Origin of the sequence: Streptomyces sp. NBC_00878 (assembly GCF_026341515.1) — a bacterium.
In the GTDB taxonomy this organism is placed as follows: Bacteria; Actinomycetota; Actinomycetes; order Streptomycetales; family Streptomycetaceae; genus Streptomyces.
The window spans coordinates 342,639-400,309 of the sequence record NZ_JAPEOK010000002.1 but is presented as its reverse complement, the minus strand read 5'-3'; the positions used below and the strand labels follow the sequence as shown (position 1 = coordinate 400,309).

Annotated in this window: 25 protein-coding genes (2 of these 25 cut by a window edge); 9 read left to right on the top strand and 16 right to left on the bottom strand. The window is 72.1% G+C overall.

Annotated elements, in window-relative coordinates:
* On the top strand, positions 1–2,274 hold the 3' portion of the coding sequence (locus tag OHA11_RS45965) for a discoidin domain-containing protein (RefSeq protein ID WP_266508366.1). 1,803 nt of this gene lie to the left of the window's left edge; 2,274 of the gene's 4,077 nt are visible here — the last part of the coding sequence; the start codon falls outside the window, past its left edge; the stop codon is at positions 2,272–2,274.
* A 13-nt stretch (positions 2,275–2,287) separates the two neighbouring features.
* On the opposite strand, the gene OHA11_RS45960 is transcribed toward OHA11_RS45965, so the two are convergent.
* Together OHA11_RS45960 and OHA11_RS45955 are read right to left on the bottom strand one after the other, a co-directional pair.
* Positions 2,288–2,869 carry a PadR family transcriptional regulator gene (locus tag OHA11_RS45960; protein WP_266508365.1) on the bottom strand — a complete coding sequence of 194 codons (582 nt, stop codon included), beginning with the start codon at positions 2,867–2,869 and terminating at the stop codon, positions 2,288–2,290.
* Between the two features lie 97 nt (positions 2,870–2,966).
* On the bottom strand, positions 2,967–3,764 hold the full coding sequence (locus OHA11_RS45955) for an SGNH/GDSL hydrolase family protein (RefSeq protein ID WP_266508364.1): 798 nt from the start codon (positions 3,762–3,764) through the stop codon (positions 2,967–2,969).
* A 316-nt stretch (positions 3,765–4,080) separates the two neighbouring features.
* Between OHA11_RS45955 and OHA11_RS45950 the strand changes: the two genes are divergently transcribed.
* From OHA11_RS45950 to OHA11_RS45925, 6 genes are all read left to right on the top strand, one after another.
* Complete coding sequence (locus tag OHA11_RS45950) at positions 4,081–5,196, top strand: LacI family DNA-binding transcriptional regulator (RefSeq protein WP_266508363.1); 1,116 nt, start codon at positions 4,081–4,083, stop codon at positions 5,194–5,196.
* A gap of 500 nt (positions 5,197–5,696) precedes the next feature.
* Positions 5,697–7,082, top strand: a complete 1,386-nt coding sequence (locus OHA11_RS45945; protein ID WP_266508361.1) for an ABC transporter substrate-binding protein — start codon at positions 5,697–5,699, stop codon at positions 7,080–7,082.
* Position 7,083: 1 nt separating this feature from the next.
* Complete coding sequence (locus OHA11_RS45940; protein WP_266508360.1) at positions 7,084–7,992, top strand: carbohydrate ABC transporter permease; 909 nt, start codon at positions 7,084–7,086, stop codon at positions 7,990–7,992.
* Between the two features lie 80 nt (positions 7,993–8,072).
* Positions 8,073–8,969: a carbohydrate ABC transporter permease gene (locus OHA11_RS45935; protein ID WP_266508657.1), complete on the top strand. Its 897-nt coding sequence runs from the start codon at positions 8,073–8,075 to the stop codon at positions 8,967–8,969.
* A gap of 41 nt (positions 8,970–9,010) precedes the next feature.
* Complete coding sequence (locus OHA11_RS45930; RefSeq protein ID WP_266508358.1) at positions 9,011–11,149, top strand: beta-galactosidase; 2,139 nt, start codon at positions 9,011–9,013, stop codon at positions 11,147–11,149.
* A 49-nt stretch (positions 11,150–11,198) separates the two neighbouring features.
* Entirely contained in the window at positions 11,199–13,004 is a 1,806-nt protein-coding gene (locus tag OHA11_RS45925; RefSeq protein ID WP_266508356.1) for an RICIN domain-containing protein, read from the top strand.
* 30 nt (positions 13,005–13,034) lie between these two features.
* Here OHA11_RS45925 and OHA11_RS45920 read toward each other — a convergent pair whose 3' ends face one another.
* From OHA11_RS45920 to rraA, 3 genes are all read right to left on the bottom strand, one after another.
* Positions 13,035–14,288, bottom strand: coding sequence for a PP2C family protein-serine/threonine phosphatase (locus OHA11_RS45920; RefSeq protein WP_266508354.1), 1,254 nt, complete (start codon positions 14,286–14,288; stop codon positions 13,035–13,037).
* Positions 14,289–14,387: 99 nt separating this feature from the next.
* Positions 14,388–15,146, bottom strand: coding sequence for an IclR family transcriptional regulator (locus OHA11_RS45915; RefSeq protein WP_266508352.1), 759 nt, complete (start codon positions 15,144–15,146; stop codon positions 14,388–14,390).
* Positions 15,147–15,240: 94 nt separating this feature from the next.
* Positions 15,241–15,708 carry a ribonuclease E activity regulator RraA gene (gene rraA / locus OHA11_RS45910; RefSeq protein WP_266508351.1) on the bottom strand — a complete coding sequence of 156 codons (468 nt, stop codon included), beginning with the start codon at positions 15,706–15,708 and terminating at the stop codon, positions 15,241–15,243.
* Positions 15,709–15,963: 255 nt separating this feature from the next.
* Between rraA and icmF the strand changes: the two genes are divergently transcribed.
* Positions 15,964–19,194, top strand: a complete 3,231-nt coding sequence (gene icmF / locus OHA11_RS45905) for a fused isobutyryl-CoA mutase/GTPase IcmF (protein WP_266508350.1) — start codon at positions 15,964–15,966, stop codon at positions 19,192–19,194.
* An 11-nt stretch (positions 19,195–19,205) separates the two neighbouring features.
* Here icmF and OHA11_RS45900 read toward each other — a convergent pair whose 3' ends face one another.
* The 7 genes from OHA11_RS45900 to OHA11_RS45870 form a co-directional block, all read right to left on the bottom strand.
* On the bottom strand, positions 19,206–20,423 hold the full coding sequence (locus OHA11_RS45900; protein WP_266508349.1) for a cytochrome P450: 1,218 nt from the start codon (positions 20,421–20,423) through the stop codon (positions 19,206–19,208).
* Positions 20,424–20,497: 74 nt separating this feature from the next.
* Positions 20,498–21,082, bottom strand: a complete 585-nt coding sequence (locus OHA11_RS45895; RefSeq protein ID WP_266508347.1) for a TetR/AcrR family transcriptional regulator — start codon at positions 21,080–21,082, stop codon at positions 20,498–20,500.
* A gap of 51 nt (positions 21,083–21,133) precedes the next feature.
* Positions 21,134–21,895, bottom strand: coding sequence for a thioesterase II family protein (locus OHA11_RS45890; RefSeq protein ID WP_266508345.1), 762 nt, complete (start codon positions 21,893–21,895; stop codon positions 21,134–21,136).
* A 122-nt stretch (positions 21,896–22,017) separates the two neighbouring features.
* Positions 22,018–22,662, bottom strand: coding sequence for a response regulator transcription factor (locus tag OHA11_RS45885; RefSeq protein WP_266508343.1), 645 nt, complete (start codon positions 22,660–22,662; stop codon positions 22,018–22,020).
* A complete protein-coding gene (locus tag OHA11_RS45880; protein ID WP_266508341.1) occupies positions 22,626–23,924 on the bottom strand; it encodes a sensor domain-containing protein in 1,299 nt (432 codons plus the stop codon). The genes OHA11_RS45885 and OHA11_RS45880 overlap by 37 nt, the downstream gene beginning before the upstream one ends.
* Positions 23,925–24,010: 86 nt before the next feature.
* The gene (locus tag OHA11_RS45875; RefSeq protein ID WP_266508339.1) at positions 24,011–26,524 is read right to left on the bottom strand and encodes an FtsX-like permease family protein; all 2,514 of its coding nucleotides are present in this window, start codon (positions 26,522–26,524) and stop codon (positions 24,011–24,013) included.
* Positions 26,524–27,324 carry an ABC transporter ATP-binding protein gene (locus OHA11_RS45870; protein ID WP_266508337.1) on the bottom strand — a complete coding sequence of 267 codons (801 nt, stop codon included), beginning with the start codon at positions 27,322–27,324 and terminating at the stop codon, positions 26,524–26,526. Before OHA11_RS45870 ends, OHA11_RS45875 begins: the two co-directional genes overlap by 1 nt.
* A 485-nt stretch (positions 27,325–27,809) precedes the next feature.
* On the opposite strand from OHA11_RS45870, the gene OHA11_RS45865 reads away from it, so the two are divergent.
* Complete coding sequence (locus OHA11_RS45865) at positions 27,810–28,058, top strand: hypothetical protein (RefSeq protein WP_266508335.1); 249 nt, start codon at positions 27,810–27,812, stop codon at positions 28,056–28,058.
* Positions 28,059–28,130: 72 nt separating this feature from the next.
* On the opposite strand, the gene OHA11_RS45860 is transcribed toward OHA11_RS45865, so the two are convergent.
* From OHA11_RS45860 to OHA11_RS45845, 4 genes are all read right to left on the bottom strand, one after another.
* Positions 28,131–32,027: a beta-ketoacyl synthase N-terminal-like domain-containing protein gene (locus tag OHA11_RS45860; protein WP_266508333.1), complete on the bottom strand. Its 3,897-nt coding sequence runs from the start codon at positions 32,025–32,027 to the stop codon at positions 28,131–28,133.
* A gap of 14 nt (positions 32,028–32,041) precedes the next feature.
* Positions 32,042–47,503: a type I polyketide synthase gene (locus tag OHA11_RS45855; RefSeq protein WP_266508331.1), complete on the bottom strand. Its 15,462-nt coding sequence runs from the start codon at positions 47,501–47,503 to the stop codon at positions 32,042–32,044.
* Between the two features lie 67 nt (positions 47,504–47,570).
* A complete protein-coding gene (locus tag OHA11_RS45850) occupies positions 47,571–52,307 on the bottom strand; it encodes a type I polyketide synthase (RefSeq protein ID WP_266508327.1) in 4,737 nt (1,578 codons plus the stop codon).
* Positions 52,307–57,671, bottom strand: partial view of a type I polyketide synthase gene (locus tag OHA11_RS45845; RefSeq protein WP_266508325.1) — the 3' portion only. The gene runs 98 nt beyond the window's last position; only the last 5,365 of its 5,463 coding nucleotides appear in the window; its start codon lies off the right edge, out of view; the stop codon is at positions 52,307–52,309. The genes OHA11_RS45850 and OHA11_RS45845 overlap by 1 nt, the downstream gene beginning before the upstream one ends.

Here is a 57,671-nt window from a genome sequence, read left to right as displayed (position 1 = left end):
TGCCTGACCCGGGCGACCAGTTGGGGCAACTCGCTGTGGACCCTGGCCGTGTCCGACAGCGCACGGCCCGCCGTCGACCTCGCCCTGAACGCACCCGCCGAGGCGTCGAGCAAGGACGGGGACGACCACGCCCCGGCCAACGCGACCGACGGTGATCCCGCGACCCGCTGGTCCTCGGCCTACGAGGACGACCAGTGGATCCGCGTCGATCTGGGGTCCCCGCAGTCCTTCGACCGGGTCGACCTGACCTGGGAGCAGGCGTACGCGAAGACCTACGTGGTGCAGGTCTCCTCCAACGACGCCGACTGGACCGATGTGGCGTCGGTGGACAACAGCGCGGTGCCGCTGCCGTTCAACAACGGCAACGCCAGCCTCCAGGTCGAGGACTTCGCTCCACGCACCGCCCGCTACGTACGAATCGCCTGCGGGCTGCGCAACACGAGCTGGGGCAACTCCCTGTGGTCCCTCGGCGTCATCGACAGCGCCGAGCCCGGCACCGACCTCGCCCTGCGGCAGAAGGCGACCGCGTCCACCGAGGAGTCCGACCACCCGGCCGCGCACGCCACGGACGGCGATACGGGAACCCGCTGGTCGTCCCAGTACGAGGACCACCAGTGGATCCAGGTCGACCTGGGCGCCGCGAAGAGGTTCGACCGGGTGGCGATCCTGTGGGAGCCGGCCTACCCGAAGACCTACGTGATCCAGGTGTCCGACGACGGGGACACGTGGACCGACGTGAAGTCCGTGTCCAACACCCCCGACCCGCTGAAGATCAGTGTGAACGGAGTGCGGGTCCTCGCCCGCGGCGGCAACTGGGGCTGGGACGAACTGCTGCGCCGGATGCCGTCCGAGCGGATGGACGCGGCCGTACGGATGCACCGCGACATGAACTTCACCATGATCCGCAACTGGGTGGGCACCTGCGACCGGGAGGAGTTCTTCGCCGCCTGCGACGAGCACGGGATCCTGGTGTGGAACGACTTCCCCAACGCGTGGGCCATGGACCCGCCGGACCACGACGCCTTCAACTCGATCGCGCGGGACACCGTCCTGCGCTACCGCATCCACCCCAGCGTGGTGGTCTGGTGCGGAGCCAACGAGGGCAACCCGCCGGCCGCGATCGACAAGGGCATGCGTGAGGCCGTCGAGCAGCAGGTCCCCGGCATCCTCTACCAGAACAACTCGGCCGGCGGCATCATCACCGGCGGCGGACCGTACGGCTGGGTCGAGCCGGAGAAGTACTTCGATCCGTCGACGTACGGCAGCAAGGACTTCGGCTTCCACACCGAGATCGGTATGCCGGTCGTCTCCACCGCCGCCAGCATGCGGAACATGGCGGGCGACGAGCCCGAGTGGCCGATACGCGGCGCGTGGTACTACCACGACTGGAGCGAGCGCGGGAATCAGGCACCGCACACGTACAAGGCAGCCGTCGAGGCCCGCCTCGGAGCGGCCGAGGACCTGGACGACTTCGCCCGCAAGGCCCAGTTCGTCAACTACGAGAACACGCGCGCCATGTTCGAGGCATGGAACGCGAACCTGTGGGCCAACGCCAGCGGCCTGATGCTGTGGATGTCCCACCCGGCCTGGCACAGCACGGTCTGGCAGACCTACGACTACGACTTCGACGTCAACGGCACCTACTACGGCGCCCGCTCGGCCTGCGAGCCCCTGCACGTCCAGGCCGACCCCGAGGGACAGGTCCTGGCCGTCAACCACACACGGAAAGACCTCAAGAACGCCACCGTGTCGGCGCGGTTGTTCGACCTGTCGGGCCGTCAGCTCGGCAAGAGCAGGAGCGCGCGGCTGGACGTGGCACCGGCCGCCACTGCGAAGGCGTTCACCGTCGCCTGGGCCGACGACCTGCCCGATCTGCACCTGCTGCGCCTGACCCTGGAGGACGGTGACGGCCGCGTTCTGTCGCGCAACACGTACTGGCGTCATCGCTCCGCGGCCGCCATGCGGGCGCTGACCACAGCGCCGCGGACGAAGGTGTCCGCGACGGTGACGCGCCTGTCCCGTTCCGGGGCACGTCACGGACTGACCGCCACCATCCGCAACCAGGGCCGGGCCGTCGCCGCCATGGTCCGGCTGTCCCTGCTGAACGACACGACCGGCCGTCGGGTGCTGCCGACGCTCTACAGCGACAACTACCTGTGGCTGCTGCCCGGCGAGTCACAGGCCGTCACCTTGTCCTGGCCCGCCCGGGCCCTGACCTCACACCGCCCAGTCCTGAAGGCGGAGGCGTACAACAGCCGCTCCGCCACGGCTTGAGCCGTGCACGTGCTCAGTCCCGTACCGGCGAACCGGGCCTCTCCGCGCGCTGCGCGAGTCGTTTGAGGGCGACCTCGCCCCAGGTCAGGTTGTCCCGTTCGAGGGCCAGACCTCGCAGACACGTGAGGTAGGGCCCGACGCGGTCGGCCGTACTGAAGAACTCGTCCTCGGTACGGCCGGCCAACAGCCGTTCCCGAATGCGCTCGTAGCGCGCCATCTTGGTCACGGCCAGTTCCATGCGCTGGGTGATGGCGGCTCGTACGGCCTCGATGTCGCCGACGTCGACGCACTGCACCTTGACCATGAGCTCGTCCCGGATCGCCGTCGGCTTGGCGGGCGGTTCGGCGGTGTAGGCCCGCACGGCGGCGAAGCCCTCCTCGGTGAGCGAGAACAGCCGCTTGTTCGGACGGCGCTCCTGCTGCACGACGCGGGCGACGACGAGGCCATCGCCTTCCATACGCTCCAGCTCGCGGTAGATCTGCTGCGGTGTGGCCATCCAGAAGTTGGCGACCGTTCCCTCGAACCCCTTGGCGAGGTCGTACCCCGACGCCTCACCCTCCAGGAGCGCCGCCATCACCGCGTTGCGAAGAGCCATAAAGCCAACTTAACACCCTGTTGATTAGTCAATGTGACGACTATGAGAGGGCCGTCGCGGACGCCCTGCGGCGCCCGTCCCGTACTGGTCAGCAGGGTCAGCGGGATTCTTCGGCGACCTGGGCCACCGGAAGCAGGGTGGGGCGCTTGGCCTGCCGTCCGTCGCCGGACGAGCGGCCGCGGAGACGGCGGACGAGCCAGGGTCCGAGGAAGGAGCCCACCCATCGCAGCTCGGACCCGACGGCCCGCAGCCCCGAGGGTGCCGGCTCGCCGGCGGACAGGAACCGGTTCCAGCTGCCGTCGCTTCCCGGCACACCGAGTTGCTCGGCGACCGCGGCGGCGATCAGGGCATGACCGCGCGCGCTCATGTGCAGCCGGTCGGGACTCCACAACTGGCGGTCGGTGGCCAGCGAGTAGGGCTCGGCGTCGGCCACCACGACACCGTGGCGTCCGGCCGCCTCGCGAATGCGGTTGTTCAGTGCGGCGACCCGGTGGCCGATGGGTCTGGCGACGGGGGCGATCCGCCCCATGTCGGGGAAGGTCAGCGTCACCACGCGGGCACCGCTCCCGGTGAGCGCGACGAACATGGCCTCCAGGTGCTCCGCCACCTCGTCCGCGTCGAAGCGGGGGCGCAGCGCGTCGTTGACACCGGCGACGACCGTCACCAGGTCCGGCCGCAGTGTCAGCGCGGGCGCCAACTGCTCCGCGCGCACCTGCCCCGCGAGGCGCCCGCGGACGGCGAGATTGGCGTACAGGAGGCCGGGCTCGGCCCGCGCGATCCGCTCGGCGAGCCGGTCCGCCCACCCTCTCGGATTCCCCGCGCCGTCATCGTCACCGAGGCCCTCGGTCTGACTGTCGCCCAGCGCGACGTACCGCGCGTAGCCAGTGCTCGGCATGGTTGTCGCCCGCCTTCTCTTCGCTCGCTCCTCCCGCTGCCCATGGAGCGGGAGGCGACTGCCAACTAGTCGCCTATTAATGTAATTGACTATCCCAGGAAGTGCACATGTTCCCGCCTGGACGAGAGCTGCTATTTCCCTAAATACAAGGGCATTTGGTACCGCCGAGATTTCCGCTCGCGCCCAGAATGTCGTTGCGGATTGTTTGCGCGAACTCTTGACGTCACCCATATGACTGCGTAGACATGTCTGCGCAGTCAGGCCAACGAGGGCCTGGGATCCTTGGGATCCGTTCGTCGGCCATTGGGGAGTCGCCATGACGCGAGGTACAGGGCGGGGCGGGGGCTCCGCCGCACCGCGCAGTGTGGACGTGGCCCGGCTGGCCGGGGTGTCGCAGAAGACGGTGTCGCGGGTCTTCAACGACGAGCAGTACGTGTCCGCCGACGCTCGCCGACGCGTTCTCGCAGCCGCCGAGGAGCTCGGGTACCGGCTCAACAACGCGGCCAGGGCGCTCGCTTCGGGGCGGACCCGGTCCATCGGTGTGGTGACGCTGGGCACGGCCCTGTACGGACCGGCCACGCTGCTCATGGGAGTCGAGCGGGTCGTCCGGGACGTGGGATACGCGCTCCGTGTGGTCAACACGATGGAAGGTGATCCCGCGGGCATCGCCGGTGCGGTGGACTCACTCCTCGACCAGGGCGTGGACGGCATCGTCATCTCCGAGCCGATCGACGAGAGGGGAGCCGGTGGGAACATCTCCGCCCGGCTCGACGTGCCGGTCCTGGTCATCGGCGCGCCTCCGCCCTTCACCGCGTCCACGGTGCTGGCCGCGGGCGGCGGCGCCGACCGGATGGCCCGGGCTGCCACCGAACACCTGCTGGACCTGGGCCACCCGACCGTGCATCACCTCGCCGGTCCGCAGCGGTGGTACGCCGCACGGGACCGACTTGAAGGCTGGCGGTCCGCGCTCGCGGAACACGGCAAGGACGTCCCGCCGGTCATCCAGGGCGACTGGTCGGCGGCGTCGGGCTACGCGGCGGGCCGGGAACTGGTCTCCCGCCCGGAGGTGACCGCGGTGTTCGCCGCGAACGACGACATGGCCATCGGTCTGATCCGCGCGCTGACCGAGGGCGGCCGGCGTGTGCCGGAGGACGTCAGTGTCGTCGGCTTCGACGACATCCCGGTCGCCGCCTATGTGACTCCTCCCCTGACCAGCGTGCGTCAGCCGTTCGACGCCATGGCGCAGGAGGGGCTCAAGCGTCTCGTGCACGCAATCGAGAATCCGCAGGCGGATCTCCTGCCCGCGAGCGACCCACCGGTCGACCTCATCGTCCGCGCCTCGACCGCGCCGCCGCAGCTCCGGAAGACCCCGGGACGCGGCAGACGCGGTAAAACCCCGCTCCCGAAGGGAGACTCGCCCACTGTCCACTGACACTCGCTGACCAACACCGACAACCACCGACAACCACCGACAACCACCGCCACCCGCCGACAATGACTGAACAGCGGCGATCAGCCCGGCCGACAGAGCTCATGGCCGGGCACGTGATCCGAAAGCGAGCCGCCTGACTGGCCGCTGATCAGCCCTTCACTCCCCCTGCCGTGCCTCGCTCGTCCGGACGATCCCGGGACAGGAGCACCGCGGGACCGTTCCTCTCTCCACGCTCCACCGGGCCCCGAGACAGTCCGCCGCGCCGGTTCCGAACCGTCGCTCCGGCCCCCGCTCCATCCCGCTTGTTCTCCTGTCGGCCGCGTCCTTCCGCCTCCGCAGTACGTGGAACGCACGCCGGTCCTGGTCAGCGAGGACGTGCACCCGACCGCACAGGTCTCCACGAACCGGTCGTCACGTCCACGCCCACCCCCCCTTCGTTCATCTCCGTGCCGCACGCCCTCGCTCGGCGTGCCATGCCCTTCGCCATCGCGGGAGTCACCATGCCCACCTCCAGGTCCTTCGCCAGTCCCTCCGCCATGAACCGCCGGCTCTTCCTCACCGCGACGGGAGCCCTGTCGCTCGGTGCCGCCCTGTCCGCGTGCGGCGGCGGCTCGGGCGGCTCGTCCGACTCCGCCAAGCCGGTCGGCCAGGCCGACATCGACAAGGCGATGAAGACGCCGACCGAGCTGACCTTCTGGACCTGGGTGCCGAACATCGCGAAGGAGATCGCGCTCTTCGAGAAGAAGTACCCGGCCATCAAGGTCAAGGTCGTCAACGCCGGCCAGGGCACCCCTCAGTACACCAAGCTGCGTACGGCGCTGAAGGCAGACAGCGGGGCGCCGGACATGGTGCAGATCGAGTACCAGGCCATCCCGACCTTCACGATCACCAACAGCCTGCTGGACCTGCGGCCCTACGGCGCGTCGAAGCTCAAGGAGACGTTCGTCGACTGGACCTGGGGGCAGGTCAGCGGTGCCAAGGGCGAGGTCTGGGCGATACCGCAGGACACCGGCCCGATGGGCATGCTGTACCGGCAGGACATCTTCGACGAGCACGGCATCGACGTACCCAAGACCTGGGACGAGTTCGCCGCGGCGGCGCGCAAGCTCCACAAGGCCGACCCCAAGGTCTACCTCACCAACCTCGCGGCGAACCAGCCCGCCGCCTGGCACGGTCTGCAGTGGCAGGCCGGCGCCAAGCCGTACGTCACCTCCGGCACCGACATCACCATCAGTGTCGACGACGCCGCCTCCAGGAAGCTCGGCGAGTACTGGGGCGGGCTCGCGAAGGAGGGGGTCATCGGCGTCGAGCCGGACTTCACCGACGCCTGGTACGCGGCCCTCAACAAGGGCAAGTACGCCACCTGGATCACCGCCGCGTGGGGACCTGTCTTCCTCTCCGGTTCCGCCAAGGCCACCGCGGGCAAGTGGCGGGCGGCACCGCTGCCTCAGTGGGACTCCGCCAAGCCGAGCTCCGGCAACTGGGGCGGCTCGACCACCGCCGTGATCCGCTCGACCAAGAACCCCATCGCCGCGGCGGTGTTCGCGCAGTTCCTCAACACCGACCCGGCCAGCGCGAAGATGTTCGCCACCGAGCAGTTCTTCTTCCCGGCGACGAAGGACCTGCTCACGGACCCCGCGTTCGTCGGGGACGCCCCGTCCTTCTACGGCGGCCAGAAGGTCAACCAGGTCTTCGCCGACATCAGTTCCACGGTCAACTCCTCCTTCCAGTGGCCGCCGTTCCTGGACCAGGCGGCGACCGACTGGACCGAGACCGTCGGCAAGTCCCTGGCCGACAAGTCCGACACGGTCCGCGCCCTCGGCAGCTGGCAGTCACGGCTGACCACGTACGCCAAGGACCAGGGCTTCACCGTCAAGGGGGGCTGAGATGGCCGCCACCACCGCGACCTCCGCCAAGGCATCCCCCAGGGCGAAGCACCGTGCGGCAGGGCCCCTGTTCGTCGCGCCGTTCATGGTGCTCTTCGTCCTGCTCTTCCTCGCCCCGCTCGGCTACGCCGCCTACCTGAGCCTGTTCCAGGAGAAGCTCATCGGCGGAACGGCCTTCGTCGGCCTCGACAACTACGTCAAGGCAGTCCAGGACCCGCTCCTGATCCACGGCGTCGGACGCGTCGCGCTGTTCTTCGTGATCCAGGTCCCGGTGATGCTCGTCCTGGCCCTGCTGTTCGCGCTCGCGCTCGACAGCGGCCTGCTGCGCCTGGCCCGGGTGATCCGGCTCGGCATCTTCGTCCCGTACGCGGTCCCGAGCGTGGTCGCCGCGCTCATGTGGGGCTATCTCTACGGGCCGGACTTCGGCCCCTTCGCCCAGCTGAGCGAGAAGCTGGACCTGCCTGCCCCGCCGTTCCTCAGCGACAGCTGGATGCTCGCCAGCCTGGCGAACATCGTCACCTGGGAGTTCGTCGGCTACAACATGATCATCCTGTACGCGGCCCTGCGGACCATTCCCCACGAGCTGTACGAGGCGGCGGCGATGGACGGGGCCGGGGCCTGGCGCATCGCCTGGTCCGTCAAGCTCCCCGCGCTGCGCCCGGCGCTGATGCTCACCCTGCTGTTCTCCGTCATCGGCAGCTTCCAGTTGTTCAACGAGCCGAAGCTGCTGATGGCCATCGCCCCTGACGTCATCAGCAGTTCCTACACCGCGAACCTGTACTCCTACACCCTCGCCTTCACCGGCCAGAAGCTCAACTACGCGGCCACGGTCTCCTTCCTCCTCGGCCTCGTCATCGTGGTCGCCTCCTATGCCGTCCTGCTCACCGCGAACCGCAGGAGGACCCCGTGACCTCCCCCAAGCTCTCGACCGCGATCGAGCCGGTGGGATCCTCATCAGCCGTGCCCCCGGCGACCGCGAGCTCCTCGCCGATGGACGGGACACCCGCGCCCCCCGGCCGGCGCCGTCGCTCGGCGTCCCGGCGCCGCAGTACCCCGCTGACCATCGCCATGCTGGCCGCTCTGGCCTACTTCCTGCTGCCCCTGTTCTGGCTGGTCGTCGCCTCGACGAAGAGCACCCAGGACCTGTTCAACAGCTTCGGTCTGTGGTTCTCCGACACCCCGCGGCTGCTGACGAACATCAAGGAGACCTTCACCCAGGACGACGGGGTCTTCGTCAGCTGGCTGCTCAACACGGCCATGTACGCGGTGGTGAGCGCGCTCGGTGCCGCCCTGCTCGCGGCAGCGGCCGGATACGGCTTCGCCAAGTTCCGCTTCCGCGGCGACCGCGCGGCCTTCAACCTCGTCCTCGGCGCCGTCATGGTCCCGGCCACCGCCCTCGCGATCCCGACCTATCTGCTCTTCGCGAAGGTCGAGCTGGTCAACACGCCCTGGGCCGTCATCCTGCCGTCCCTCGTCAACCCCTTCGGCCTCTACCTGATGCGGGTCTACGCGCAGGACGCCATCCCCGACAGCATCCTGGAGGCCGCCCGCATCGACGGCGCCGGGGAGGCCCGGATCTTCTTCACCATCGCCCTGCGACTGCTCGCGCCCGGCCTGGTGACCGTTCTGCTCTTCACCCTCGTCGCCACCTGGAACAACTACTTCCTTCCGCTGATCATGCTCAACGACCCGAATCTGTACCCGATCACGGTCGGTCTCTCATCCTGGGCGGCCCAGGCCCAGAACGGCGGGGCCGGTGCCAGCAGCGACATGCTCGCGCTCGTCGTCACGGGCTCCCTCATCTCGATCCTCCCGCTCGTCATCGCCTTCCTCCTGCTCCAGCGGTACTGGCAGAGCGGCCTGGCCGCCGGCGGCGTCAAGCAGTAGCGCGCAGTCCTCGTACCACCCCTTGTCTTCGGAGGTCCTTCATGGCGGTTCTGCCTGCCCACGTCCTGTTCGGCGCCGCGTACTACCACGAGTACCACCCCGGCTACCAAGCCGAGCCGGCGCCCGAGGAACAGCTCAAGACCGACCTCGACCTGATGGCCGCCGCGCACTTCACCGTCATCCGGGTCGGCGAGTCGGTCTGGTCGACATGGGAGCCCACGAGCGGGCAGTTCGACCTGGACTGGCTCCAGCCGGTGCTGGACGGCGCCCACGAGCGCGGTATCTCCGTCGTCCTCGGCACGCCGACGTACGCCGTACCACCGTGGCTGGCCCGCCAGTACCCGGAGATCGCCGGGGAGCAGCCCACGGGTCAGCGCCTCGGCTGGGGTGCCCGGCAGGAAGCGGACTTCACGCATCCGGCGTTCCGCTTCCACGCCGAGCGGGTGATCCGGAAGGTCGTCGCCCGGTACGCCGGTCACCCGGCGGTCATCGGCTTCCAGGTGGACAACGAGCCGGGCCTGCACCTCCTCCACAACCACGGCGTGTTCCAGCGGTTCGTGGACCACCTGCGCGCGAAGTACGGGGACGTCGAGACCCTCAACCGCGAGTGGGGGCTGGTCTACTGGTCGCACCGGCTGTCGACGTGGGCCGACCTGTGGACGCCGGACGGGAACGTCCAGCCGCAGTACGACGTCGCGTGGCGGGAGTTCCAGGCACGTCAGGTCACGGAGTTCATCGGCTGGCAGGCCGACATCGTCCGCGAGTACGCCGGTCCCGGGCAGTTCGTCACCACGTGCATCTCCTACACGCGCGGCGCCGTGGAGGACGACGAGATGACGGACCGCCTCGACATCGCGTCGGGCAACCCGTACTACGACATGCAGGACGGTCTGCTGCTCCCCGACCCCACGCCCGAGGACCACGAGCAGAAATGGAAGACCACCGGTGTGTGGTCGATGTACCAGACCGCGGACTGGATGTACTCCTCCCTTCAGGAGCCGTTCCTGGTCACCGAGACCAACGCGAACTCGATCGGCATGGCGTGGGACAACCGGCCCGGCTACGACGGGCAGTGGCGCCAGGCCGCCTGGGCGCAGGTCGCGCGCGGCGCGCGGATGATCGAGTACTGGCAGTGGCAGACGCTGCGCTTCGGTGTCGAGACCTACTGGGGCGGCGTCCTTCCGCACACCGGCCGACCGGGCCGTACGTACGCCGAGATCGCCCGGCTGGGCGAGGAGTTCGAGACCGCGGGTTCACTGGTCGCCGGGATCGAGCCGGACGCCGACATCACGATGGTCTACTCGACGCCCAGCAAGTGGCTCATGCAGAAGCATCCGCCGTTCGCGACCGCCGACGGCGAACCGGACGCCGCCGCCTACCACCGGATCTTCGACCCCTTCTACCGCGGTGCCTTCGACGCCGGACGCCAGGTACGGATCGTGCACGCCCGCCAACTGCACGATCCGCGCGGCGAACGGGAGGGTCTGACGGCCGAGGAGGGTGCCCGACGCCACCCGGTCCTGGTCGTCCCGGCGCTGTACGTCGTCGACGACACGACGCTCGACTGGCTCGCCGCCTACGCGCACGCCGGCGGCCATCTGGTCCTCGGCCCGCGTACCGGCTACGCCGACCACGAGGCGCGGGCCCGGCTGGAAGCGGCACCGGGTCGGCTTTCCGACGCCGCGGGTGTCACCTACGACGAGTTCAGCAACCTTCTCCAGGACGTCCCCCTGCGCACCGCGCCCGGCAGCCCCCTGAAGCTGCCGCCGACCGCGACGGCGACGCGCTGGGCCGACGGCCTCGACGTCATCGACGCCGACGTACTGGCCGCGTACGATCACCCGCACTTCGGCCGCTGGCCCGCGGTCACCACCCGCCGCCACGGGGAGGGCCGCGTCACCTACGTCGGCACGGTGCCCGGACGCGAGCTCGCCCAGGCGCTGGCCGTCTGGACGGCACCGGCCGCCCGCAGCGGGTGGCGGGACCTCCCGGTGTCCGTCACCGCGACGACCGGCACGTCCCCGGACGGCCGTCGCGTCCACATCGTGCACAACTGGGCCTGGGAGCCCGTGAGCGTCGCCGCCCCGGTGGACCTCTCCGACGCCCTCGACGGCACGTCCGTCCCCGCGGGCACGGCGCTGAACCTCGGCGCCTGGGACGTCCGCGTGTTCGTTTCCTGATCTGCCCCCCACGACATCCGCACCACCGCACCACCCCCGAGGAGGGGCTATGCAAAGAAGAACAGCAGGGAAAGCGCTGGGAACCTTCGTCGCGGCATCAGCGCTGCTGGCGATACCCATGGGCACCGCACAGGCGTACAACCCGACGGGTGGAATCCTCTACCAGCTCGGAAGCGAGCCGTGCCTCAAGGGGCGGGGCAACTGCGCGGTCTACCCGAAGTCGGCGCAGCTGCCGAGCGGACGCCTGGTCGCGTCGTTCGAGAAGTCCACGGTCGTGCCGGAGACGGGCAGCGCCGACGGGCAGACACTTCCGGTCTACAAGAGCGACGACGACGGAACGACGTGGCAGCCGCTGTCGGAGGTGAAGGCTCCGGCGTACCTCTCCAAGCACCCCAGGTTCGCGAAGTACACGAGCAACTGGACGAACCCGTACCTCTACACGCTTCCGCAGAACGTCGGGAAGCTGAAGAAGGGCACGCTCCTGCTGGCGAGTGTGGTGTCGGGCGACGACCAGTACTACAAGGAGCGCAAGGCGGCGGACCCGAACTGGACGCCGTCGAACGACGGAGACCGCAAGGATCTGGCGATCGCCCTGTACTCCAGCACCGACGGCGGCGAGACGTGGGAGGTCCTCAACGTCGTCGCGACCGGCGGCTGGCAGGGCGGCAGCGCGGGCGCTACCGGCCAGAACGTCGCGAGCGCGAACACGTACAAGCAGGTGGATCCCCTCTGGGAGCCCTACCTGATGGTCTACGAGGGCAAGCTCGTCTGCTACTACTCCGACGAGAACGACTACATCGGCTTCGATGCGAAGACCGGCGTCCCGACCCTGGACCCGGCGAACGACACCGCCAAGGACTCGCACGGCCAGATCCTCGTCCACAAGACCTGGGACGGCCGCGGCGCGAAGTGGAGCGACCCTGTCGTCGATCTCGCGGGAAGCACCCAGGACATGGGTGGCGGCAAGACGGAGATCGGGGGCGGGCGGCCGGGCATGACGAACGTCGTCCCGACGGCGGACGGCAAGTGGCTGCTCCCGTTCGAGTACTGGGCCGGCGGAGCCAACACCAGGTATGTGATCGCGGACAGCCCGCTGGAGTTCTACCGGGGCTCCGCGACCGGTACGGACGTCGCCTCGCTGCCGGTCGCCGCCGGTTCCCGGCCTCTCGCCAGGGGCGGCAGTCCGGTCGTCATCAAGCTTCCCGACGGGCGCCTGGTCTACAACGCCGCGGGCAGCGGCAACGTCTGGGTCAATGAGAGCGGACGCAGCGACGGCACGTGGAAGGAGTACCAGACGACCTCTCGGGCCGGCTACAGCCGCAACCTCCAGTACGTCGAGGGAACAGGCCGCATCTCCATACTCAACAACCAGGGCACGTCGACGATCGCCTACGCCGAGGTCGACCTCGGCCACTCGGACGGCGCCTACTACCAGTTGGTGAACCGGAAGACCGGCCAGGTGATCGGCACCGGGAACAAGACCAACGACGCGAACATCGGCAACGCGAACGTTCCTGACGTCGTGCTGGAGAAGCTCGGCTCGGCGGCGAACGCGGACACCCAGTACTGGCACGTGGTGACCGAGCCGCAGGGCGGCGTCACGCTGCTCAACAAGTCGGGCGGTCGGGCGGCGGCCATCTGGACCGGCAACGCGACGGTCGGCCAGCGGATCGGCCAGTGGGTCGACAACAGCGCCACCGGCAGCTGGAACCTCGTCAAGACGGACGACGGGTTCTACAAACTGCAGTCGGTCAAGAACACGAACGTGTATCTGACCGGTGCATCCGACAACGCGCCGCTGACCTTGCAGAACGCGGCCACGGACGGCTCGCAGGAGTGGAAACTCGTCCAGTAGGCGCCCCGGCGGAACCCTGCGCGGGGTTCGTCATCCTGACGGCACCGCCGGGCGGGCGGCCGTCTCTTCGGACCCTGCCGCTCCCGCTTCGGAACCTGCCGCTCCGCACACCGTCGGTTCGGGAACCACCACGTCCCGGACCGTCGGTTTGCGGATCAGGAGCAGTGCCGCGTCGTCGTGCAGCCGACCGCCCACATGGGCCAGGAGTTCGTCGTGCAGCGCGGTGAGGGTGCGTGCCGGTTCGTCGGACGCGTGGCGGGCCAGCCCCTCGGCGAGCTGGTAGAACTCGCGGTCGCGGTCCCGGGCCTCGGTGACCCCGTCGGTGTAGAGCAGCAGTTGATCCCCGTCGGCGAACGGCACGGTCTCCAGGCCGGGGGTGTGCCCGGTGAGGCCGCGCAGCCCGAGGGGCGGGGCCGGATGCGCGGGCTCCACGGCCACGACGCTGCCGGACGCGTGTACCAGCAGCGGAGGCGCGTGTCCGCAGTTCACCACCTCCAGATGCCCGGCCTGCGGGTATCCGGCGACCACGGCGGTGACGAAGTCGTCGGCGCCGAGATTGCGCGCCAGGCTCCGCTCGATCCTGTCGATGACGGCCAGGAGATCGGGCTCGTCGTAGGCCGCCTCGCGGAACACACCGAGCACCAGCGCGGCGGTCCCCACGGCCGGCAGTCCCTTGCCCCGCACATCGCCGACGATCAGCCGCACTCCGTACGGGGTCGGTATCAGTGCGTAGAGATCCCCGCCGATACGGGCCTCGGCCGCCGCGGCGCTGTAGCGGACGGCCGCCTGGAACGGGCCGACGGTCGCCGGTACGGGCGTGAGCACCGCGTGCTGGGCGGTCTCCGCGACCGAGCGGACGGCGGCGAGTACCCGGTCACGGCGGGTGCGCAACGCGCTGGCCAGGCCACTGGCCACGGTGACGGCCACCAGGGCGGACAGTACGGCCGCCAGTTCGCCGCCCGGGACACCGTTCCGGGCGCCGAGCGTCGCGCCGAGCACCGCCGCGAGGAAACCGACGCACACGACACCGCGCGGCCCGTTCGTCGTGGCGGCCAGCGCGGGCCCGGCCGCGAGGAGATGCAGCCAGACCATCCCGGCCCCGCCGATGAGATCGGCGATCACGACGACGGAAACTATCAGCACGGGAAGTACGGGAAGTACGGGCGTCCCGGCGGCCAGCCGCGCGGCGGCACGGCCGCGGGCCGAAGCCCCGAGACAGGCCGCTCGGTTCCTGAGCGACGGTACGGACCAGTGGGTGCCGCCATGATCACGGGCCTGACTCATACCTAGTCCGCAGTCCTCACCTGTGCGTGGTGCACATTCTTGTAGTGCCGGTTTCCTCCAGGAAACGGGGTTTATCCGAACGTCACAAGGAGCGGATTTTCAGATAGTGAGCGAAAGACCCCTGGTCACACGGCTCGCCGCCGGGAGCAGCCGCTCCCGGATGCCCTGAAGCCGGGCAAGCCGTTCCACCGGCATCGAGACACCCAGCGAACCGAGTGTGTCCCCGCTGTAGACGGGCACGGCGACGCAGACCGTGCCCAGGGCGTACTCCTCCAGGTCCGTGACGGCCGGGGCCACGGGTGAGGAGTCCAGGCGCCGGAGCAGTTCCGGCCGGCTGGTGATCGTCCGCGGCGTGAGGTCGACGAGGTGATGCCTGGAGAGGTAGTCGTTACGGGCCTCGTCGCCCAGTTCCCGCAGCACTGACTTGCCCAGCGCGGTGGCGTGCCCCGCGTCCTCGAATCCCACCCAGAGGTCGACGCGGGGCGTACGGGGGCCGTCGACGATCTCGGCGACCCGGATCTCGCCCTCCTCGTAGAAGGTGAGGTAGGCGGCGGTGGTCAGCTCGTCGCGCAGCGCGGCGAGGGTGGGGCGGACCCGGCTGAGCAGCGCCTGTCCGCGGCCCGTGCTCTGCATCATCTGCAGCTTGTCCCCGAGGACGAAGCCGCCGTCGTCCAGCTTCCGCAGGTATCCGTCGTGGACCAGCGTCCGCAACAGGTGATAGGCGGTGGCCAGGGGCAGGCCGGTCTCCCGTGCCAGCTGCTTCGCCGGCGCGCCGTTCTGGTGCGCGCTGACGGCCTCCAGGAGGCGGAAGGCCCGCTGGACGGACGTGATGAGGGTGGGGCCGTCGTGCTCACCCATAGGACCAGCGTGCGTCAGACGGTCGCCGCGGGCAAGGTGATCACGGCCCTCCCGCCTGGAAAGGGGCGCTCCCGTGCACCGGGTAAAGGGGCGCTCATTCACGGGTGACGAGAATGCCGTCGGTGTCGCTGTAGAGGTGGCAGCCGGGCTTGAAGGTCACTCCGCCGAACGAGACCTCGACGTTCTTGTCCCCAGTGCCGTCCTTGCGGCTCCTGCGGGGGTTCGAGCCGAGGGCCTTGATGCCGAGGTCGATCTTGGACAGCGCCTCGACGTCACGGACGGCACCGTGGATGACGACACCCTCCCAGCCGTTGGACGCGGCCAGGCCGGCGATGACGTCGCCCATCAGGGCGCTGTCCAGTGAGCCGCCGCCGTCGACGACGAGGACCCGGCCCGCCCCGGGCTCGCCGAGGGCGGCCTTGAGGATCACGTTGTCGCCGTGACATCTCACGGTGGTGACGGCGCCCTCGAACGACGTCCGGGTGCCGAAGGGGCGGAACTGGGTGGTGCACGACTGAAGGTCGTCCCCGTGCTCGTCGTAGAGATCGGCTGTGGGCTTCATTCGTGTGTCCCCTCCAGGTGTGTCACTGCCAGGCCGTTCCGCCGAGACCCGTCACGGAAGTCGAGGATCCCGCACCGGCCGACGAGACGGTAGGGCGTCGCGCCGTTGGCCCGCGGTCGGGAGCTCCCCCGTGTCGCCGAGCCGACTCCCGCACGCCCTGTGCTCCTGCTCACACCACCCTCACCCCCCGCGATTTACTAGGACGTCCTACTATTTCTTCAGTCGGCGTTACCCGACCTGTCTGGGAAGGCCCCCATGAGCGATCTGCACCGTCCCGTGCACCCCATCCGTCTGGTCACGGCTTCGGCTCTGTTCGACGGGCACGACGCCTCCATCAACATCATGCGGCGGATCTTCCAGTCCCAGGGTGCCGAGGTGATCCATCTCGGACACAACCGGTCGGTGCAGGAGGTCGTGGACACCGCGATCGAGGAGGACGCACACGGTGTGGCGGTCTCGTCCTACCAAGGCGGCCACGTGGAGTACTTCGAGTACCTGGTCGAGTCGCTGCGCCGGCAGGGAGCGGAGCACGTCCGCGTGGTGGGCGGCGGGGGCGGTGTCATCGTGCCCGAGGAGATCACCCGGCTGCGCGACAGCGGGGTGACCATCTTCTCCCCGGAGGACGGCCAGCGCATGGGCCTCGCCGGGATGGTCGACACGGTGGTGAAGGACTGCGACTTCGACCTCTGGGACGGCAAGCCGGTCGACGCGGCCGCCGTTCTGGCGGGCGACCGGTTCGCGATCGCCCGCGCCATCACCGGTGCGGAACTGGGCAAGCTGCCCCCGGAGTTCATGGCACAGCTGCGCGCCGCCGGGGTAGCCCGGACCACACCGGTGGTCGGCATCACCGGCACCGGCGGCTCGGGCAAGTCGTCGCTGACCGACGAGTTGGTGCGCCGGTTCCGTCTCGACCAGCAGGACAAGCTGCGGATCGCGGTGATCGCGGTCGACCCGAGCCGCCGCCGGGGCGGCGGTGCGCTGCTCGGAGACCGGATCCGGATGAACTCCCTCGACGGGAACAGGATCTTCTTCCGGAGCCTGGCCACCCGCGGCAGCCACGAGCTGCCCGCGCACCTGTCCGAGGTGATCGACGTGGTCAAGGCCGCCGGCTTCGACCTGGTGATCGTGGAGACACCGGGCATCGGCCAGGGCGACGCGGCGATCGTGCCGTTCGTCGACACCTCGGTGTACGTGATGACGCCGGAGTTCGGCGCCGCCTCGCAGCTGGAGAAGATCGACATGCTCGACTTCGCCGACGTCGTGGCGATCAACAAGTTCGAGCGGCGCGGCGCCAAGGACGCGCTGCGCGACGTGGGCCGCCAACTGGTCCGCAATCGCGAGGCGTTCGGGATGCGGCCCGAGGACATGCCGGTGCTCGGCACCTCGGCGGCCACGTTCAACGACGACGGTGTCACCGCGCTCTACCAGTACGTGAAGACGGCTCTGGCCGAGCACGGACTGCCGTTGCCCGAGGGCACCCTGCCGCGGGTGGACGTGCGCCACTCGTCCGGCATCCGGCAGGTGGTTCCCGCGGACCGGGTGCGCTATCTCGCCGAGATCACCGACACGGTCCGGAGGTACCACGCCGGGACCGGGCTGCTGGCCGAGGCGGCCCGGCGGGTGCAGCGCCTGGAGGCGGTCGAGGGCGAGCTGCTCGCGGCCGGCGCCGAAGCCGGGAACGTCCGGTCGCTGCTCGACGACGCGCGCGAACGGCTCCCGCAGGAGGTCAGGGAACAGATCGCGAACTGGCCCGCCGTCATGGCCTCGTACTCCGGCGACGAACAGGTCGTGAAGGCGCGGGGCAAGGAGATCCGCACCCAGCTGACCCGCGAGTCCCTTTCGGGGAACAGGATTCCGCGCGTGTCACTGCCCCGGTTCACCGACCACGGGGAGCTGGTGCGGTTCTGGCGTCGGGAGAACCTGCCCGGCTTCTTCCCGTTCACCGCCGGGGTGTTCCCCTTCAAGCGGGACGGCGAGGACCCGGCGCGGATGTTCGCCGGTGAGGGAGATCCGTTCCGCACCAACCGGCGCTTCAAGCTGCTGTCCGAGGGTCAGCCGGCCACCCGGCTGTCCACCGCCTTCGACTCGGTCACCCTCTACGGCCGTGACCCGGACGAGCGTCCCGACATCTACGGCAAGGTCGGCACCTCGGGGGTGTCGGTGGCCACGCTGGCGGACATGAAGGCGCTCTACGACGGCTTCGACCTGGTGGCGCCCACGACCTCGGTGTCCATGACGATCAACGGACCCGCGCCGACGATCCTGGCGTTCTTCCTCAACACCGCCGTCGACCAGCAGATCGAGAGGTTCCGTACCGCCGAGGGCCGCGACCCCTCCCCCGAGGAGACGGAGGGACTGCGTGCGCACGCGCTGGCGAACGTGCGCGGCACGGTGCAGGCCGACATCCTCAAGGAGGACCAGGGGCAGAACACCTGTCTGTTCTCCACCGAGTTCTCCCTGCGGATGATGGCCGACATCCAGGAGTGGTTCATCGCGAACAGGGTCCGCAACTTCTACTCGGTGTCCATCTCCGGCTACCACATCGCCGAGGCCGGGGCGAACCCCGTCAGCCAGCTCGCCTTCACCCTCGCCAACGGATTCACGTACGTGGAGGCGTACCTCGCGCGGGGCATGGACATCGACGACTTCGCCCCCAACCTGTCGTTCTTCTTCTCCAACGGCATGGATCCGGAGTACTCGGTCCTGGGCCGGGTCGCCCGCCGGATCTGGGCCGTCGCGATGAAGGAGAAGTACGGGGCGGGCGAGCGCGGCCAGAAGCTGAAGTACCACGTCCAGACCTCCGGGCGCTCCCTGCACGCCCAGGAGATGGACTTCAACGACATCCGCACCACCCTGCAGGCGCTCATCGCCATCTACGACAACTGCAACAGCCTGCACACCAACGCCTACGACGAGGCCGTGACCACCCCCACCGAGGACTCCGTACGCCGGGCCCTGGCCATCCAGTTGATCATCAACAGGGAATGGGGCCTGGCCATGAACGAGAACCCTCTCCAGGGGTCGTTCATCATCGACGAACTCACCGACCTGGTCGAGGAGGCGGTCCTCCAGGAGTTCGAGCGGATCAGCGAGCGCGGCGGTGTGCTGGGCGCCATGGAGACCGGCTATCAGCGCGGCCGCATCCAGGACGAGTCGATGCTCTACGAGCAGCGCAAGCACGACGGCACGCTGCCCCTCATCGGCGTCAACACCTTCCGCAACCCGCACGCGGACACCACCGAACCCGGCGCCATCGAGCTCGCCCGCGCCACGGAGGAGGAGAAGCAGTCCCAGCTGGAGCGTGTGCGCGACTACCAGTCCCGCCACCGCGACCCGGCCCACGCCGCCCTGGCCGCTCTCAAGGAAGCGGCCGTGGGCGGCGGCAACGTCTTCGCCGTCCTCATGGAGACGGCCCGGGTCTGCTCGCTTCAGCAGATCACCGACGCCTTCTTCGAGGTGGGGGGCCAGTACCGTCGCAATGTGTGACGCGGGTGCCGTCACTCCGAGAGCGGGGTGAAGGCGACGTCCAGGCGGGTGAGTCCGCGGAAGTTGAGGCTGCGCTGCCACTGCGGTGGCTCGGCCGCGTCGAGCCGCAGGCCGGGGAGCCGGGTGAGGAGCGCTTCCAGGACGATCGCGCCTTCCAGCCGGGCCAGCGCCGCACCGAGGCAGAAGTGCGGACCGTGCCCGAACGCCATGTGCCGTCCGCCCGACCGCTCGAAGTCCAGCACATGGGGATCGGGGAACACGGCCGGATCGCGGTTGGCGGCGCCGCACACCAGGAGCACCGTCTGCCCTTCGGCGATGGTGCGCCCCGCCAGGTCCAGGTCCTGCCGCGCCCGGCGCAGCATCAGCTGCACCGGGGCGTCGTAGCGCAGGAGTTCCTCCACCGCGGCGGGCATCAGTTCGGGCCGGCGGCGCAGTTCGTCGGCCGCTTCGGGGTGGCGGAGCAGGGCGAGTGTGGCGTTGCCGATGAAGTGGGTGGTGGTCTCGTGGCCGGCGATCAGGAGCAGGGCGCAGTTGGCGAGGAGTTCGTCGAGATCCTGGTCGGTGTTCTCCGCCTGGGTGGTCACCAGTGCGCGCAGGGAGTGGGGGGCCGGAGGGGTGTCGTGGCGGGTGAGGTGTTCGCGGAGGTAGGCGAGGAGGTCCGCCATGCTCTGCGAGGCTTCCCGGTTGCGGTCGGCGTCGAGTCGGGAGTTGCCGATGGCTTCGGCGACCGGCTCGGACCAGGCGGCGACGGCGGGACGGTCCTGCTCGGGTACGTCGAGGAGGTCGCAGATGATGGTGAGAGGCAGGGGGCGGGCGAGGTCCGCGACGATGTCCATGCGCCCGGTGGGCGCGGCGTCGGTGATGATCCGGTCGACGGCTTCGGAGATCCGGGCGCTGAGTGTCGCCACGGCCCGGGGGGCGAAGGCCTTGCTGATCAGGGCCCGCAGCCGAGGGTGTTCGGGGGCGTCGCTGTAGAGCATCTGCCGGCTCAGGACCCGGGCCAGCGGCCGCAGTTCCTCGGGGACGGCTTCGATGTCGGGGTAACGCACCGAGGACAGGCCGGGGTTGCCCGCGGCGCTGCTGACCACCGCGTGCCCGGTCGCGACCCAGGCGTCCAGGGTGCGGTCCCAGTAGAGGTCGTCGCCGCTCCGCAGCTCTTCGTAGAAGTCGTAGAGACGCTCTTGCACTTGGGGCCGAAAGGCCCGCAGCAGCGTCGAGGGGGTGCGCATCGGCCCATACTCTCAGCCCCGGTTCGGCGGAAATCCTCCTCCCCCACCTGCGGGGAACGGCTCGATCGCCAAGGTCACTGCCGCGCGGTGCCCGCGATCACCTGCCGCAGGCCCTCGGCGAGTTCGTCCGCGCCGGTCGCGCTCTGCGGGTCGCAGGTCCACTGTGCGATGAGCCCCATCATCAGGGCCAGATAGAACGTGCCGAGGGTGTCCACGGTCTCGTCGTCGACGTCCTCCGCCAGGCCGCCCATGAACAGCGGGATGATGCCGCGCCCGGCCTCGCGCTGGGCCCGCGCCAGGTGGGCGCGTACCTCGGGCACCTGGTCGCCCATGACCACGATCTCCATGCTCAGGCGCCACCGCGAACCGGGCTCCCGCATGGTCTCGATGATGCTCGACCAGCCGTCCTCGAACCGTGTCAGGGAGCCCGGCTCGGTGCCGGTCGTGGCCTGCTCGCCCGCGTCGAAGTCGTCGCAGAGCCCCTCGACGATGGAGATGTACGCCTCCGCCAGCAGCGCGTCCTTCGAGCCGTAGTGGTAGCCGATCGACGCCAGGTTCGTGCCCGACTCCTTGACGATGTCGCGTGCCGTGGTGCGCACGAAGCCCTTCTCCAGCAGGCAGCGCCTGGCACCCTCCAGCAGATCCTCACGGTGTCCCATGCGTGTCAGCCCAACTCCGCGATGTCCAACTGTTCTGGATGTCCAGCTGTTCTAGACGTCCGTCTTCGCGGGCACGCGGCTGGAGAGCAGCCGCACGATTTCGGGCTGGTGGGAGGTCAGGTAGAAGTGCCCGCCCTTGAACACCCGGAACTCGAAGGTGTTTTCCGTGTGCTCGGACCAGGCCCGCGCCTCGTCGAGGTCGACCTTGGGGTCGTCGTCGCCGACGAGGCTCACCAAGGGGCAGTTGAGCTTCGGGCCGGGCTCGTACTCGTACGTCTCGGCGGCCCGGTAGTCGGCGCGGATCGCCGGCAGGGCCATGCGGATCAGCTCCACGTCGTCCAGGATCGCGGAGTCCGTTCCGCTCAGGCGCCGTACCTCCCTGATGATTCCCTCGTCGTCCTCCCGGTAGACCGCCTCCGCGCGCTTGCGGGAGGGCGCCCGGCGTGCGGAGGCGAAGAGACCGAGCAGCACGACACCGTGGTCACGTTCCAGTCGGCGTGCCACCTCGAATCCGAGCGTGGCGCCCATGCTGTGCCCGAAGAACAGGAGGGGACGGTCCGTCCACGGCAGGAGGGCCGCGGTGACCAGGTCCGCGAGATCGGGGATGTTGGAGACGCACGGTTCCGCCCGGCGGTCCTGGCGGCCCGGGTACTGGAGGGCCAGGACGTCCACGGCCTCCGGCATCGCCGTCGCCACGGGGAAGTAGAAGCTGGCGGAGCCGCCGGCGTGCGGCAGGCACACCAGCCTCGCCCCGGCGTCGGGGCGCGGGCGGTAGCGGCGTATCCACAGATTGTCCTCGGCGGGCGTAGCCATGGCGTGGGCGTCCTTTTCCGGTGGAGAACCTGGCCCCTTCGCAAGGCCGATGACGTACAGAGTCTTCCCGTCCGGGGGCCGTGCCGCAAACCCCTACCGCCCCTAATCGGTCGGTCCGGCCGTCAGGCGTTGAGGTAGGCGAGGACGGCCAGCACGCGACGGTTGCTGTCGCTGGAGGGCGGGAGCATGAGTTTCACGAAGATGTTGGAGATGTGCTTGGCGGCGGCGCCCTCGGTGACACACAGCCGCTGGGCGATGGCCGTGTTGGAGCAGCCCTCGGCCATCAGCTCCAGGACGGTGCGCTCGCGGGCGGTGAGCGTGGCCAGCGGTTCGTCACGGGAGTGGCTGGTCATGAGCTGGGCGACGACCGCGGGGTCCATGGCCGTGCCGCCGGCGGCGACGCGGCGTACGGCGCCGATGAACTGGTCGTCGTCGAAGACGCTGTCCTTGAGCAGGTAGCCGATGCCGCCGGTGCCGTCGGCCAGCAGCTCGCGGGCGTACATCTGCTCGACGTGCTGGGAGAGTACGAGGATCGGCAGGCCCGGTCGTTCGCGGCGGGCCTTGAGCGCGGCCCGCAGTCCCTCGTTGGTGAACGTCGGAGGCAGGCGCACGTCGACGACGGCGATGTCGGGCTGGTGCTCGCTGATCGCGTCCGCCAGATCGTCGCCGTTGTCGACGGCGGCGGCCACCTCGAAGTCGTACTCCTCCAGAAGTTGGATGAGCCCCTGCCTCAGGAGGAAGAGGTCTTCTGCGAGGACAACGCGCACGGTATCTCCAACTTGGTCACGGTCGGGCCGCCGGAGGGACTGTCGATCTCCAACGTCCCGTCAAAGGTTGCCAGTCGACGCCGGATCCCTTCCAGTCCGGTCCCGGCCGACATATCGGCCCCGCCTCGGCCGTCGTCGATGACGTGGGCGTACAGCACCCCGTGCTCGTACCGGGCGGTGACCTCGACGTTCTCGGCGTCGGCGTGCTTGAGCGCGTTGGTCAGCAGCTCCGACACGGAGAAGTAGGTGGCGGACTCGACGGGCGCGGGGAGCTGCGCGGGCAGGTCCACCGAGACCGAGACGGGCAGGGGGCTGGCGAGGCCGAGGGCTTGGAGGGCGTCGGCGAGGCCGCGCTCGGCGAGAACGGGCGGGTGGATGCCGCGTACCAGGTCGCGCAGTTCGCGCAGGGCCAGCACTGACGAGGAGCGGGCCTCGTGCAGCAGCTTGCGGGCCGCTTCCGGGTCCCGGGCCAACTGCCGGTCCACGGCGCCGAGTTTGAGCCCCAGGCTGACGAGGCGGGCCTGCGCCCCGTCGTGCAGGTCGCGTTCGATGCGGCGCAGTTCGGCGGCCTGGGTGTCCAGGGCGCCGGAGCGGGTCTCGGCCAGGTGCCGCACCCGGCCCGCGAGGCGGGTGCGCTCGGTGGGGCCGAGCAGGAAGCGGCAGAAGTACGCGTAGCCCTTGAGGATCAGCGGGCTGACGAACAGCCAGGCGACCAGCAGACCGAGGGCCACCGCACCGGCCGCGAGGGCGGACGGCCAGCTGTCGACGGTGATGAGCGCGTACATGCGGCCCGTGCCGTCCTGTGCCAGGGGCCGCCACAGTCCGCAGGCCAGGAACAGGCCCTCGCCCGCGTAGTAGAGCACCGCGCCCGGCAGGAACCCAGTGAAGCCGACGACGGTGTTGAGCAGCAGCCACAGCAGATCGCGCCAGGTGGCGGGGTCGGTGAGGATCCATTTGCAGCGGCGCATCCAGCCGACGATGTCCCGCTCGACGTCCTGCGGTTCGGGCTGGTACGGCGCCTCGATGGGGACTCCGGAGCGGGCGGCCGTGTCGCGGGTGAGGCCGCACAGCCGGCGGATCGCCCGGGTCAGGTAGGGCAGGGTGACGAAGCCGATGCCGAGGAGGCAGAGGATCACGAAGTACGTGGTCACCAGGAACAGTCCCAGTGACGCCATGGTTCCGGCGGCGATCAGCAGACCCACCGCGGTGTCGGATGCCGCGCGGCGGGTCAGTGCGCGCCATGGGACCGGCACGGTTGTCATGCCGACATGCTCCCATCGCGGGCGGCGTACGAGGAAAGGGCGGCCCCTGCCCGGGGGTGGCAGGGGCCGCCCGGTCCGGATTCGGCTCACGCGGCCTTCACTGTGTCCACGGCGGGCTGGCGCATGCCGCGCCACGAGGGGTACAGGGTGGCGCCGAAGATCAGCAGCAGGGATCCGCCGACGATGCCGAGGTAGATGCCGATCGAGCCCGCGGGCAGGATCGAGTCGTTCTTGACGAGGCTGTAGGGAACGATGGTCGTCGCGGAGGCCGCGGTGCCGAGCACGGTGGCGATGACGGCGATCAGGGCGCCCTCGACACCGAGCATGCCGAGCACCTGCGCGCGGGTGGCACCGGTCAGCCGCTGGAGACCGAACTCCGCTCGCCGCTTGCGGGTCACCGCCACCAGGGTGTTGACGACGGTGATGGCCGCGTAGCCCACGATCATGGCGACGATCGTGTAGTTGGCGGAGACCAGGATCTGCTGGATCTGGTTGTTCCTGCCGCTCAGCGAGGAGCTGTCGTCCAGTTCGGCGCCGGGCACGGCGGCGGCGAGATCGGCGAGCCGGGCCTGGAGCCCGTCCGCACCCGCGTCGGAGCGGACCAGGATCTGGTGCGGCAGACCATCGGTGGTGTGCGGGGCGAGGCTCGCCGAGGGCAGCACCATGTACTGCTGCTTGGGGTTGTCCTCGAAGAGCGCGACGACGGTGGGCTTCGTACCGGAGCCGTCGCCGAGGTGCATGGGCAGCGGGTCGCCGACCTTCACGCCGAACTCTTCGGCCTTTTTCGCGGACAGGGCCACGCTGTTGCCCTTGAGGCCGGCCAGGTCGCCGGTGACGGTCTTGAGGGCGAGGGTCTGCCGGACGCCGTCGGCCGACACTCCGCGCAGGTCCATGTCGACGCGGCCGTCGGGGCCGTCCACGAAGCCGCGGGTGGTGACGAGTTCGGAGGCGGCGGCCACGCCGGACGTCGTGCGGACCTGGTCGACGACGTTCGGCGCGAAGCCGCCGGTGGTGGAGTCGAGCACGTAGTCGGCGAGGATGTTGTCGGCGTAGGAGCGGGCCGAGACGTCGTCCTCGGTGGACTGCATGTAGAGCGTGCCGGTGGCGATGCCGATGAGCAGGACGATCGGCGCGATGGCGCCCGCCATGCGGACGTTCGAGGTGGTGGCGTTGCGCAGGGCGAGATAGCCGGACAGTCCGGACAGCGCGCGGACCGGGAGGCGCAGCAGCGCCACCATGACCTTGGTGATGCCGGGTGCGATCAGCGCGAGACCGATGCAGAACAGTACGGAGGCCGGGCCCGCGGTGCTGGCCAGGGTCGGGCCGTCCTCCATGACCGTGGCGGTGGCGACCGCCAGGCCGACGCCGTTGGCGATGAAGAAGAGAGCGAGCAGCAGCCTCGGGACGCTGAACCAGCGGTTGCCCGCGACGGACTCGGCGAGTGCGGCGACCGGTTCGGTGCGCGCGGCGCGCCGGCCGGCGAAGCGGGTGGCGAGGGCCGCGGCGAGGACCGTGGTGACCGCGCCGACGGCCATCGGAACCCAGCCCGCCCGGTAGGCGATCGCGGACGACACCACACCGCTGTCGGTGAGGACGCCGTACAGCAGATTGCCGACCGCGTAGCCGGGGGCGAGGGCCAGGACGACGGACAGCACCGACAGCACGGCGGTCTCGCACAGGATCATCCGGCGCAGTTGGTCGGAGGTGGCGCCGACCGCGCGGAGCAACGCCATTTCCTGCGAGCGCTGTTGGAGGGACAGGCCGAGGGTGGAGGCGACGCCGAACATCACGATCAGCACGACCGAGCTGCCGAAGATGGCCGCCAGGATGACGATGGTCCGCTGGCTGGAGAGGGTGCCGGGCAGTTCGGCGAGGCCGCGCCGGTCGCCGGTGAGCACCTCCGCCCGGTCGCCCACCTGGGACTTCACCGCGGCGGTGAGGGAGGCGATGTCGGTGCCGGGGTCGGCCAGTACTCCGATGGAGTCGATCCTGCCGCCCGCGCCGGCCAGGCGGCGCGCCTCGGCGTCGGTGAAGAACACGGCCGCGTCGGGATTGCTGCCGCCGCGCTGGGCGGCGATGCCGCTGACGCGGAACTTCTCGGTGGTGCCCCGGACGGCGAGTTCGACGCCGGCGCCGGGTCGGGCGTTCAGGTTCTCGGCGAGCCGGGAGTCGAGGACGACCTCGCCGCCGGCGGCGGGGGAGTCACCGGCGGCGAGGGTATAGGGGGTGAGTTCGGCCCCGGACCAGCCGTGGCCGTAGGACTCGGACTCGCCGGTGACCGGCTTGCCGTCCTTGAGGACCGCGGCGGGGAACGAGACGTCCCCGATGGCCTTGCGCACGCCGTCGGCGGAGGCGACCTTCTCGACCAGGCCGTTGTCGATGCGGTTGCGCTCGGTCAGCGCGGCGGAGTCGTAGGTCTGCTCACCGGTGACGACGACCGCGGTGCGGTCGAACCGCTGCGGGTCGGCGACCATGCGGACGCCTGTCTCCATCAGACCGCCGCAGCCGATGACGATGGCGGCGCCGAGGAACATGGCGAGGAAGGTGGCGATGAAGCTGGTCCTGCGGAACTTCAGGGTGCGGAATGCCAGGGCCCACATCAGTACTGTCCTCCCGCCACGGTGGAGGCCGCCTGGTAGTTGTCGTCGTCCCAGGCGCCGAGCCGGGTCATGCGGGCGGCGACGGCCTCGGCGGTCGGCCGGTGCAGCTCGCCGACGAACGTGCCGTCGGCGAGGAACACGACGCGGTCCGCGTAGGAGGCGGCCACCGGGTCGTGCGTGACCATCACCAGTGTCTGTCCGGCGGCGTTCACGGATTCGCGCAGCAGCGCGAGGACGGCCCCGGCGGTCCGGGTGTCGAGGGCGCCGGTGGGCTCGTCGGCGAAGATCACGGCGGGGCGGGTGACCAGGGCGCGGGCGATGGCCACACGCTGCTGCTGGCCTCCCGAGAGCTGGCTCGGCAGGTGGCCGAGCCGGTCGGACAGGCCGACGCGCTGCACGACGTTCTTGACCAGGGCCTTGTCGGCGCGCTTCCCGGCGAGTTGCAGCGGCAGCATGATGTTCTGCATCACGGTCAGCGCGGGCAGCAGGTTGAACGACTGGAAGATGAAGCCGACCCGGTCGCGGCGCAGCCTCGTCAGCTGTACGTCGTCCAGGCCGGCGAGGTCGGCGCCGCCGACGGTGACCGTGCCGGAGGTGGGCTGGACCAGTCCCGCGGCGCAGTGCAGGAAGGTGCTCTTGCCCGAACCGGACGGACCCATCACGGCGGTGAAGGTGCCGGAGGCGAAACTCATGGTGAAGTCCCTGAGCGCGGCCACCTCGTTGTCACCCCGGCCGTAGATCTTCGAGACGGTGTCCAGCCTTACGGCCTGCTCGTGTCGGGTGTTGTCTGATGTGTGCACTCGGGCTCCCCGGAGAGGTTTCGCGCTGGGCGCGGTGTCGGATTCAACGGTAGAAGTGGGTCGTGCTGCGGCACATTGGCCCTAAGCGGTGGATCCGGGGTAGAGGTTTCTCTACCCCGCCGCCGCCGACTGCTGTCAAGGGGGAGAAAGCTTCCCTTCACTCGAACGGCTACCACCACCCCAAAAAGTGCTGCCAGATCCATTTCCGCCTGCGACCGTGGCGGGTAGCGTCGGATCGTCACGCAAATGTCGAGGGAGATCGGAATACATGTGGCCAGGACACGGTGCCCGCACGGCCGAAAAGATTCTCCGGGCACAGCGCGGATTCCAGCACGGACCGCTCGTGAGGCACGAAAGTGAGGCCGCAGAGAACGCGCCGGTCGCCTCATCACGGTGTTCTCTGGCGTATGAGGGGTTATCCGGCGTTCCGTCCTGCTTGCGGGGGAGAATCCGCAGGCAGGGCGCTTGCGGAGGATCGTGTGGGCATGCGGCATGAGCTGAATGTGGTCCCGCGGGTCCTGCCGGACGGGTTCCTGGAGCTTTTCTCGCCACATACCGGGAAGAGTCACCGATGCGGCCCGAAGGGCACGATGATGTGGCTCGCGCTGCAACAACAGGACTGGGATCCTGAGCTTGCCTCGCTGGAAATAGCCAGGCAATTGAATGCGGATCCGGCCAGTGTTCGCTGTGATGTCGACGCATGGTTGGCGCATTTTCGCGATGCCGTTCAATAAATTGACCGTGAGGCGTGGCCGTCGAAATACGGCCACGCCTCACGGGGCAATTCCCCTCATCGTGTTCCGGGGTCACGCCGACCCGTCACTTGTCAACCATTCCTCCACCGTCTCGGCCGTGCTGACCGCGGAGTCCTCCAGGATGGTGAAGTGGGTGCCGGGCACCTCGCGCAGTGCGTGGTCCCCGGCCCAGGTGGCGCGCCAGTCCTCGGTGCCCGATCCGGCGGCGAAGGACTCGTCGGGCCGTACGAAGAGGACCGGCGCGGAGAGCGCGCCCGGCAGGCAGTCGACGATGAGGTCGCTGTAGCGGCTCATCGCGGCGAGCCGGGCGGTGCTGAACCCGCCCAGGGACGACTCCCGGTCAAGCATTCCGTCGAACATCTGGCGCCACAGCTCGTCCTTGCCGTCGTCGCCGGGCAGGTAGGTGTCGAGCAGGACGACACCGGCGGCCGGTCGGCCGGCCTTCTCCAGGACCTCGGCCGCGGCGTGCGCGAACTGGCCGCCGGAGGAGTAGCCGACGAGGACGAACGGCCGGCCGTCGGCCGTCGCCGTGCGGATGCCCTCGACGACCACCTCGACGACGGCGTCCACCGAGCGGGGCAGCGCCTCGCCCGGGACGAACCCGGGAACGGCGGGTACGAGGACCTCGCGGCGCCCCCGGAAGTGGGTGGCGAACCGCGCGTACTGGTGGGCGCCTCCCAGCGCCATCGGTGAGGGCAGGCAGATCAGCCGGGGCGAGCCGTCGCCGGTGGACAGGCGCACCGGAGCGGGGACTTCCCCCAGCTCGGCGACCGTGGAGAAGCCGGGCAGGATCTCGGCCACCGTCTTCAGCAGGTCGAAGCCCTTCGCCATCTGTCCCTCGGCCGCCGCGCGGCGCAGCAGTCCGCCGATCGACTCCGTCCCCGAGGGGTCCTCTCCCCCGCGGTCCTGGCCGCCGTGGGCCAGTTGCTCGCGCAGGTGGGCCGCGAGCGCGACGGGAGTGCCGTGGTCGAAGACGGCGCCTGCGGGAACGGTCGTACCGAGGGCGGTTCCCAGGGCGCCGCGCAGTTCGGCCGCGGACACCGAGTCCATGCCGACCTCCAGGAAGACGGCGTCGGCCTCGACTGCTTCCGGGCCGTCATGGCCGAGGACCGCGGCGGCCTGGGCCCGCACCACGTCCGTCAGCAGGGCCTCCTGTTCGGCCGGGGAGGCCGCGGCCAGCCGGTCCCGCAGCGGCTCCGCCGTGCCGTCGGCCGGTTCGGCGGATACCGGGGCGGCCAACGGGCCTACGGTGAGGGCGACTTCGGCATTGAGCCAGTACCGCTGGTGCTGGAACGCGTACGTGGGCAGTTCGGTGGAGGCCGTCCCCGGGAACACCGCGGACCAGTCGGGCGACAGGCCGTCGGTGTACAGCCGGGCGAGGCCGGACAGCAGCACGGCGGACTCGGCGCCGTTCCGTCGGCCGAGCGCGGTGAACGTCGCGGTGTCCGGGTCGGCGCATTCGCGGGCCATGCCGGTCAGTACGGCGTCGGGGCCGAGTTCCACGAAGCGGGTGACGCCGGCGCCGGTCAGCGCGGCGACGGCGTCGGCGAACCGTACGGTCTCGCGGACGTGCCGCACCCAGTACCCGGGATCGCGCACGTCGTCTCCGGCGGGGCGGCCGGTGAGGGCGGACACCAGTGCGATACGCGGCTCGTGGAAGGACAGGCTCTCGGCGACGGCCCGGAAGTCGTCGAGCATGCCGTCCATCAGGGGTGAGTGGAAGGCGTGCGAGACGGTCAGGCGCTTGGTCTTCGCGAAGCCCTCGGCGGCGGCGAGCACCACGTCCCGCTCGCCGGAGAGCACCACGGACGTCGGGCCGTTGACGGCGGCCAGGCCGACCCGGTCGTCGAGCAGCGGGCGGACCTCGTCCTCGCTCGCCTGCACGGCGACCATCGCGCCGCCCTCGGGCAGCGCCTGCATGAGCCGGCCCCGGGCGGCGACCAGGGTGCAGGCGTCCTCCAGTGTGAGGACGCCCGCGACGTGGGCGGCGGCCAGCTCACCGACGGAGTGCCCGGCGAGGTGGTCGGGGTGAACTCCCCAGGACTCCAGCAGCCGGAACAGGGCCACTTCGAAGGCGAACAGGCCGGTCTGCGCGTACAGCGTCCGGTGCACCACGTCGGGGTCGTCCCCGGCCAGTACTCCGGCCAGGTCCAGGCCGAGTTCGGAGTCGATCTCGTCGAAGGCGTCGGCGAACACCGGGTGGTGCGCGCGCAGTTCGAGGCCCATGCCGAGCCGCTGCGCGCCCTGCCCGGTGAACAGGAAGGCCGTACGAGCACCGGTGCGGGCCCGGCCGGTGACCGCGGCGGGCGATCCGTCACCGGCGGCGAGGGCGCTGAGCCCGGCGAGCAGTTGCTCCCGGTCCCCGCCGGTGACGGCGGCCCGGTGGTCGAAGGCGGGCCGCCGGGTGGCCAGCGCCCGGGCGACGGCGGCGGGTTGGAGGTCCGGCCGGCTCTCGACGAAGGTCCGCAGCCGCTCGGCCTGCGCGGGCAGGGCCTGCCCTGAGCGTGCGGACAGCGGCCAGAGCAGCACCGGGGCCGCGGACTCCCCCGCGGTGCTTCCGGTGTCCTCCGTGTTGTCCGGCACGTCAGCGGCGACAGGGGCGGCCTGCTCGACGATGACGTGCGCGTTGGTTCCGCTGATGCCGAACGAGGAGATCCCGGCGCGGCGGGGGTGGTCCCGCTCCGACCACGGCCGCGCCTCGGTGAGCAGCCGCACGCCCCCTGTCGTCCAGTCGACCTGGTCGGACGGCTCGGCGGCGTGCAGGGTCGGCGGCAGCGCTTCGTGCCGCATCGCCATGACCATCTTGATGACGCCCGCGACACCGGCGGCGGCCTGGGTGTGGCCGATGTTGGACTTGACCGAGCCCAGCCACAACGGCGCGTCCTCGGGCCGCTGTCGGCCGTAGGTCGCCAGCAGCGCCTGTGCCTCGATCGGGTCGCCCAGCGTGGTGCCGGTGCCGTGCGCCTCGACGACGTCCACGTCGGTGGCCGACAGCCGGGCGGCGGCCAGGGCCTGTTCGATGACGCGCTGCTGGGACGGGCCGTTGGGCGCGGTCAGGCCGTTGGACGCGCCGTCCTGGTTCACGGCCGAGCCGCGGACGACGGCGAGCACCTCGTGCCCGTTGCGCCGTGCGTCCGACAGCCGCTCCAGGACGAGTACGCCCAGACCCTCGGCGAATCCGGTGCCGTTGGCGTCCTTGGCGAAGGACCGGCACCGGCCGTCCGGGGACAGGGCGCCCTGGCGGCTGAACTCCACATAGGTCCCGGGGGACGCCATCACCGTCACTCCCCCGGCCAGGGCGAGCGTCGACTCGCCCTGGCGCAGGGACTGTACGGCCAGGTGCAGGGTGACCAGGGACGAGGAGCACGCGGTGTCGACCGTGAGTGTCGGGCCCTCCAGGCCGAGGGTGTAGGCGACGCGGCCGGAGACGATGCTGCCGGAGCCGAAGCTGCCGAAGTAGTCGTGGTACATCAGCCCCGCGAACACTCCGGTGCGGCTCCCCCGCAGGGTCGCCGGGTCGATGCCGGCGCTCTCCAGCGCCTCCCAGGAGCCCTCCAGCAGCAGTCGCTGCTGGGGGTCCATCAGCAGGGCCTCGCGCGGACTGATGCCGAAGAATCCGGCGTCGAAGTCGCCCGCGTCGTGCAGGAATCCGCCCTCGCGGGTGTAGGACCGGCCTTCCAGGCCCGGCTCAGGGTCGTAGAGGTCCGGGTCCCAGCCTCGGTCTGCGGGGAACTCGGTGATGCCGTCCCCGCCGCGCGCGACCAGGTCCCACAGCTCCTGCGGGGAGCGGACGCCGCCCGGGTACCGGCATGACATGCCGACGATCGCGATCGGTTCCCGTGTTGCCGCCGTCAGGGCGCGGTTGCGCTCCCGCAACCGGTCGATCTCCTTGAGCGAGGCGCGGAGCGCCTCGACCATCCGGGTGTCCTGATTCTCGGGCTCGGGCATGTTCCCCCTCCTCGTCACAGGGTGTCGTCGTCGCCGACGAGGTCGTCGAGCGCCATGCTGATCAGGCTGGCCGCGTCCATCGCGTCGATGGATTCGCGGCTTTCCGCGCCGTTCGCGGCCGCCTCGCCCGCGGGCCGCAGGCCGGCCAGTTCGAGCAGGTTGTCCAGCAGGCCCGCGTCACGCAGTTTCGCCACCGGGATGGCGGTCAACGCCCGCCGGACGGCGTCCTCCTCGGCGTCGGCGGCGGTGCGCTGCCGTGGTGCCAGTTCGGTGCCGAGGTGGTCTGCGAGGGCGGCAGGGTTGGGGTAGTCGAAGATGAGGGTGGCCGGCAGCCGCAGCCCGGTCACCTCGTTGAGCCGGTTGCGGAACTCGACGGCGGTGAGCGAGTCGAAGCCCAACTCGTTGAAGGGCAGGCCCGGTTCGAACTCGTCGACGCCGAGTACCCGGATCGCCTCGTCGCGGACCAGCTCCAGCAGCCTCGGAGTCCGTTCCTCGGCGGCGAGCGAGGCCAGTTCACGTCGCAGCGCCGTCGAGGCGCCGGACGCCGCGGCCCTGGCCGCCCTGCGCGGTGTCCGGACCAGGCCGCGCAGCAGCGGCGGGACCGCTCCGGATCCGCCGATCGCCGCGGTGTCGAGGCGGGCGGGCATCAGGATGGCCTCCTCGCGGGCGACGGCCGTGTCGAACAGGCCGAGCCCGGTCTCCTCGTCGAGGGGAAGCACCCCGCCGGCCGCCATCCGGCGGCTGTCGGCGTCGTCGAGCCGGTCGGCCATGCCGCCGCCGGCCCAGGCACCCCAGGACAGCGAGACCGCGGGCAGACCGAGTGACCTGCGGTGCGCGGCCAGTCCGTCGAGGAAGGCGTTGGCGCAGGCGTACGAGGACTGGCCGGGGCTGCCGAGCAGGCCGGCCGCCGAGGAGAACAGCACGAACGCGGTGAGCGGGCGGTCCTTGGTGAGGTCGTGCAGGTGCCAGGCGGCGTCCAGCTTCGGGCGCAGTACGCCGTCCAGTCGTTCCGGTGTCAGGGAGGTGAGCATGCCGTCGTCCAGGACACCGGCGGTGTGGACCACCGCGGACACCGGGTGCGTGTCCAGGACGCGGGCCAGTTCCTCCCGGTCGGCGGCGTCGCAGGCGACGACGGCCACCTCGGCGCCGAGCGCGGTGAGTTCGTCCCGCAGCTCGTCGGCGCCGGGCGCGTCCGGGCCGCTGCGGCTGAGCAGCACCAGCCGGGGCGCGCCGTGCGCCGTGACCAGGTGGCGGGCCACCAGCCGGCCCAGCGCCCCGGTGCCGCCGGTGACGAGCACGCCGCCGGACCAGTCGACCGGGACCTCCTCGGCCAGGCGCGGTGCGCGGACCAGCTTCGGTGCGCTGACAGTGCCGTCGCGCAGCACCAGTTGCTGCTCGCCGGAGGCGACGACCGACGGCAGGAGCCGGTAGGACGCCTCGGAGTCGTCGAGGTCGGCCAGCACGATGCGGTCGGGGTGCTCGGACTGCGCGGAGCGGATCAGGCCCCAGGCGGCGGCGCCCCCGAGGTCGGTGACGTCCGCGTGGGCCGGACCGGCCGCGCCGCGGGTCACCACGACCAGCGTGGCGTCGGCGAACCGGTCGTCGGCCAGCCAGGTCTGCACCTGGTCCAGCAGCCGGTGCGCCCCCGCGCGGATCTCGTCCGGGTTCCCTCCGCCGGTGTGGACGAGGACGACGGTGTCGGAGGCGGCGTCGGCGGCTTCCTCCAGGCCGGCCGCCACGGTCACCTCGGCGACCTCGCCGGCCAGTGCGTCGGCGAGCGCCTCGCGGTCGGGGCCCAGCACGGTCCAGCGGCCGGCCTGCGGCGCGGCGTCACCGGGCACCGGCGTCCAGTCGAGCATGAACAGCGAGTCCTGTCCGCCCGCGGCGGCCGCGGCGATCCGCTCGGGGTTCACCTCCCGCAGGGACAGCGACGCGACCCGTACGACCGGTTCCCCGGCGTCGTCGGCGGCCTCGATGGTCACCGCGTCGGGCCCGTGCGGGGCGATCCGCACCCGCAGGGCGGTCGCGCCCACGGCGTGCAGATCGACGCCGCTCCAGGCGAACGGCAGCGTCATACGCTCCTTGGTGCCCTCGCGCAGCCCGATGGCGTGCAACGCCGCGTCGAACAGCGCCGGGTGCAGGCCGAGGGTGCCGGGGGTGTCACCGGTCGGGACCGCGACCTCGGCGAACACCTCGTCACCCAGCCGCCAGGCCGCCCGCAGGCCCTGGAAGCGGGGCCCGTACTGGGCGCCCAGCTCCGCCAGCCTCTCGTACAGGCCGTCCACGTCCACCGGTTCGGCGTCGGCCGGCGGCCAGGCCGCCAGGTCGTAGCCGGCGGTTTCGGGGCCGGGGCGCAGTAGGCCGGTGGCGTGGGTGGTCCATGGATCGCCGTCGGCGACGGTCGAGTACACCTGGAAGGCGCGGGCACCGGAGGCGTCCGGTTCTCCGACGGTGCACTGGAGCCGTACGGCGCCTTCCTCGGGCAGCACCAGCGGTTCGGCGATGGTCAGTTCGTCGACGGTGCCGCAGTCCAGGCGGGCGCCGGCGGCGAGTGCCATCTCGACGAACGCGGTGCCCGGCAGCAGTGGCACGCCGCCGACGGCGTGGTCCGCCAGCCACGGGTGGTCGGCCAGTGACAGGTGGCCGGTGTGCAGGCTGCCGTCGGCTCCGGCGAGTTCCACGGCGGTGCCGAGCAGCGGGTGGTCGGCGGCGGCGCGGTGGCCGGGGACGTCACCGTTCATCCAGTAGCGGCTGCGCTGGAACGCGTACGTGGGCAGGTCCGAACCGTCGCGGTGCGGCAGCAGCGCCGCCCAGTCGACGGCGGTGCCGTGTACGTGCAGGGCGGCGAGCCCGCCGAGCAGGGCCGCGGGCTCGTCGCGGTCCTTGCGCAGCAGCGGTACCACGGCGTGGGCGCCGGTGTCGTCGCGCAGGCTCTCGGTGGCCGCCGCGGTGAGGGCGTTGCCGGGCCCGACCTCGGCGAACCGTCGGACGCCGGTGTCCTCCAGTGCCGTGACGGCGTCGGCGAACCTGACCGCCTCGCGGGCGTGCCGCACCCAGTACTCGGCCGTCGACAACTCGTCGGGGGCGGCCGGGGCGCCGGTGAGGGTGGAGACGAGCGGGATGCGCAGCGGTCCGTACGACAGCGACTCGGCGATCTCGCGGAACTCCTGGAGCATCGGCTCCATGAGGGCCGAGTGGAAGGCGTGGCTGACGGCGAGTTCCTTGGTGCGTTCGAAGCGGGCGGCGATCGCCCGGGTTGCCTCGGCCTCGCCGGAGAGGACCACGGAGTCGGGCCCGTTGACCGCCGCGATGCCCACGCCGTCGGTGAGGAGCGGGACGACCGCGTCCTCGGTGGCCTTGACCGCGATCATCACGCCGCCCTCAGGTAGCGCCTGCATGAGCCGGCCGCGGGCGGCGACCAGGGTGCAGGCGTCCTCCAGCGTGAGGACGCCCGCCACGTGCGCGGCGGCGTACTCGCCGACGGAGTGTCCGGCGAGCACGTCCGGGCGGACGCCGAGGGACTCCAGCAGCCGGTAGAGGCCCACTTCGACGGCGAACAGCGCGGGCTGGGTGTACTCGGTGCGCTCCAGCAGTTCGGCGGAGTCCAGGACCTCGGCGAGCGGGCGGTCCAGCAGCGGGTCCAGGTGGGCGCGGACCTCGTCGAAGGCCGCCGCGAAGGCGGGGAACGTCTCCGCGAGCCGCCTGCCCATGCCCGGCAGTTGGGATCCCTGGCCGGAGAACAGGAAGGCGAGCCGTCCGTCGGCCGCGGTGCCGGTGCTGCCGTGCGGCGGCGCGGTCCCGTCCGCGATGGCCCGCACGCCCGCGGTCAGGTCGTCCAGGCCGTGGCCGAGGACGGCGGCGCGGTGGGCGAGCGGGGTGCGGGCGGTGGCGAGGGCGCCGGCGATCCGGTGCGGGTCGGCGTCCGGGTCGGCGGCCAGGTGGTCGAGGAGCCGGCCGGCCTGGGCGCGCAGCGCCTGCGGGGTGTGGCCGGACAGCAGCCACGGCACGGGGTCGACCGCCGGAGCGGTGGGCGCGGCCTGCTCGGCGGGCTCCTGCGCGGGCGCGGCCTCGATGACCACGTGCGCGTTGGTGCCGGAGATACCGAAGGAGGAGATGCCCGCCCGGCGGGGGTGACCCGGGTCGGGCCAGGCCCGGGACTCGGTGAGCAGTCGTACGTTGCCGCCGTCCCACTCGACGTGCCGGGACGGCTCGTCGACGCCGAGGGTGGCGGGCAGGGTCTCGTGGCGGATGGCCTGCACCATCTTGATGACTCCGGCGACACCGGCGGCGGCCTGGGTGTGGCCGAGGTTGGACTTGACCGAGCCGAGCCACAGCGGGCGTTCCTCGGTGTGGTCCGCGCCGTAGGTGGCGATCAGGGCCTGGGCCTCGATGGGGTCGCCCAGGGTGGTGCCGGTGCCGTGCGCCTCGACGACGTCGACCTCGGCCGCGGACACGGCCGCCGCTTCCAGTGCGCGGCGGATGACGCGCTGCTGGGCGGGGCCGTTGGGGGCGGTGATGCCGTTGGACGCGCCGTCCTGGTTGACGGCGGTGCCGCGCAGCACGGCGAGGATCCGGTGGCCGTTGCGGCGGGCGTCGGAGAGCCGCTCCAGCAGGAGCACGCCCGCGCCCTCGCCGAAGCCGGTGCCGTCGGCGGAGTCGGCGAACGGCCTGCACCGTCCGTCGCGGGACAGCCCGCGGTGCCGGCTGAACTCCACGAAGGTGCCCGGGGTGGCCATGACGGTCACTCCCCCGGCCAGTGCGAGGGAGCAGTCGCCCTGGCGCAGCGACTGGGCGGCCAGGTGCAGCGCCACCAGCGACGAGGAGCAGGCGGTGTCCACCGACAGGGTCGGGCCCTCCAGGCCCAGGGTGTAGGCGACGCGGCCGGAGACCACGCTGCCGGAGCCGAAGCTGCCGAAGTAGTCGTGGTACATGACGCCGGCGAACACGCCGGTGTCGGAGCCGCGCAGGGTGGCCGGGTCGATGGAGGCGCGTTCGAGCGCTTCCCAGGAGGTCTCCAGGAGCAGCCGTTGCTGCGGGTCGGTGACCAGCGTCTCCTCGTCGTCCATGGCGAAGAACGCGGGGTCGAAGTCGGCGGCGCCGTAGAGGAACGCGCCGTGCTTGGTGTAGCTGGTGCCGGGCCGGTCCAGGGTCGGGTCGTACAGGGAGTCGACGTCCCAGCCGCGGTCGGCGGGGAACTCGCCGACGGCGTCCCGGCTCTGGGAGACCAGCCGCCACAGGTCCTCCGGCGAGTCGACGTCGCCGGGGAAGCGGCAGCCCATGCCGATGATGGCGATCGGCTCGTCGTCGGTGGCGCGGCGGGGCGTGGTCCGGGCGACGGCCGCGGGGCCGCTCAGTGTGGCGGTCAGCTCGCTCTGGAGGAAGCGGGCCAGTTCGGCGGGGGTGGGGTGGTCGAAGACCAGTGTCGCGGGCAGGCGCAGGCCGGTGGCGGCGGTGAGCCCGTTGCGCAGTTCGACGGCGGCCAGCGAGTCGAAGCCCAACTCCCGGAAGGGCAGGGTGCTGCCGACGTCCTGCGCCGACTTGTAGCCGAGGAGGGCGGCGACGTGGCTCTGCACCAGTTCGGTGAGGAACGGCTCGCGTTCGACCTCCAGCAGGGTGGCCAGCCGGTCGCGCAGCGAGTCGGAGCCGCCCGCGGCTCCCTGGCCGGCCGCGTTGCCCCGCTGGACGGGGACCAGGCCGCGGAACAGCGGGGCGAGCGCGTCGCCCTGCGCGCGCAGTCCGGCCTGTTGCAGCTTGACCGGCAGGACCGCGGGGTCGGGGCCGCGCAGGGCGGCGTCGAAGAGGGCCAGTCCTTCGTCGGTCTCCAGTGGCGCGACACCGCCGCGGGCGATGCGGGACTTGTCGCTCTCGTCGAGGGTGCCGGTCATGCCGCTGGCCTGGGCCCACAGGCCCCACGCGAGGGAGTGCGCGGGCAGCCCGGCCGTCCGCCGGTGCACAGCCAGGGCGTCGAGGTAGGCGTTGGCGGCGGCGTAGTTGCCCTGGCCCGGCGAGCCGAGGGTGGCGGCTGCCGAGGAGAACAGGACGAACGCCGACAGGTCCAGGTCCGCGGTGAGTTCGTGCAGGTGCCACGCGGCGTCGACCTTGGGGCGGAACACCGCGTCGACGCGCTCGGGGGTGAGCGAGGACAGTACGCCGTCGGCGAGGACGCCGGCCGCGTGGATCACGGCGGTCAGCGGCCGGTCTGCCGGTATGGCGTCCAGGGTGGCGGCGAGCGCGGTGCGGTCGGCGACGTCGCAGGCGGCGCTGGTGACCTCGGCTCCCAGCGCGGTCAGTTCGGCGACCAGTTCGTCGTCGGCGCCGCGCCGGCTGAGCAGGAGCAGGTGCTTGGCGTGCCACTCGGTGACGAGGTGGCGGGCGACGATGCCGCCCAGCGCGCCGCTCGCGCCGGTGACCAGGACGGTGCCGTCGCCGAGGGTGGCGGCGGGTTCGGCGGCCTCGGCGGGCGCGGTCCTGGCCAGGCGGGGCACCCGCCAGGCGCCGTCGCGGTGGGCCAGGTGGGGTTCACCGGTGGCGACGGCCTCGGCGAGCTGCTCGTCGGCGATGTCCTCGGCGGCCTCGACCAGGACGATGCGGCCGGGGTTCTCCGTCTGCGCCGAGCGCACCAGACCGCCCGCGGCGGCGCCCGCCGGGTCGGTTCCGGTGACCACGACGAGGGTGCTGTCGGCGAGTTGGTCGTCGGCCAGCCGGGACTGCAGCCCGTCGAGCACGGCGACGACGGCGGCGCGTACGTCGGCCGCGCTCGTGCCGGAGGGCGCGCGCAGCACCTCCAGGGCCGGCGTGTCCCCGTCGGCGGCGGCCGGTGCGGTGACCCAGTCGACGCGGTACAGGGAGCCGGTGCGGGCCGAGCGGCTCGCGGCGGCGAGGGCCTCGGTCCGCAGGGGGCGCAGGACGAGGGAGCCGACGGTGGCGACGGGGGCGCCTGCGGTGTCGGCGAGTGTCAGGGAGACGGTGCCCTCGCCGGTCGGCCGTACGCGGACGCGCAGTGCGGTCGCGCCGGTGGCGTGCAGCCGCACCCCGGACCAGGCGAAGGGCAGCAGTGCCTCGTCGGCGGCGGCGTCGGTGAGTCCGACCGTGTGCAGGGCGGCGTCGGACAGTGCCGGGTGCAGGCCGAAGCCGTCGGCCACGGCCTCGGTGGCGACTTCGGCGTACACCTCGTCGCCGGTACGCCAGGCTGCCCGCAGCCCCTGGAACAGGGGGCCGTAGCCGAGGCCGAGGTCGGCCAGTTCGTCGTACAGGCCGTCGAGCGGGACGGGTTCGGCGCCCTGCGGCGGCCAGGCGGTCAGGCTCTCCGCGTCGGCCGGGATCGTGCCCGTCGGGGCCAGCAGGCCGTCGGCGTGCCGTGTCCACGGCAGTTCCTCGTCGGGGTTCTCGGGGCGGGACCAGACGGCGAGCGGGCGGTGCTCCCCCTCGGGCGCGCCGACGACGACCTGGAGCTGGACGGCACCGTGTTCGGGGAGCACCAACGGTGCCTGGAGGGTGAGTTCCACGATGTCGGCGCAGCCGACCTGGTCGCCTGCGCGCAGGGCGAGTTCGAGGTAGCCGGTGCCGGGGAAGAGCAACTGCCCGCCGACGCGGTGGTCGTTCAGCCACGGGTGGGTGCCCGCGGAGAGGCGGCCGGTGAGGACCGTGCCCTCGCTGTCGGCGCGCACCATCGTGGCGCCGAGCAGGGCGTGGTCGGTGGGGGCGAGGCCGGCGGAGGTGACGTCGGCGCCGCCGGCGTTGCTGTCCAGCCAGTACCAGTCGTGCTGGAAGGCGTAGGTGGGCAGCGGTACGCGGTGCGGGCGGCGGCCCTCGCAGGCTGCCTCCCAGTCGATGACCGCGCCGTGCGTGAAGGCCTCGCCGAGCGCACCGAGGAACCTGTCCCGGCCGCCGTCGTCGCGGCGCAGCGAGCCGATGGCGGCCACGCCGTCGTCGGTCTCCTGGATGCCGACGGTGAGCACCGGGTGGGGGCTGGACTCGATGAACAGGGCGTGCCCGTCGCCGATGGCGGCCTGCACGGCCTGCTCGAACAGCACAGTGCCGCGCAGGTTCGTGTACCAGTACTCGGCGCCGAGTTCGCCGGTGTCGATCGGGCCGCCGGTGACGGTGGAGTAGAACGGTATGTCGGCGCTGCGCGGCCGGACTTCGTCGAGCACCTCAAGCAACTGCTCCCGGATGGACTCCACGTGCGCGCTGTGCGAGGCGTAGTCGACGGGGAGCAGCTTGGCGCGGACGTCTTCCGCCCGCAGCCGCGTGTGGAGTTCCTTGAGGGCGTCGGCGTCTCCGGAGACCACCGTCGAGCCGGCGCCGTTGACCGCGGCGACCGACAGACGGCCGTCCCATGCGGTCAGCCGCGCCCGCACCGCGTCGGCGCCCTCGCCGACGGACATCATGCCGCCGCCGCCCGACAGGTCCACGGCGATGGCCTTGGAGCGCAGGGTGACGATGCGGGCGCCGTCCTCCAGGGACAACGCGCCCGCCGCGCAGGCGGCGGCGATCTCGCCCTGGGAGTGGCCGATGACGGCGGACGGGGTGACACCGCAGGTGGTCCAGGTGTGCGCCAGGGACACCATGACGGCCCACAGCAGCGGCTGGACCACGTCGACACGGTCGAGGGTCCCGCTCAGTTCTGTGCGGAAGTCCCAGTCCGTGTACGGCTCGATGGCGACGGCGCACTCGGCCATGCGGGCGGCGAACGCCGGGGAGGTCTCCATGAGTGCGGTGGCCATGCCCGACCACTGGGAGCCCTGGCCGGGGAAGACGAACACCGGGCGGGCGCGGCGTGTGGCGGTGCCCTCGCCGAGGCCGGGGGCCGTGGTTCCGGCGGCCAGGGCCGCGAGGGCGCCGCGCAGTTCCGCGGTACCGGCGGCGTTGATCGAAGCGCGGTGGGCGAAGTGGGCGCGGTCGGTGGCCAGCGACCAGCCGACGCCGGACGGGTCGAGGCCGGGGTGGGTGTCGAGGTGGGCGAGCAGGGACGCCGCCTGGTCCGCCAGCGCGGCGGGCGTCTTGGCGGTGAGCAGCCACGGGAGGGCGAGTGCGCCGTCCGCGTCCCCGACGGGCTCGGTGGCGGGTTCGGGGGCTCGGTCCGGTGCCTGTTCGATGATGGCGTGGGCGTTGGTGCCGCTGATCCCGAACGACGAGACACCGGCGCGCCGCGGACGGCCCGCGTCGGGCCACTCCCGCTGCTCGGTCAACACGCGGACCGCGCCCGCCGACCAGTCCACCTTGGTGGAGGGCTCGTCCACGTGCAGGCTGCGTGGCAGTACGCCTTCGCGCATCGCCATCACCATCTTGATGACGCCTGCCACACCGGCGGCGGCCTGGGTGTGGCCGATGTTCGACTTGATCGACCCCAGCCACAGCGGCGCGGCGTCTTCGGAACGCCCCTGGCCGTAGGTGTTCAGCAGGGCCTGTGCCTCGATCGGGTCGCCCAGGGTGGTGCCGGTGCCGTGCGCCTCCACCACATCCACGTCGGCCACGGTCAACTGGGCGGCGGCCAGGGCCTGTTCGATCACGCGCTCCTGCGACGGACCGTTCGGCGCGGTCAGGCCGTTGGAGGCGCCGTCCTGGTTGACCGCGGTGCCGCGGACGACGGCCAGTACTTCGTGCCCGTTGCGGCGGGCGTCCGACAGCCGCTCCACGACGAGGACTCCGACGCCCTCGCCCCATACGGTGCCGCCCGCGGCGTCCGCGAAGGCCCGGGTACGGGCGTCGGGGGCCAGTGCGCCCTGGCGGCTGAACTCGATGAACGTCTCCGGGGTGGCCATCACCGCGACGCCGCCGACCAGGGCGAGGGTCGACTCGCCCTGGCGCAAGGACTGTCCGGCGAGGTGCAGCGCCACGAGCGACGAGGAGCAGGCGGTGTCGACGGACAGCGACGGGCCTTCCAGGCCGAGTGTGTAGGCGACCCGGCCGGAGATGATGCTGCCGGAGCCGAAGCTGCCGAAGTAGTCGTGGTACTGGACGCCCGCGAACACGCCGGTGCGGCTGCCCTTGAGGGTTCCGGGGTCGATGCCCGCGCTCTCCAGCGCTTCCCAGGAGGCCTCCAGCATGAGCCGCTGCTGCGGGTCCGTGACGAGGGCTTCCTTGGGGCTGATGCCGAAGAACGCGGCGTCGAAGTCCCCTGCGCCGGTGAGGAAGCCGCCTTCTCCGACGTACGAGGTGTCGGGGCGCTGTCGGGTGGGGTCGACGATCCGGTCGACGTCCCAGCCGCGGTTGCCGGGGAAGGGGCTGATGGCGTCGGTGCCGTCGGCGACCAGCCGCCACAGGTCCCGCGGGTTGCGTACGCCGCCGGGGTAGCGGCAGGCCATGCCGACGATGGCGAGGGGCTCGTCGGGGCGGGCCCGGTCGGTGCGCCGGGTGCGGCGGGATCCTGTGCGGGCCCCGCCGACCTGGGCGTCGAGGTAGGCGGCCAGGGCGTCGGGCGAGGGGTAGTCGAAGATGAGCGTGGCGGGCAGCCGCAGGCCGGTCTCGGCGGTCAGCGCGTTGCGCAGTTCGATCGCGGCGAGCGAGTCGAAGCCGAGGTCCTTGAAGGCCCGGTCGGCTTCGATGGCATCGGGGTTGGCGTGCCCGAGGACGGCGGCGACCTGGGCGCGCACGGTGCGCAGCAGGGCCGCGGTGCGCTCCTCACCGTCCAGCGATTCGATCCGTTCGGCGAAGCTGAGGCCGGAGCCCTCGGCCGCGGCCTCGCGGCGCACGGTACGTCCCACCAGGGCGCGGAAGACCGGGGCGAGGGCGGCGCCCTGGGCCCGCAGCGCCGACAGGCTGAGGCGGACCGGTGCCACGGCGGGGCTGCCGGTGCGGGCCGCCGCGTCGAACAGTGCGGTGCCCTCCTCGGCCGTCAGGTCGCTCATGCCGCCGCGGGAGATGCGGGCGCGGTCGGTCTCGTCGAGGGTGCCGACCATGCCACCGCCGAGGGGGGCCCACGGGCCCCAGGCCAGGGACAGGGCGGGGGCGCCCTGGGCGTGGCGGTGGGCGGCGAGGGCGTCCAGGAAGGCGTTGGCGGCGGCGTAGTTGCCCTGGCCCGGCGCACCGACGGTGCCGGCGACCGAGGAGAACAGCACGAACGCCTTCAGGCCGGGGTGCGAGGCCAGTTCGTGCAGGTTGATCGCGCCGTCGACCTTGGGCCGCAGCACTGCGTCGATCCGCTCGGGGGTCAGGGAGGTGACCACGCCGTCGTCGAGGGTGCCCGCGGCGTGGACGACGGCGGTGAGCGGGCGGGCGGCGGGAATCTCGGCCAGGACCGCGGCGAGGGCGTCGCGGTCGGCGATGTCGCAGGCGTGCACGGTGGCGGTCGCGCCGAGGTCCGCCAGTTCGGCGACCAGGGCGTCGGCGGCGCCGCCGCGGCTGAGCAGCGCGAGACGGCGTACTCCGTGCGCGGTCACCAGGTGGCGGGCGAGGACGGGTCCGAGTCCGCCGGTGGCGCCGGTCAGGAGCACCGTGCCGTCGGGGTCGAGGTCCAGGCCCGGGGCGTCGGCGGCGGTCTCGGCGCGTACCAGGCGGGCGGTGTACGCGGCGGTGTCCCGTACGGCGACCTGTGGTTCGCCGGAGGCCAGTACGGCGGGCAGCACGGTGGCCGGGTCGGTGCCGGGTTCGAGGTCGAGCAGCACGAAGCGGTCGGGGTTCTCCGACTGCGCGGATCGCACCAGGCCCCAGACGGCGGCGCCGGCCAGGTCGGGGACGTCCTCGCCCGCGACGCCCACCGCGCCGCGGGTGACGACGGCCAGCGGGCGGGGGTCGTCGTCCTGGAGGGCGGCGAGTGCGGCGTGCGTGGCGGCCCGGACCGCGTCGGGGGTGGCGCCGGGCGCGCTCTGGAGCAGGCGGTGGTCGGTGTCGGGAGCGGTGTCGTCCAGCGGCAGGGGGTGCCAGCCGACGGTGAACAGCGCGTCGGCCGCCTCGTCCCGCTCGGAGCGCAGGTTGGTCAGCGGCCGGGAGGCCAGGGAGGTGACGGTGGCGACCGGGGCGCCGGTGGCGTCGGCCAGGTCGACGGCGAACACGTCGGGCCCGGTGGGCACCAGCCGTACGCGCAGTACGGACGCGCCGACGGCGTGCAGGGACACGCCCGCGAACATGAACGGCAGGCGGGCTGTGTCGTCGGCCGAGCCGTCGCCGAGCAGGGCCAGGGCGTGCAGGGCGGCGTCGAAGGCCGCCGGGTGCAGGCCGAAGCGGGCCGCCTCCGCGGCGGGCCGCTCGGCGAGCCGGACCTCGGCGAACAGTTCCTCGCCGCGCCGCCAGGCGGCCTGCAGGCCCTGGAACACGGGCCCGTAGTCAAGGCCCGCGGCGGCGTGCCGTTCGTACAGTCCGGTGGTGTCCAGTTCCTCGGCGTCCTCCGGCGGCCACGTGGTGAGGTGGGTGCCGACGGCGGCCGGGGCCGGGCCGAGGAGGCCGGAGGCGTGCAGGGTCCACGGCTCGTCGGCGGGCAGGTTCTCGGCACGGGCGTACACATGGACCGTACGGGTGCCGGAGGGGTCGGGTGCGCCGACGGCGACCTGGACGCGGACGCCGTCGCCCTCGGGCAGTACCAGCGGTATTTCCAGGGCGAGTTCTTCGACGTGGCCGCAGCCGACCTGGTCGCCGGCGCGGACCGCCAGTTCGACCATGGCGGTGCCGGGGACCACCACGGAGCCGCCGACGACGTGGTCGGCGAGCCAGGGGTGAGTGCGCACCGAGAGGCGTCCGGTGAGGACGGCGCCGTCGGAGTCGGCGAGCATGGTGGCCGCGCCGAGCAGCGGGTGGTCGGCGGAGTCGAGACCCGCGGAGCTGACGTCGCCGGTGGCGGTGCTCGGCTCGGGCCAGAACCGTTCGCGCTGGAAGGCGGTGGTGGGCAGGTCGACCGTGCGGGCGCCGGTGAACAACGCGGTCCAGTCGGGCGAGGCGCCCGCGGTGTGCAGCTGCGCGAGGGCGGTGAGCAGGGTCTCGGTCTCGGACCGCTCGCGGCGGGTGGCGGCGGCGAGTACGGCGTCGGTGCCGTCGCCCTCGACGCACTCGCGGGCCATGGCGGTCAGGACGGCGTCCGGGCCGATCTCCAGGAAGCGGGTGACGCCCTCGGTCCGCAGGGTGCGTACACCGTCGTGGAAGCGGACCTCGTCGCGCACGTGCCGCACCCAGTAGTCGGGAGTGGCGAGGTCCTGGGCGGCGAGCGTGCCGGTGACGTTGGAGACCACCGGGAGGGTCGCCCGGTGGTACGTCAGGCCCTCGGTGACGCGCCGGAATTCGTCCAGCATGGGGGCCATGAGCGGGGAGTGGAAGGCGTGTGAGACCTTCAGCCGCCGGGTCTTCTCGAACCGTGCGGCCAGCGCCTCGGCCTCGGCGGCGTCGCCGGAGACCACGACGGACTCGGGGCCGTTGACGGCGGCGATGCTGATGTGTTCGGTCAGCAGGGGCGTCACGTCTGCCTCGGCGGCGCGCACGGCGATCATGGCGCCGCCCTCGGGCAGCGCCTGCATGAGCCGGCCGCGGGCCGCCACCAGCGTGGTCGCGTCGCGCAGGTCCAGTACGCCCGCGACGTGGGCGGCGGCGATCTCGCCGATGGAGTGTCCGGCCAGGTAGTCCGGGGTCAGGCCCCAGGATTCCACCAGCCGGTACAGCGCGACCTCGAACGCGAACAGCGCGGTCTGGGTGCGCTCGGTGCGGTTCAGCGGCTCGGGGTCGGCGGCGAACACCGTCTCCCGCAGGCCGTCGCCGAACAGTTCGCAGATCTCGTCGAAGGCGCGGGCGAAGACCGGGAAGTGCTCGTACAGCTCCTTGCCCATGCCCGCGCGCTGGGAGCCCTGGCCGGTGAACAGGAACGCGGTCAGTCCCTTGACGGTGCGGCCGCGGGCGGTGCCGGTCCCGCCCTCGGCCACCCGCGCCAGTCCCGTGAGCAGCGTGTCGCGGTCGGCGCCGAGGATCACGGCCCGGTGCTGGTGGGCGGTCCTGGTGGCGGCGAGCGAGTACGCCACGTCCGCCGGGTCCAGGTCGCCGACGGCGGCCGCCAGACGCGCGGCCTGGTCGCGCAGCGCCTGCTCGGTGCGGCCGGAGACCAGCCACGGCAGGAGGGGCGGCGCCGTACGCGGGGCCGGTTCGTCCGCCACCGGCTCCTCGGCGGGCTCTTCGGCGGGGGCCTGTTCGATGATGGTGTGCGCGTTGGTTCCGCTGGCGCCGAAGGAGGACACCGCGGCGCGGCGGGGCCGGTCGAGCTCGGCCCAGGACTGGTTCTCCGTCAGCAGGCGCACACGGCCCGCGGTCCAGTCGACCTTGGTCGACGGCTCGTCGACGTGCAGGGTCTTCGGGAGTACGCCCCGGCGCATGGCCATGACGACCTTGATGATACCGGCGACACCGGCGGCGGCCTGGGTGTGGCCGATGTTGGACTTGACCGAGCCCAGCCACAGCGGTGTGTCCTCGGGCCGGTCCTGGCCGTAGGTGTTCAGCAGGGCCTGCGCCTCGATCGGGTCGCCGAGGGTGGTGCCGGTGCCGTGGGCCTCGACCAGGTCCACGTCGGTGGGCGCGAGCTGGGCGGAAGCCAGCGCGGCACGGATGACGCGCTGCTGGGAGGGGCCGTTGGGGGCGGTCAGGCCGTTGGACGCGCCGTCCTGGTTGACCGCGGAACCGCGGACCACGGCCAGCACCTCGTGGCCGTTGCGGCGGGCGTCGGAGAGCCGCTCAAGGAGGAGCATGCCCGCGCCCTCGCTCCAGCCGGTGCCGTCGGCGGAGTCCGCGAAGGACTTGCAGCGGCCGTCCAGGGCGAGTCCGCGCTGGCGGCTGAAGGCGACGAACGAGCCGGGGGTGGACATCACGGTCGCGCCGCCGGCCAGGGCGAGGGTGCACTCCTTGGCCCGCAGCGCCTGCACGGCGAGGTGCACCGCGACCAGGGCCGAGGAGCACGCGGTGTCGATGGTGACCGCGGGTCCCTCGATGCCGAGGGTGTAGGAGATGCGGCCGGAGATCACCGCCGCGAGGGCGCCGGTGCCCAGCGCCGCCTCGGTGTCCTGCGGCATCTTCGCCAGCAGGTCCCGGTAGTCCTGTCCGTTGGTGCCGGCGAACACCCCGACCCGGGCGCCGTGCACCGAGTCGGGGGCGATACGGGCCCGTTCCAGGGCCTCCCACGAGACCTCCAGCAGCAGTCGCTGCTGCGGATCCATCGCGACGGCTTCCCGCGGGCTGATGCCGAAGAAGTCCGGCTCGAAGTCGCCCGCGTCGTGGAGGAATCCCCCGCGCTTGACGTAGCTCTTGCCCGTGGCGTCCGGGTCCGGGTCGTACAGCCCGTCGACGTCCCAGCCCCGGTCGTCGGGGAAGTCACCGATGGCGTCGGTGCCCTCGTGGACGAGCCGCCAGAACTCCTCGGGCGTGCTGACCCCGCCGGGGAAGCGGCAGCTCATCCCGACGATGGCGATCGGTTCCTTGTCCTGGGTCTCCACCTCGCGCAGGCGCTGGCGGGTCTGGTGCAGGTCGCTGGAGACCCGCTTGAGGTAGGAGAGGAGCTTTTCGTCGTTGGTCATCGAGTGACGCCACTTCTGTGCGAAAAGGTGAGCTGCGGGTTGGCGGGGGTGTCGTGGGAGTCCCGGGTCACGCCGAGCCGAGTTCGTTGTCGATGAACGCGAAGACGTCGTCGGCGGAGGCCTCCTCCAGCCGCCCCGCGACCGCCGCGCCGTCCCCGGCGAGGGTCTCGTTGAGACCGTTGAGCACCGCCTGGAGGCGGGAGGTGATCCGGCCCTGTTCGATGTCCTCGGCCGTGAGGTCGCCGAGCCTGGCCGCGACCTTCTCCAGTTCGGCGACGACCGAGTCCACGGAGGTGTCGGCGCCCGCGAGTTCGGTGCCCAGGTGCTTGGCGAGGGCGGCGGGCGTGGCGTAGTCGAAGATGAGCGTGGCGGGCAGCGGTACGCCGGCCGCGGTGCTGATGCGGTTGCGGAGGTCGACGGAGGTGAGGGAGTCGAAGCCGAGGTCACGGAAGGCGGTGGTCGGCTCGACGGCGTCGGAGCCGCCGTAGCCGAGGACGGTCGCGGCCTGCCCGCACACGAGGTCCTGCAGGGCGCGGTCGCGTTCGCCGCCGGTCAGGCCGGCCAGCTTCTGCGCGAAGTCGTCGGCCACGGCCGTGTCGTTCGCCGTCGAGGTCTGCTGTGCTTCGGGCAGCGCGGACAGCAGGGCGCTGGGGCGGGTGGAGGTGAACGCGGGCAGGAACTTCGTCCAGTCGACGGCGGCGACGGTCACCGTGGTGTCGCCGCCCTCCAGGGCGCGGCGCAGGGCGGTGAGGGCCCGGTCGGGGTCCAGGGCGGACATGCCCATGGCCCGGCTCGCCGCACGGACCGTGCCGTGGGCGGCCATGCCGTCGCCGCCCCACGGTCCCCAGGCGACTGAGGTGGCGGGCAGGCCGGCGCCGCGGCGGTGCTCGGCGAGGGCGTCGAGGTGGGCGTTGGCCGCGGCGTAGTTGGCCTGGCCGGCGCCGCCGACGGTGGCGGTCAGCGAGGAGAAGAGCACGAACGCCGACAGGTCCAGGTCGCGGGTGAGTTCGTGCAGATGGTGGGCGGCGTCGGCCTTCGGGGCGAGGACGCCGGTGAACTGATCGGGGGTCAGTCCGTCCAGGACGCCGTCGTCCAGGACGCCGGCCAGGTGCATGACGGCCGTCAGGGGGTGCTCCGCGGGCACGGTGCCGAGCAGGGCGGCCAGCGCGTCGCGGTCGGTCACGTCGCAGGCGAAGAGGGTGACCTTGGTGCCGGTGCCGGCCAGTTCCTGTGCCAGTTCGGCGGCGCCCGGGGCGTGTTCGCCCCGGCGGGAGGCGAGGAGCACGTGGTCGGCACCCTCGGCGGCCAGCCAGCGGGCGACGGCGGCACCGACGCCGCCCGTGGCGCCGGTGACGAGGACGGTGCCGGTCGGCTTCCACGGCGCGCCGGCCCTGGCCGCCGCGGGCTCCAGGCGTCGGCCGTAGGCGCCGGACTCGCGGATGACGAGCTGGTCCTCGCCGTCCGCGTCGGTGAGGAGCGCGGCCAGCCGGGTCAGGGACTGCGGGCCGGGCTCGGCGGGCAGGTCGATCAGGCCGCCCCATCGGTCGGGGTGTTCCAGGGCGGCCACCCGGCCGAGACCCCAGACCTCTGCCTGGGCGAAGCCGGAGACGGTGGCGGCGGGCTCGTGGGCCATGGCCTCGCGGGTCGCGCACCACAGGGGCGCCGTGGCGCCGATGTCGCCGAGGGCCTGGACGAGGGCGGCGGTGGCGGTCAGTTGGGTGTCCGGGGCGAGGAGGGACAGGACGCCGTCGACGTCGCACCGGTCGGTCAGCAGCCGGGCCAGCTCCGCTCGGCCGGCGTCGGCGGGCACCACGAGGGTGTCGACGCGCAGGCGGTGGTCGCCGAGACCGGAGAGTACGGACGTGGTCCACGGGTGGTCGGCGCCCGCCTCGGGCACGACCGCCAGCCAGTGGCCCTCGGTGGCCGGGGCGGAGCCGGGGGCCAGCGGGTGCCAGGTGGCGCGGTAGCGCCAGCCGTCGGCGGTGGCCGCGTCCCGCTGCTGCTCGTGCCAGGCCGCCAGGGCCGGGACGACGGCGCCGACGGACGACTGGTCGTCGATGCCGAGGGTGGCGGCGACCGCGGCCACGTCCATCTCGCGCACCAGGTCCCAGAACGGGCCGTCGTCGCCGCCACGCGCCGCCGCGGAACGCTCGGCCTGGAGGATCGGAGCGTCCTCCCAGTGCCGGTCGCGCCGGAACGGGTAGGTGGGCAGGGTGACTTTGCGGCCCCCGGCGAACAGGGCGGCCCAGTCGGGTCCTGCGCCGGTGAGGTGCAGTCGGCACAGGGCGTCGGTCAGCGCGGTGTCCTCGTCGCGGTCGCGGCGCTGGGTGCCGACGACGTGGGGCACCACGTCCTGCGCCATGTTGCTGAGCACCGCGTCGGGGCCGACCTCCAGGAAGCGGGTGGCTCCCTCGGCGGCCAGTGTGGTGACGCCGTCGTGGAAGCGGACGGCCTCGCGCACGTGGCGCACCCAGTAGTCGGGCGAGGTGAGGTCGTCGGCGAGCCGCCCGGTGACGTTGGAGACGACGGGCAGGGCCGGCTCGTGGAAGGTCAGGGTGCGCAGCACCTCGCGGAACGGCTCCAGCATCGCGTCCATGCGGTGGGAGTGGAAGGCGTGCGAGACCTTGAGCCGGGTGGTCTTCTCGATCTGCGCGGCGACGGCCAGTACGCCCTCCTCGTCGCCGGAGACGACGACGGAACGCGGGCCGTTGACGGCGGCGATGTCGACGCCGTCGGTGAGCAGCGGGGTGACGTCGGACTCGGCGGCCAGCAGCGAGACCATGGCGCCGCCGGCCGGCAGGTCCTGCATGAGGCGGCCGCGTGCGGCGACCAGGGTGACGGCGTCGGCGAGCGACAGCACGCCCGCGACGTGCGCGGCGACGATCTCGCCGATGGAGTGCCCGGCGAGCAGGTCGGGGCGGATGCCCCAGTGTTCGAGCAGCCGGTAGAGCGCGGTCTCGAAGGTGAACAGCGCGGCCTGGGTGTAGGCCGTCTGGTTCAGCAGTTCGGTGTCCTCGTCGAACATCACGTCGCGCAGCGGCCGGTCCAGGTGCTGGTCGAAGGCGGCGCAGCTCTCGTCGAACGCCTCGGCGAACACCGGGTACGCGGCGTACAGCGTGCGGCCCATGCCGGGGCGCTGCGAGCCCTGGCCGGAGAACAGCACGGCCAGGCGGCCGGGTTCGGGCGCGACCACGGGTGTCTCGCGGCCCTCGGCGAGGGCGCGCAGGCCCTCCAGCAGTTCGTCGCGGTCGCGGCCGGTGACAGCCGCCCGGTGGGCGAACAGGGAGCGGGTGGTGGCCAGGGAGAAGCCCACGTCGTACGGGTCGAGGTCACCGGCGGCGGCCAGCAGCCGGTCGGCCTGCTGCCGCACGGCGTCGGCGGTCTTCGCGGACAGCACCCACGGCAGGACCGGCAGTGCGGCGCGCGGCGGCGCGTCCTCGGGGGTCTCGACGGGCGGGGCCTCCTCCAGGATGGTGTGCGCGTTGGTGCCGGAGATGCCGAACGAGGAGACACCGGCGCGGCGCGGACGGCCGTCGGTGTCCCATGGCTGGGCCTCGTTGAGCAGCTTCACGTCGCCCGCGGTCCAGTCGACGGCGGTGGTGGGCCGCTCGGCGTGCAGGGTCCTGGGCAGGACGCCGTGGCGCATGGCCATGACCATCTTGATGATGGCGCCGACGCCGGCGGCGGCCTGCGGGTGGCCCATGTTGGACTTGATGGAGCCGAGCCACATCGGCCGGCCCTCCGGGCGTTCCTGCCCGTAGGAGGCGATCACGGCCTGGGCCTCGATGGGGTCGCCGAGGGTGGTGCCGGTGCCGTGTGCCTCGACCACGTCGACCTGGTGCGGGGCGAGTTGGGCGTCGGCCAGGGCCTGCCGGATGACCCGGATCTGTGCGGGGCCGCTGGGCGCGGTCATGCCGTTGGAGGCGCCGTCCTGGTTGATGGCGCTGCCGCGGACGACGGCGAGGACCTCGTGCCCGTTGCGGACGGCGTCGGAGAGCCGCTCGACCAGGAGCATTCCGGCGCCCTCGGCCCAGGCGGCTCCGGCGGCGTCCTCGGAGAAGGAGTGGCAGCGGCCGTCGGGCGACAGCGCCCGGCGCTCGCTGAACTCGACGAACATCTCGGGGCTGGCCATCAGGGCGGCGCCGCCGGCCAGGGCCAGGGAGCACTCGCCCTTGCGCAGCGCCTGGATCGCGGAGTGGAGCGCCACCAGGGAGGAGGAGCAGGCCGTGTCCATGGTGACCGCGGGTCCCTCCAGACCGAGGGTGTAGGCGATGCGGCCGGAGACGATGCTGCCGGAGATCGTGCCGCCGATGTAGTCGTGGTGCATCAGGCCCACGAACACGCCGGTCGGGGTGCCCTTGGCCTGCTGGGGGTCGATGCCGGCCCGCTCGAACGCCTCCCAGGTGACCTCAAGGAGCATCCGCTGCTGCGGGTCGGTGCCGGGCGCGTCCTTGGGGCTGATGCCGAAGAAGGCGGGGTCGCACTCGGCCGCGTCGTGCAGGAAGCCGCCGTGGCGTACGTAGGACTTGCCCGGGGTGCCCGGCTCGGCGTCGTAGATGGCCTCGACGTCCCAGCCGCGGTCGACGGGGAACTCGGTGACGACGTCGATGCCCTCGTCGACAACGGTCCACAGGTCCTCGGGCGTGCGCACGCCGCCCGGGTAACGGCAGCCCATGCCGATGATGGCGATGGGTTCCCGGTCCTGATCCTCCAGCTCCCGCACCCGGCGGCGGCTGCGCTCCAGCTCTGTCGTCGCCCGCTTGAGATAGTCGCGGAGCTTGTCGACGGTGGGCGAGTCTTCCATTACTGGGCTCCCAGTTCGTTGTCGATCCTCGCGAACAGTTCGTCGTCGGTGGAGGCGGTGAAGTCCTCGGTGACCTCCGCCTCCACCGCGGCGTACCGCCCGTGGGTGTCGTGCCAGGTCCGCAGCAGCGCTTCGAGCCGTGCGGTGACGCGGGCGTGGCTGCCGTCCTGGTCGGGCAGCGTGTTCAGCGCGGCCTCCAGGCGGTCCACTTCGGTCAGGGCGGACCGTGCCTGGTCGGCCGGTCCGGGGATGAGTGCGGCCTTGAGATACGCGGCCAGGGTGACCGGCGAGGGCTGGTCGAAGACCAGCGTCGCCAGGAGGGGGAGGCCGGTCGCGGTGCCCAGGAGATTGCGCAGTTCGACGGCGGCGAGCGAGTCGAAGCCCATCTCCTGGAACGCCCGTTCGGGCTCCACCGACTCCGGTGACGTGTGTCCGAGTACGGCGGCGACGTTGCCGCGGATCAGGTCCAGCAGTGCGCGGTCCCGCTCGGAGTCCGGCAGTGAGGCCAGCCGGTCGCGCCAGGACGCGGTGCCTGCGCCCGTCGCGGGCTCGGCGGCCGTGCGCCGGGCGGGTCGCACCAGGCCGCGCAGCACGGCGGGTACGCCGTCGGGCCGGGCCCGGACCGCCGTGCCGTCCAGCCGGGTGGCCACCACGACGGCGTCCTGGCCGCCGAGGCTGGCGTCGAACAGCTCCAGACCCTGGGCCGCGGTCAGTGCGGGCAGGCCCTGGCGGCGCATGCGTTCCAGGTCGGCGGCGTCCATCTGCTCGGCCATGCCGCCGGCTTCCGACCACAGGCCGTACGCCACGGACACCGCGGGCAGTCCGGCGGCGCGCCGCTGTACGGCGAGGGCGTCGAGGAAGGTGTTGGCGGCGGCGTAGTTGGCCTGGCCTGCGCCGGCCAGCAGGCCCGCGGTCGAGGAGAACAGGACGAACGCGGACAGTTCCCGGTCCCGGGTCAGCTCGTGCAGGTTCCACGCGGCGTCGACCTTCGGCCGCAGTACCCGCTCGACCTCGTCCGGTCCGAGAGTGGCGAGCACACCGTTGTGGACGACACCGGCCGCGTGGACCACGCCGCGTACGTCGTGCTCGCCGAGCAGGGCGGCGAGCGCCTCGCGGTCGGCGGCGTCGCAACGGGCGATCGTCACCTCGCCGCCCAGCGCGGTCAGTTCCTCGCGCAGGTCCGCCGCACCGGGAGCGTCCTCGCCGCGCCTGCTCGTCAGGAGCAGCCGTCGTACGCCGTGTTCGGTGATCAGGTGACGGGCGATCAGGCCGCCCAGCCCGCCGGTGCCGCCGGTGATGAGGACGGCGCCCTCCGGGTGCCAGTCGACCGGTCCGCCCGGCTTGGTGCGGGCCAGCCGCGGGACCCGCGACTGCCCGTCCCGTACGGCGACTTCCGGTTCGTCGGAGGCGAGCGCGGCGGCGATCGCGGCGCCGGGTGCGGCGCTGCCGTCGCTGTCGACCAGCAGGAACCTGCCCGGGTTCTCGGCGGCGGCCGCGCGCACCAGGCCGGACAGTGGTGCGTGCGTGAGGTCGTCGGCGCGGGTGAGCACGGCGAGTCTGCTGCTCGCGAACCGTTCGTCGGCCAGCCAGTCGCGCAGGGTGTCCAGGGTGGTGTTGACCCGCTCGCGTACGAGGGCGGGCAGGTCCGCGGCGTCGGGCGCGGGCGGTACGGGCAGGACGACCACGTCGGGCACGGGGCCCGCGGCCGTCAGTGCGGCGAGGTCGGCGTGGACCGGCGCGTCGAGCCCGGTGTCCGTCACGCCGCACACGGCCAGGCCGGGCACGGTCGAGGGCGCAGGACCGGGCAGCGGTACGAGGTCGGTCCGGAACAGCGACTCGTCCGCCTCCCCGGCCAGTTGGTCGGCCGAGACGGGGCGGGCGACGAGGGTGCGCACCGAGGCGACGGGAGCGCCCGCGGTGTCGGTGAGGGCGAGCGCGACGGACTCCGGCCCGGACTTGGTCAGGTGCAGGCGCAGCGCGGACGCCCCGGCGGCGTGCAGGGTGACACCGCCCCAGCTGAACGGCAGGACCGCCTTTCCGTCGGCCAGGTCCCGCAGGTTGACGTGGAGCACCGCGTCGAGCAGCGCCGGGTGAACTCCGAAGGCACCGGCGGTGGCGCGGGCGCTGTCGGGGAGGGCGGCCTCGGCGAACAGGTCGTCGCCGCGGCGCCACATGGCGCGCAGGCCCTGGAACACCTCGCCGTAGCCGTAGCCGGTGCGGGCCAGGCCCGGGTAGAGCCCGTCGAGGTCGACCGGTTCGGCGCCTTCCGGCGGCCAGGCCGTCAGCTCCTGCGCGGACGCGTCGTCGGCAGGACCGGCAGCGGTCAGTACACCGTCGGCGTTGCGGGTCCACGGCGCGTCGGCGGTGTCGGTGCGACGGGACCAGACGGTCAGCTGCCGCCGTCCGTCCTCGTCGCCGCCGACGGCCACCTGTACGGCCATGGCGCCCTGTTCGGGCAGCACCAGCGGGGCGTGCAGGGTGAGTTCGTCGACGGTGTCGCAGCCGGTACGTTCCCCGGCCTGGAGTGCCATCTCGACGAAGGCGGTGCCGGGCAGCAGCACGGTGCCGTGCACGGCGTGGTGGGCCAGCCAGGGCTGCGCGGACACCGACAGGCGGCCGGTGAGGACGGCGCCGCCGGTGTCGGGCAGGTCCGTCATGGTGGTGAGCAGCGGATGCCCGGTCGCGGTCTGGCCGAGGCCGCCCGCGTCACCGGCGCCTCCCCCGGTGGCCTCCAGCCACAGCCGTTCGCGCTGGAAGGCGTACGTGGGAAGGGCGGTGCGCCTGGCTCCGTACGCGGAGAAGAACGCCGCCCAGTCGACGACGGCGCCGGCGGCGTGCAGCCGGGCCAGGGCCGTGACCAGGTCGCGTTCCTCGTCGCCGTCGCGGCGCAGCGCGGCGACGGCGACCGTGTCCTCGCCCACGCAGTCCTGCGCCATGGCGGTGAGCGTCGCGTCCGGGCCGACCTCCAGGAGGACCCGTACGCCCAGGTCGTGCAGCGTGCTCACGGCGGGTGCGAAGCGCACGGGCCTGCGGACGTGGTCCACCCAGTAGCCGGGGGTGGTGATCTCGTCGGCGTCGGCGAGGGCTCCGGTGAGCGTGGACACGATCGGGATCCGCGGTGCCTGGTAGGTGCACCGGGCGGCGGCCTCGGCGAACGCGGCCAGCATCGGCTCCATGAGCGGGGAGTGGAAGGCGTGGGAGACCTTCAGCCGCTTGCTCTTGTCGAAGCGGGCGGCGAGCGCGTCGACCGCCTTCTCCTCGCCGGAGACGACGACGGACCTGGGTCCGTTGACGGCGGCGAGGCCGACGCGGTCGGCGAGGTAGGGGGTGACGTCGTCCTCGGTGGCGCGGACGGCGGCCATGGCGCCGCCCTCGGGCAGCGCCGCCATCAGGGCGCCGCGGGCCAGTACCAGGGCGGCGGCGTCCGGCAGCGACAGCACCCCCGCGACGTGGGCGGCGGCCAGTTCACCGACCGAATGACCGGCGAGGTAGTCCGGGCGCAGGCCGTGGGACTCCAGCAGCCGGTACAGCGCCACCTCGGTCGCGAAGATCGCGACCTGGGCGTAGTCGGTACGGGTCAGCAGTTCGGCGTCGCCGTCGACGACCTCGGCGAGCGGGCGCTCCAACTCGGGGTCGACCAGCGCGCACACGGCGTCGAACGTCTCGGCGTAGACGGGGAAGGCCCGGTACAGGGCACGGCCCATGCCGGTGCGCTGAGCGCCCTGCCCGGTGAAGAGAAACGCGGTCTTGCCGCCGACGGGCCGGAGCACTCCCGCGGTGGCGAGTTCGGCGAGCAGTTCCTCGCGGTCGCGGCCGACCGCGACGGCGCGGTGCTCGAACTGGGAACGGGTGGTGGCCAGGGACAGGCCGAGGTCGGCCGGGCTCGCGTCCGGCCGGTCGGTGAGCCAGTCACGCAGCCGCGTGATCTGCTCGGTAAGGGCCTGCGGGGTGCGTGCGGTGACGATCCACGGCACGGTCGCGGACATCGAGCGCTCGGGGGCCGGAGTGGCGTCCTGTGCGTCGGTCGACGGCTCCGCGTCGGAGGGGTCCTGTACGTCAGTGGCAGCCTCTACGCCCATGGGTGCCTGTTCGAGCACGACGTGCGCGTTGGTTCCGCTGATCCCGAAGGAGGAGACCGCGGCCCGGCGGGGCCGTCCGGTCTCGGGCCACGGACTCCGCTCGACGGCCAACTCGACCGCCCCGGCGCTCCAGTCGACCTCGGGGGTGGGTTCGTCGACGTGCAGGGTGGGCGGGACCTCGCCGTGCCGCATGGCCATCACCATCTTGATGACGCCCGCGACACCGGCGGCGGCCTGGGTGTGGCCCAGGTTGGACTTGACGGAACCCAGTAGCAGCGGCCGGTCGTCGGGACGCTCACGCCCGTACGTGGCCAGCAGGGCCTGCGCCTCGATGGGGTCGCCGAGGGAGGTGCCGGTGCCGTGTGCCTCGACGGCGTCGACGTCGGCGGTCGTGAGTCCGGCGCCGGCCAGCGCGGCCCGGATGACCCGCTGTTGCGAAGGGCCGTTGGGCGCGGTGAGGCGGCTGCTGGCGCCGTCGGAGTTGACGGCGCTGCCGCGGATCACGGCGAGCACGGGGTGGCCGTTGCGCTGGGCGTCGGCGAGGCGCTCCACCAGCAGCATGCCGGCGCCCTCGCCCCAGCCGGTGCCGTCGGCGGAGGCCGCGAACGCCTTGCAGCGGCCGTCGGGCGACAGGCCGCGCTGCCTGCTGAAGTCGACGAACGTCTCCGGGGTCGACATCACGGTCACACCGCCGGCCAGGGCGAGGGTGCACTCCCCCGCCTGGAGCGCGCGTACCGCCCAGTGCAGGGACACCAGTGAGGACGAGCAGGCGGTGTCGACGGTGACGACCGGCCCCTCCAGTCCGAAGGTGTAGGCGACGCGGCCCGAGGCGATGCTGGCGGCGCTGCCGTTGGCGAGGTAGCCGTCGAGGTCGTCGGGCACGGACGCCAGCCGGGTGGCGTAGTCGTTGTACATGACGCCGGCGAACACACCGGTGCGGCTGCCGCGCAGGGCGGCCGGGACGATGCCGGCGCGCTCGAACGCCTCGAAGGACGTCTCCAGCAGCAGCCGCTGCTGGGGATCCATCGCGAGGGCCTCGCGAGGGCTGATCCCGAAGAAGTCGGGGTCGAAGTCGGCGGCGTCGTGCAGGAAACCGCCGGTGCGGGCATAGGTCTTGCCGGACCGGTCGGGGTCCGGGTCGTACAGGGACTCCACGTCCCAGCCCCGGTCCGCGGGGAAGTCCGACACCCCGTCGGTTCCCGCGGCCACCAGGTCCCACAGGTCGTCGGGCGTGCGGACACCGCCGGGGTACCGGCAGCCGATACCGATGATCGCGACCGGACCG

Excerpts from the sequence above, each read along its gene's own strand:
- OHA11_RS45920 (WP_266508354.1), bottom strand. The coding sequence starts at position 14,288 with ATGAGTCAGGCCCGTGATCATGGCGGCACCCACTGGTCCGTACCGTCG.
- OHA11_RS45955 (WP_266508364.1), bottom strand. The coding sequence starts at position 3,764 with ATGCCGAGCACTGGCTACGCGCGGTACGTCGCGCTGGGCGACAGTCAG.
- OHA11_RS45875 (WP_266508339.1), bottom strand. The coding sequence starts at position 26,524 with ATGTGGGCCCTGGCATTCCGCACCCTGAAGTTCCGCAGGACCAGCTTC.
- OHA11_RS45890 (WP_266508345.1), bottom strand. The coding sequence starts at position 21,895 with ATGGCTACGCCCGCCGAGGACAATCTGTGGATACGCCGCTACCGCCCG.
- rraA (WP_266508351.1), bottom strand. The coding sequence starts at position 15,708 with ATGAAGCCCACAGCCGATCTCTACGACGAGCACGGGGACGACCTTCAG.
- OHA11_RS45855 (WP_266508331.1), bottom strand. The coding sequence starts at position 47,503 with ATGACCAACGACGAAAAGCTCCTCTCCTACCTCAAGCGGGTCTCCAGC.
- OHA11_RS45935 (WP_266508657.1), top strand. The coding sequence starts at position 8,073 with ATGGACGGGACACCCGCGCCCCCCGGCCGGCGCCGTCGCTCGGCGTCC.
- OHA11_RS45950 (WP_266508363.1), top strand. The coding sequence starts at position 4,081 with ATGACGCGAGGTACAGGGCGGGGCGGGGGCTCCGCCGCACCGCGCAGT.
- icmF (WP_266508350.1), top strand. The coding sequence starts at position 15,964 with ATGAGCGATCTGCACCGTCCCGTGCACCCCATCCGTCTGGTCACGGCT.
- OHA11_RS45945 (WP_266508361.1), top strand. The coding sequence starts at position 5,697 with ATGCCCACCTCCAGGTCCTTCGCCAGTCCCTCCGCCATGAACCGCCGG.
- OHA11_RS45960 (WP_266508365.1), bottom strand. The coding sequence starts at position 2,869 with ATGGCTCTTCGCAACGCGGTGATGGCGGCGCTCCTGGAGGGTGAGGCG.
- OHA11_RS45850 (WP_266508327.1), bottom strand. The coding sequence starts at position 52,307 with ATGGAAGACTCGCCCACCGTCGACAAGCTCCGCGACTATCTCAAGCGG.
- OHA11_RS45925 (WP_266508356.1), top strand. The coding sequence starts at position 11,199 with ATGCAAAGAAGAACAGCAGGGAAAGCGCTGGGAACCTTCGTCGCGGCA.
- OHA11_RS45860 (WP_266508333.1), bottom strand. The coding sequence starts at position 32,027 with ATGCCCGAGCCCGAGAATCAGGACACCCGGATGGTCGAGGCGCTCCGC.
- OHA11_RS45930 (WP_266508358.1), top strand. The coding sequence starts at position 9,011 with ATGGCGGTTCTGCCTGCCCACGTCCTGTTCGGCGCCGCGTACTACCAC.
- OHA11_RS45865 (WP_266508335.1), top strand. The coding sequence starts at position 27,810 with ATGCGGCATGAGCTGAATGTGGTCCCGCGGGTCCTGCCGGACGGGTTC.
- OHA11_RS45880 (WP_266508341.1), bottom strand. The coding sequence starts at position 23,924 with ATGACAACCGTGCCGGTCCCATGGCGCGCACTGACCCGCCGCGCGGCA.
- OHA11_RS45895 (WP_266508347.1), bottom strand. The coding sequence starts at position 21,082 with ATGGGACACCGTGAGGATCTGCTGGAGGGTGCCAGGCGCTGCCTGCTG.
- OHA11_RS45915 (WP_266508352.1), bottom strand. The coding sequence starts at position 15,146 with ATGGGTGAGCACGACGGCCCCACCCTCATCACGTCCGTCCAGCGGGCC.
- OHA11_RS45940 (WP_266508360.1), top strand. The coding sequence starts at position 7,084 with ATGGCCGCCACCACCGCGACCTCCGCCAAGGCATCCCCCAGGGCGAAG.
- OHA11_RS45900 (WP_266508349.1), bottom strand. The coding sequence starts at position 20,423 with ATGCGCACCCCCTCGACGCTGCTGCGGGCCTTTCGGCCCCAAGTGCAA.